Annotated in this window: 47 protein-coding genes and 9 pseudogenes (2 of these 56 running past the window's edge); 26 read left to right on the top strand and 30 right to left on the bottom strand. The window is 59.6% G+C overall.

The genetic code is table 11. From position 1 onward, the window contains the following. The 3 genes from HWX91_RS18130 to HWX91_RS18120 form a co-directional block, all read left to right on the top strand. Positions 1 to 439 carry the 3' portion of a 3,4-dehydroadipyl-CoA semialdehyde dehydrogenase gene (locus HWX91_RS18130; protein WP_028197570.1) on the top strand. The gene continues 1,157 nt to the left of window position 1, outside the view, so only the last 439 of its 1,596 coding nucleotides appear in the window; its start codon lies off the left edge, out of view; its stop codon occupies positions 437 to 439. Positions 440 to 577: 138 nt separating this feature from the next. Continuing rightward, complete coding sequence (locus HWX91_RS18125) at positions 578 to 2,173, top strand: benzoate-CoA ligase family protein (RefSeq protein ID WP_028197569.1); 1,596 nt, start codon at positions 578 to 580, stop codon at positions 2,171 to 2,173. A gap of 20 nt (positions 2,174 to 2,193) precedes the next feature. Beyond that, positions 2,194 to 3,057 carry an alpha/beta fold hydrolase gene (locus HWX91_RS18120; protein ID WP_028197568.1) on the top strand — a complete coding sequence of 288 codons (864 nt, stop codon included), beginning with the start codon at positions 2,194 to 2,196 and terminating at the stop codon, positions 3,055 to 3,057. Positions 3,058 to 3,641: 584 nt separating this feature from the next. Here HWX91_RS18120 and HWX91_RS18115 read toward each other — a convergent pair. Together HWX91_RS18115 and HWX91_RS18110 are read right to left on the bottom strand one after the other, a co-directional pair. Next, a complete protein-coding gene (locus tag HWX91_RS18115) occupies positions 3,642 to 4,841 on the bottom strand; it encodes a helix-turn-helix domain-containing protein (protein WP_081833130.1) in 1,200 nt (399 codons plus the stop codon). A gap of 516 nt (positions 4,842 to 5,357) precedes the next feature. Continuing rightward, complete coding sequence (locus HWX91_RS18110) at positions 5,358 to 6,830, bottom strand: benzaldehyde dehydrogenase (protein ID WP_028197567.1); 1,473 nt, start codon at positions 6,828 to 6,830, stop codon at positions 5,358 to 5,360. A 616-nt stretch (positions 6,831 to 7,446) separates the two neighbouring features. On the opposite strand from HWX91_RS18110, the gene HWX91_RS18105 reads away from it, so the two are divergent. Then, positions 7,447 to 8,454, top strand: coding sequence for a SphA family protein (locus tag HWX91_RS18105; RefSeq protein ID WP_042275473.1), 1,008 nt, complete (start codon positions 7,447 to 7,449; stop codon positions 8,452 to 8,454). Positions 8,455 to 9,321: 867 nt separating this feature from the next. On the opposite strand, the gene HWX91_RS18100 is transcribed toward HWX91_RS18105, so the two are convergent. After that, complete coding sequence (locus tag HWX91_RS18100) at positions 9,322 to 10,326, bottom strand: oxygenase MpaB family protein (RefSeq protein WP_028197565.1); 1,005 nt, start codon at positions 10,324 to 10,326, stop codon at positions 9,322 to 9,324. Between the two features lie 727 nt (positions 10,327 to 11,053). On the opposite strand from HWX91_RS18100, the gene HWX91_RS18095 reads away from it, so the two are divergent. Then, positions 11,054 to 12,001 carry a helix-turn-helix domain-containing protein gene (locus HWX91_RS18095; protein WP_081833129.1) on the top strand — a complete coding sequence of 316 codons (948 nt, stop codon included), beginning with the start codon at positions 11,054 to 11,056 and terminating at the stop codon, positions 11,999 to 12,001. A 55-nt stretch (positions 12,002 to 12,056) separates the two neighbouring features. On the opposite strand, the gene HWX91_RS18090 is transcribed toward HWX91_RS18095, so the two are convergent. The 11 genes from HWX91_RS18090 to HWX91_RS18040 form a co-directional block, all read right to left on the bottom strand. Beyond that, positions 12,057 to 13,520, bottom strand: coding sequence for a carotenoid oxygenase family protein (locus HWX91_RS18090; RefSeq protein ID WP_042275470.1), 1,464 nt, complete (start codon positions 13,518 to 13,520; stop codon positions 12,057 to 12,059). Between the two features lie 152 nt (positions 13,521 to 13,672). Further along, the gene (locus tag HWX91_RS18085) at positions 13,673 to 15,151 is read right to left on the bottom strand and encodes an aldehyde dehydrogenase (protein ID WP_042275468.1); all 1,479 of its coding nucleotides are present in this window, start codon (positions 15,149 to 15,151) and stop codon (positions 13,673 to 13,675) included. 214 nt (positions 15,152 to 15,365) lie between these two features. Further along, positions 15,366 to 16,508, bottom strand: a complete 1,143-nt coding sequence (locus HWX91_RS18080) for a methyl-accepting chemotaxis protein (protein ID WP_028197562.1) — start codon at positions 16,506 to 16,508, stop codon at positions 15,366 to 15,368. A 126-nt stretch (positions 16,509 to 16,634) separates the two neighbouring features. Further along, entirely contained in the window at positions 16,635 to 17,300 is a 666-nt protein-coding gene (gene leuD, locus HWX91_RS18075) for a 3-isopropylmalate dehydratase small subunit (protein WP_028197561.1), read from the bottom strand. A 91-nt stretch (positions 17,301 to 17,391) separates the two neighbouring features. Continuing rightward, positions 17,392 to 18,522 (bottom strand): porin, encoded by a 1,131-nt coding sequence (locus HWX91_RS18070; RefSeq protein WP_028197560.1) that lies wholly within the window; start codon positions 18,520 to 18,522, stop codon positions 17,392 to 17,394. Between the two features lie 84 nt (positions 18,523 to 18,606). After that, entirely contained in the window at positions 18,607 to 19,923 is a 1,317-nt protein-coding gene (locus HWX91_RS18065) for an MFS transporter (protein ID WP_028197559.1), read from the bottom strand. 87 nt (positions 19,924 to 20,010) lie between these two features. Then, the gene (locus tag HWX91_RS18060) at positions 20,011 to 20,964 is read right to left on the bottom strand and encodes a PDR/VanB family oxidoreductase (protein WP_042275464.1); all 954 of its coding nucleotides are present in this window, start codon (positions 20,962 to 20,964) and stop codon (positions 20,011 to 20,013) included. 4 nt (positions 20,965 to 20,968) lie between these two features. Next, entirely contained in the window at positions 20,969 to 22,045 is a 1,077-nt protein-coding gene (locus HWX91_RS18055; RefSeq protein WP_042275460.1) for an aromatic ring-hydroxylating dioxygenase subunit alpha, read from the bottom strand. Positions 22,046 to 22,270: 225 nt separating this feature from the next. Beyond that, positions 22,271 to 23,332, bottom strand: a complete 1,062-nt coding sequence (gene gtdA / locus HWX91_RS18050; RefSeq protein ID WP_028197556.1) for a gentisate 1,2-dioxygenase — start codon at positions 23,330 to 23,332, stop codon at positions 22,271 to 22,273. Positions 23,333 to 23,334: 2 nt separating this feature from the next. Beyond that, positions 23,335 to 24,204: a fumarylacetoacetate hydrolase family protein gene (locus tag HWX91_RS18045; protein ID WP_028197555.1), complete on the bottom strand. Its 870-nt coding sequence runs from the start codon at positions 24,202 to 24,204 to the stop codon at positions 23,335 to 23,337. Between the two features lie 66 nt (positions 24,205 to 24,270). Beyond that, complete coding sequence (locus HWX91_RS18040) at positions 24,271 to 25,503, bottom strand: 3-hydroxybenzoate 6-monooxygenase (RefSeq protein ID WP_042275457.1); 1,233 nt, start codon at positions 25,501 to 25,503, stop codon at positions 24,271 to 24,273. A 156-nt stretch (positions 25,504 to 25,659) separates the two neighbouring features. Between HWX91_RS18040 and HWX91_RS18035 the strand changes: the two genes are divergently transcribed. After that, positions 25,660 to 26,556 carry a LysR family transcriptional regulator gene (locus tag HWX91_RS18035; RefSeq protein ID WP_028197554.1) on the top strand — a complete coding sequence of 299 codons (897 nt, stop codon included), beginning with the start codon at positions 25,660 to 25,662 and terminating at the stop codon, positions 26,554 to 26,556. 264 nt (positions 26,557 to 26,820) lie between these two features. Here the strand turns inward: HWX91_RS18035 and HWX91_RS18030 are convergent. The 5 genes and pseudogenes from HWX91_RS18030 to HWX91_RS18015 form a co-directional block, all read right to left on the bottom strand. Further along, positions 26,821 to 27,300: pseudogene (locus HWX91_RS18030) on the bottom strand (OmpW/AlkL family protein); the annotation flags it as partial. A gap of 297 nt (positions 27,301 to 27,597) precedes the next feature. Next, positions 27,598 to 27,762: an aldehyde dehydrogenase family protein gene (locus HWX91_RS40795; RefSeq protein ID WP_341809978.1), complete on the bottom strand. Its 165-nt coding sequence runs from the start codon at positions 27,760 to 27,762 to the stop codon at positions 27,598 to 27,600. Beyond that, positions 27,759 to 28,205, bottom strand: coding sequence for a flavin reductase family protein (locus tag HWX91_RS40790; protein WP_052660761.1), 447 nt, complete (start codon positions 28,203 to 28,205; stop codon positions 27,759 to 27,761). Before HWX91_RS40790 ends, HWX91_RS40795 begins: the two co-directional genes overlap by 4 nt. Before the next feature lie 95 nt (positions 28,206 to 28,300). Then, the gene (locus tag HWX91_RS18020; protein ID WP_028197553.1) at positions 28,301 to 28,729 is read right to left on the bottom strand and encodes a hypothetical protein; all 429 of its coding nucleotides are present in this window, start codon (positions 28,727 to 28,729) and stop codon (positions 28,301 to 28,303) included. Beyond that, positions 28,689 to 29,294 (bottom strand): transporter permease, encoded by a 606-nt coding sequence (locus tag HWX91_RS18015; protein WP_244144086.1) that lies wholly within the window; start codon positions 29,292 to 29,294, stop codon positions 28,689 to 28,691. The genes HWX91_RS18020 and HWX91_RS18015 overlap by 41 nt, the downstream gene beginning before the upstream one ends. A gap of 161 nt (positions 29,295 to 29,455) precedes the next feature. Between HWX91_RS18015 and HWX91_RS41100 the strand changes: the two genes are divergently transcribed. The 3 genes from HWX91_RS41100 (at position 29,456) to HWX91_RS18005 (ending at position 30,608) form a co-directional block, all read left to right on the top strand. Then, a complete protein-coding gene (locus HWX91_RS41100; protein ID WP_255246794.1) occupies positions 29,456 to 29,590 on the top strand; it encodes a cupin domain-containing protein in 135 nt (44 codons plus the stop codon). Between the two features lie 6 nt (positions 29,591 to 29,596). After that, positions 29,597 to 30,187, top strand: coding sequence for a helix-turn-helix domain-containing protein (locus tag HWX91_RS18010; RefSeq protein ID WP_244144085.1), 591 nt, complete (start codon positions 29,597 to 29,599; stop codon positions 30,185 to 30,187). A 109-nt stretch (positions 30,188 to 30,296) separates the two neighbouring features. Next, positions 30,297 to 30,608 (top strand): cupin domain-containing protein, encoded by a 312-nt coding sequence (locus HWX91_RS18005; RefSeq protein WP_028197551.1) that lies wholly within the window; start codon positions 30,297 to 30,299, stop codon positions 30,606 to 30,608. Positions 30,609 to 30,797: 189 nt separating this feature from the next. On the opposite strand, the gene HWX91_RS18000 is transcribed toward HWX91_RS18005, so the two are convergent. Further along, positions 30,798 to 31,082 (bottom strand): hypothetical protein, encoded by a 285-nt coding sequence (locus tag HWX91_RS18000; protein ID WP_028197550.1) that lies wholly within the window; start codon positions 31,080 to 31,082, stop codon positions 30,798 to 30,800. 853 nt (positions 31,083 to 31,935) lie between these two features. Between HWX91_RS18000 and HWX91_RS17995 the strand changes: the two genes are divergently transcribed. The 4 genes and pseudogenes from HWX91_RS17995 to HWX91_RS41095 form a co-directional block, all read left to right on the top strand. Beyond that, entirely contained in the window at positions 31,936 to 32,769 is an 834-nt protein-coding gene (locus HWX91_RS17995) for a DUF932 domain-containing protein (protein WP_028197549.1), read from the top strand. A 125-nt stretch (positions 32,770 to 32,894) separates the two neighbouring features. After that, complete coding sequence (locus tag HWX91_RS17990) at positions 32,895 to 35,138, top strand: ParB/Srx family N-terminal domain-containing protein (RefSeq protein ID WP_028197548.1); 2,244 nt, start codon at positions 32,895 to 32,897, stop codon at positions 35,136 to 35,138. Positions 35,139 to 35,228: 90 nt separating this feature from the next. Next, on the top strand, positions 35,229 to 35,474 hold the full coding sequence (locus HWX91_RS17985; protein ID WP_028197547.1) for a hypothetical protein: 246 nt from the start codon (positions 35,229 to 35,231) through the stop codon (positions 35,472 to 35,474). Positions 35,475 to 35,658: 184 nt separating this feature from the next. After that, positions 35,659 to 35,814 (top strand): annotated as a pseudogene (locus tag HWX91_RS41095) (DUF6900 domain-containing protein); the annotation flags it as partial. 255 nt (positions 35,815 to 36,069) lie between these two features. Here the strand turns inward: HWX91_RS41095 and HWX91_RS17980 are convergent. The 4 genes and pseudogenes from HWX91_RS17980 to HWX91_RS17965 form a co-directional block, all read right to left on the bottom strand. Then, positions 36,070 to 36,771, bottom strand: coding sequence for a hypothetical protein (locus HWX91_RS17980; RefSeq protein ID WP_028197546.1), 702 nt, complete (start codon positions 36,769 to 36,771; stop codon positions 36,070 to 36,072). After that, on the bottom strand, positions 36,764 to 37,456 hold the full coding sequence (locus tag HWX91_RS17975) for a nucleotide-binding protein (protein ID WP_028197545.1): 693 nt from the start codon (positions 37,454 to 37,456) through the stop codon (positions 36,764 to 36,766). Before HWX91_RS17975 ends, HWX91_RS17980 begins: the two co-directional genes overlap by 8 nt. 9 nt (positions 37,457 to 37,465) lie before the next feature. Beyond that, positions 37,466 to 37,918 carry a hypothetical protein gene (locus HWX91_RS17970; RefSeq protein WP_028197544.1) on the bottom strand — a complete coding sequence of 151 codons (453 nt, stop codon included), beginning with the start codon at positions 37,916 to 37,918 and terminating at the stop codon, positions 37,466 to 37,468. Between the two features lie 790 nt (positions 37,919 to 38,708). Beyond that, positions 38,709 to 39,254, bottom strand: a pseudogene (locus tag HWX91_RS17965) (IS110 family RNA-guided transposase); the annotation flags it as partial. Positions 39,255 to 39,436: 182 nt separating this feature from the next. On the opposite strand from HWX91_RS17965, the pseudogene HWX91_RS17960 reads away from it, so the two are divergent. From HWX91_RS17960 to HWX91_RS17935, 7 genes and pseudogenes are all read left to right on the top strand, one after another. Next, positions 39,437 to 40,163, top strand: a pseudogene (locus tag HWX91_RS17960) (IS6 family transposase). Positions 40,164 to 40,218: 55 nt separating this feature from the next. Continuing rightward, positions 40,219 to 40,466: pseudogene (locus HWX91_RS40785) on the top strand (hypothetical protein); the annotation flags it as partial. A gap of 498 nt (positions 40,467 to 40,964) precedes the next feature. Further along, positions 40,965 to 42,134: a DUF4382 domain-containing protein gene (locus HWX91_RS17955; RefSeq protein WP_028197543.1), complete on the top strand. Its 1,170-nt coding sequence runs from the start codon at positions 40,965 to 40,967 to the stop codon at positions 42,132 to 42,134. Positions 42,135 to 42,183: 49 nt separating this feature from the next. Beyond that, positions 42,184 to 42,351, top strand: a complete 168-nt coding sequence (locus tag HWX91_RS17950; RefSeq protein WP_102857445.1) for a hypothetical protein — start codon at positions 42,184 to 42,186, stop codon at positions 42,349 to 42,351. A 399-nt stretch (positions 42,352 to 42,750) separates the two neighbouring features. Beyond that, complete coding sequence (locus HWX91_RS17945; protein WP_025647668.1) at positions 42,751 to 43,194, top strand: hypothetical protein; 444 nt, start codon at positions 42,751 to 42,753, stop codon at positions 43,192 to 43,194. A gap of 679 nt (positions 43,195 to 43,873) precedes the next feature. After that, the gene (locus HWX91_RS17940; protein ID WP_127837932.1) at positions 43,874 to 44,683 is read left to right on the top strand and encodes a hypothetical protein; all 810 of its coding nucleotides are present in this window, start codon (positions 43,874 to 43,876) and stop codon (positions 44,681 to 44,683) included. A gap of 66 nt (positions 44,684 to 44,749) precedes the next feature. Then, a complete protein-coding gene (locus tag HWX91_RS17935) occupies positions 44,750 to 46,360 on the top strand; it encodes a putative bifunctional diguanylate cyclase/phosphodiesterase (RefSeq protein ID WP_052660760.1) in 1,611 nt (536 codons plus the stop codon). A 139-nt stretch (positions 46,361 to 46,499) separates the two neighbouring features. Here the strand turns inward: HWX91_RS17935 and HWX91_RS17930 are convergent, their stop codons facing one another. Next, complete coding sequence (locus HWX91_RS17930; protein ID WP_025647666.1) at positions 46,500 to 46,874, bottom strand: GAF domain-containing protein; 375 nt, start codon at positions 46,872 to 46,874, stop codon at positions 46,500 to 46,502. An 833-nt stretch (positions 46,875 to 47,707) separates the two neighbouring features. Beyond that, positions 47,708 to 47,842 (bottom strand): annotated as a pseudogene (locus HWX91_RS41350) (transposase domain-containing protein); the annotation flags it as partial. 2 nt (positions 47,843 to 47,844) lie between these two features. Between HWX91_RS41350 and HWX91_RS41345 the strand changes: the two are divergent. The 3 genes and pseudogenes from HWX91_RS41345 to HWX91_RS40505 all read left to right on the top strand — a co-directional run. Next, positions 47,845 to 48,474, top strand: coding sequence for a hypothetical protein (locus HWX91_RS41345; RefSeq protein WP_423803343.1), 630 nt, complete (start codon positions 47,845 to 47,847; stop codon positions 48,472 to 48,474). Then, a complete protein-coding gene (locus HWX91_RS41340) occupies positions 48,443 to 48,631 on the top strand; it encodes a hypothetical protein (RefSeq protein ID WP_025647663.1) in 189 nt (62 codons plus the stop codon). Before HWX91_RS41345 ends, HWX91_RS41340 begins: the two co-directional genes overlap by 32 nt. A gap of 637 nt (positions 48,632 to 49,268) precedes the next feature. Continuing rightward, a pseudogene (locus tag HWX91_RS40505) lies at positions 49,269 to 49,401 on the top strand (ATP-binding protein); the annotation flags it as partial. Between the two features lie 133 nt (positions 49,402 to 49,534). Here the strand turns inward: HWX91_RS40505 and HWX91_RS17920 are convergent. Together HWX91_RS17920 and HWX91_RS40780 are read right to left on the bottom strand one after the other, a co-directional pair. Next, entirely contained in the window at positions 49,535 to 50,521 is a 987-nt protein-coding gene (locus HWX91_RS17920) for a glycosyltransferase family 4 protein (protein ID WP_390417168.1), read from the bottom strand. A 321-nt stretch (positions 50,522 to 50,842) separates the two neighbouring features. Next, the gene (locus HWX91_RS40780; RefSeq protein ID WP_244144097.1) at positions 50,843 to 51,151 is read right to left on the bottom strand and encodes a GMC oxidoreductase; all 309 of its coding nucleotides are present in this window, start codon (positions 51,149 to 51,151) and stop codon (positions 50,843 to 50,845) included. Between the two features lie 401 nt (positions 51,152 to 51,552). Between HWX91_RS40780 and HWX91_RS41335 the strand changes: the two are divergent. The 3 genes and pseudogenes from HWX91_RS41335 to tnpC all read left to right on the top strand — a co-directional run. Beyond that, a pseudogene (locus HWX91_RS41335) lies at positions 51,553 to 52,010 on the top strand (DDE-type integrase/transposase/recombinase); the annotation flags it as partial. 536 nt (positions 52,011 to 52,546) lie between these two features. After that, positions 52,547 to 55,533 (top strand): annotated as a pseudogene (locus tag HWX91_RS17905) (Tn3 family transposase). A gap of 14 nt (positions 55,534 to 55,547) precedes the next feature. Beyond that, positions 55,548 to 55,922, top strand: coding sequence for a Tn3 family transposase post-transcriptional regulator TnpC (tnpC, locus tag HWX91_RS17900; protein ID WP_028197539.1), 375 nt, complete (start codon positions 55,548 to 55,550; stop codon positions 55,920 to 55,922). Between the two features lie 157 nt (positions 55,923 to 56,079). Here tnpC and HWX91_RS17895 read toward each other — a convergent pair whose 3' ends face one another. After that, a complete protein-coding gene (locus HWX91_RS17895; protein ID WP_025647658.1) occupies positions 56,080 to 56,952 on the bottom strand; it encodes a hypothetical protein in 873 nt (290 codons plus the stop codon). Between the two features lie 90 nt (positions 56,953 to 57,042). Next, positions 57,043 to 57,671, bottom strand: the 3' portion of a protein-coding gene (locus HWX91_RS17890; RefSeq protein ID WP_028197538.1) for a DMT family transporter. The gene runs 238 nt beyond the window's last position; only the last 629 of its 867 coding nucleotides appear in the window; the start codon falls outside the window, past its right edge; its stop codon occupies positions 57,043 to 57,045.

Raw genomic sequence — 57,671 nt, 5'->3', positions numbered from 1 at the left:
GGTCAACGATCCCGATCGCGCGACGCTGCTGCACGACGTCGAAATCTTCGGACCGGTCGCTACGGTTGCCCCGTATGAGCCGGCCAGCGACGCCGGCGAACTGCGCGAGGCACACGCCATCGCGTTGGCGCGGCGCGGCCGCGGCTCGCTCGTCGCCTCGGTCTATTCGAACGACGATGCGCACCTCGCCCGGGTCGCCCTGGAACTCGCCGACACGCACGGTCGCGTCCATGCGGTCTCGCCATCGGTGCAAGGCAGCCACACCGGCCACGGCAACGTGATGCCAATGTCGTTGCATGGCGGTCCCGGTCGCGCGGGCGGCGGCGAGGAACTGGGCGGCTTGCGGGCGCTGGAGTTCTACCATCGGCGTGCCGCCATCCAGGCATCGAATACCGGCATCGATGTATTAACGCAAACGGCCCACTCGCTCGAAAGCTGAGCACGGCGGTGACCTTACACGCCCGAGTCCCTGCCAGAACTCACACGACACGCACTGGGGCACACAGGTTACGCCGGTAATTCGAGCGGTTCCCGTGCCTATGAGCCGGGCGACCGCCCCACCCGATGGAGGAGACACATGGAAGCCCTGCTCGAATCACGCGCCAGTCAGCCCGGGGCAGCCTTGACGGCCAAGCCACCGCCAGCGCAGTTCAATTTCGCCGCACACCTGTTCCGCCTCAACGAGATACGTGCCGGCAAGCCCGCATATATCGACGACCGCGGCATCACTACCTACGGACAACTCGAAGAAAAGGCCCGTCGCTTCGCCGCTGTGCTACGCACGCTCGGCGTGCACGCGGAAGAGCGCGTACTGCTGGTGATGCAGGACTCCGTCGAATTGCCAATCGCGTTTCTCGGTGCGCTGTATGCCGGCGTCGTCCCGGTGGTCGCTAACACGCTGCTCGGCGCGCCAGACTATGTCTACATGCTCACGCATAGCCACGCTCGCGTCATCGTCGCTTCTAGCGCAGTGCTACCGGCGGTCGAAGAAGCGCTTGCCGTCGCCGTGCATGAAGGCTGCCAGTTGATCGTCGCGCAGACGGCCAGTGGTGAGACACGCGCACTGCTCCTGAGCGAACTGATCGATGCGGCCATGCCCGCGCCCAAAGCTGTTGCGAGCAGCTGCGACGATATCGCGTTCTGGTTGTATTCGTCGGGATCGACGGGCAAGCCCAAGGGCACCGTGCATACTCATGCGAACCTGTACTGGACCGCTGAGCTGTACGCGAAAGCGATCCTGGGCATCGTCGAACAGGATGTGGTGTTTTCCGCCGCCAAGCTGTTCTTTGCGTATGGACTGGGCAACGGACTGACCTTCCCGCTTTCGGTCGGAGCAACTGCGGTGCTGATGGCGGAACGCCCTACCCCCGACGCGATTTTCGCGCGTCTCACCCGGCACAAACCCACCGTTTTCTACGGCGTACCAACGCTCTATGCGAGCATGCTGGCCTCGCCCAATGTCCCCGCGCGCGAGGACCTCGCGCTGCGCATCTGTACGTCGGCGGGCGAAGCGCTGCCGCGCGAAATCGGCGAGCGCTTCACCGCGCGCTTCGGCGCGGAGATTCTCGATGGCATCGGTTCGACCGAGATGCTGCACATTTTCCTGTCCAATCGCGCCGGCAGTGTCGAATACGGCACGACGGGCACTCCGGTGCCCGGCTACGAGGTTGAACTGCGCGATGAGAGTGGACATGCGGTAGCTGATGGCGAAGTGGGCGATCTTTATATCAAGGGACCTAGCGCCGCGTTGATGTACTGGAGCAATCGCGAGAAGTCGCGCGCGACTTTCCTCGGCGAATGGATCCGGAGCGGCGACAAGTATCGCCGGCTGCCGAACGGCTGCTATGTCTACGCGGGACGCAGCGACGACATGCTGAAGGTGAGTGGTCAGTATGTCTCGCCGGTGGAAGTGGAAATGGTGCTCGTGCAACACGATGCGGTACTCGAAGCGGCCGTCGTCGGCGTCGATCACGGCGGTCTCGTGAAGACACGCGCCTTCGTCGCGCTGAAAGACGAGTTCGTGGCGTCTGACGCATTGGCGGACGAGCTGAAGGCGTTCGTCAAAGGGCGGCTCGCGCCGCACAAATACCCACGCGATATTGTATTTGTCGACGACCTGCCGAAAACGGCGACCGGCAAGATTCAACGCTTCAAACTGCGCGAACAGCTTTGAGCTGGTTAATGAGGTGGTTCATGCACAATCCTGCAACAACGGCAACCGATAGCGAACTGGCTGTGCTCCCTGCTACTGCCGCACGTGGTCCGCTGAACATCGAATACCAGTGGCTCAATCCTGAACTCAGCGCTGCACCCGTTGCCGTGTTCCTGCACGAGGGACTCGGCTCGATCGCGATGTGGCGAGACTGGCCACAGACACTGTGCGACCAACTCGGCATGCGTGGCCTCGTCTATTCACGGCCGGGCTACGGACGCTCGACACCGCGACCTCACAACACGAAATGGCCGGTGGATTTCATGACCGTCCAGGCGCGCGACGTGTTGCCGGCCCTGCTGGACACGCTTGGCGTCGAGAGTGCCGAGCGTTCGCGGATGTGGGTGATCGGCCATAGCGATGGCGGGTCAATCGCTCTGCTTTACGCGTCCTCTTTTCCCGGCGAGCTGGCCGGCGCCGTGGCGATCGCCCCGCACGTATTCGTCGAGGACATTTCGGTCGAAAGTATCGCGCAGGCGAAGGTAGCCTATGAGCAAGCCGGTTTGCGCGAAAAACTCCGCCGCTATCACGCCGACGTCGATTCGGCGTTCTACGGCTGGAACGACATCTGGCTGAATCCGGCGTTCAGGACGTGGAATATCGTTGAAACGTTACCGGCAATCCGCTGCCCGTTACTTGCTGTTCAGGGTCATGACGATCATTACGGCACCATGGCGCAGATCGAGGCGATCGCAGAACAGGTGCCGCATACACAACTGGTGAAGCTGGAGGCTTGCGGACACTCTCCGCATCGCGATGCGCCCGAGGCGTTGAACCGCGCAATCATCACTGTGATCAGATCCGTCGCTGCTACGAGCCATAGCACCATGGCGCGCCTCGATTGACAATCCGGTTTCCTGGTCCATCTCATCTCACACTTGTTCGGACAGCAGGCGCCACGGCCGCATCAGCAGGCAGGAATAGTGTAATGGCTTCATTCCGCCCTGGCGGACTGGCAAGACGATCGCCAGCGGCGGCCTGAAACACGCGAGGTCGATCATGAGCGTCGCGCTGCTGAGCAGCGATCTTGCCGGGAATATGTTTGCGCGACCGGAATTCCTGTTTCAAAGGTGCAGGCATGACCTGCTGAAACCAGCTCTTCCATTAGCCGTTCCTAGCCCGGAAATACGGAGCCGGTAACGGCTCGGCATCAAACACTGGAGGCAACGTAGCCGCCGGATAGCCGCCCGGTACGTTGAGGATGAGGTAACGACCAACCGAACGTTTGCTTCTCAAACGGCCGATCTTGCAATGGAAGTTCTGTCGCTGAAATCCGGTACGCGGAGGCCTCATCCGCTGCACCGGAGAATCCCGATGTCCCAATATCTGTTCCCTTCCTGCTTGAATACTACGCAAAAAAACTGCGCGACTGCCCGCGAAAGCGCTGCAGATAAACTATCTGATAATACGTCCGCCGAACCATGCGAGATCAATCCGCCATAGCGGCTCCTTGCCCAGCTAGCATGCCGGTTTCCCGCAATTGCCGAACCCGCGCATAGACGGTGGTCCGTGACACGCCCAGTTGACGCGCCACTGCGGCCACATTCCCCTGGTGATCCCGCATAGCTTGTAATACTGCACGAAGCATCTGCTCCTCAAGCGTTGTGCCACGCGACGCGTCGACCTGCCTCAGCGACGGTACATGTTCAGGTTGAAAACTTCCGCGGCGCGCCGTACTCCGATTGAGGAGCGCACGTGAATATTGGACCCACAGACGGGTGCCGTCCGCACGCGAAACCCGACGCGGCTGCCCTCGTGGCTTCAGGATGCGTCCAAGGAGGTCGCCCCCGGAGTCATCAAGAAGTTCGCCGAGGACGACCGGTGGAAGACTCGTTTCACGTGGGAGAGAAAGTATGCGGCACGCCGCCCGAGTTGCCGCCCGAATCTCGCCGTCCTCCTCGACAGCAAGCACGCCCGCTAACGGCGTCTCGAGCCAGCGCGGATCGGCGTGCACGCGCAATAAATGGCAGCCGCGCAGCGTAGCAAATATGCGCTGCTCAGCGGCAAGGGAGGCGAGGCGGAACTGTTCCTTCACAATCGAGAGATCACGCTGGCCGGTACCGGTGATATCCAGCGCGCCGATCACCTCCCCTCGCAGGCCGAAAAGCGGCACCGCAACGCAAGAAACGCGGTCGAATTCATTTAAATAGTGCTGCCCTCCCGTCACGATCACTTCGACGCCCTCCTGCAGAACGCAGCCTGGTGCAGTCGTGCCAACGTGCGACTCGAGTATGCGCCGCCCAGCAATGATCGGCAAAATAAGGTTGTCATCGCAGCCCGGGCTACGGCGTGCGTGAATGACGGTGCCTTTCCGATTAATGCAGAAGATGGTCCAGTCGTTGCCGCCGAACGTGTCCCATAGCTGCTCAATTTCATCGATGACGCAACTGCGCAGACGCCGGTCATCTGGCGTTCCACCCGCGCTACCGAGAAGCTCATATTCCGGCGGCTGACCCGGCATCAGACCCGCATCGCGCGAGCGCGCCCATGAGCGTGCTATCGCCCCGGGCAGCAGTCCAGACATGAGCCCATCCGGCAATTGTTCGCCGTTGGCGAAGCGCTTGCAGGCCGCGCGTAGTGGTCCGAGAGCGCCTGAGTTCACGGACACCGGCACGGACGTACTCTTCATACCCGTTCCCGTTCAGATGATGATTTGGAGCCAACCTGTAGAGAGCAACGATAATGACCCTACAGACAGATGTGCGGCCGGGCGGTGCAAATTCTCTCGGCCGTGTGCCGCTCGCTCGAGGCGGTCCTATCCACACGTATCAAGGATCCTGCAACCCGCGCGTCATTCTTACGTGACACTGGATTGGCTCGAGCGTGCTGCCGCGCTTGCCCTCCTCGACCGCTTCGTCGAACTGTTCGAGCATGCCGGACTTCACGAGCTTGCCGAACGACTATGTCCCCGCTGAAACTCGCCGACCTGTCGCCCAGCGCCACCAGGAGCAAATCGTTAACGGCGCTCGCGGCGCGCCGCGCAGCGGCCTTCTCCATATCCGGGCCAACGTCCTCTTGTGCGCCGGCACCTTCCGGCCTGGGCTCGCTGCAGTTGCACCGGGTAACGCTGTTCGACGACGATCCTATCGATGTGGCTCGGGACTGTCGCGCAACACGGACCAACGCAGTCTTATCCACCGGCACCTTAGAGCGGATAAAGCGGCGCTTCGCCCTTGACCGTGAGCCATTGCCATTGCGTGAATTCCTCCCAGTTCGCTGGGCCGCCGACGCTCGTTCCGTTTCCCGATGCACCCACACCACCGAATGGGTTGATCACCTCGTCGTTAACCGTCTGATCGTTGATGTGCAAAAGGCCGCTGCGCAGACGTTCGCCCATGCGCAACGCGCGGCCTACGTTTGATGTGACGATGGCCATCGCGAGTCCGTACTCCGTGTCGTTGGCGAGCGCTATCGCCTCCTCGTCCGTGTCGAACGGAACTACCACCGCAACTGGACCGAAAATTTCCTCGCTGAAGGCCGGATTTTCTTTAGTCACGCCAGTGAGCACCGTCGGCTCGAAGAAAAGGTCACGGAAACTGCCGCCCGCTTCGACGCGCGCGCCCGCCTGCTGCGCGGCGTCGAGCACGCGCGCGACGTGATCGCGTTGGGTCGCATTAATAAGTGGCCCAAGCGCGACATCGCCCGTGGCGGGGTCGCCAACCGTCAGACTCGATGCCTTCGCCACAAGCTTCTCGACGAAGCGCTCATATATGACGCGTTGCACGAGCACACGGCCCGTGGCCATGCAGATCTGGCCTTGATGCAAATATGCACCCCACGCCGTATTGGCGACAGCGAGATCAAGATCGGCGTCGTCGAGAACCAGAAGCGAGTTTTTGCCGCCAAGCTCAAGCGAGACCTTTTTAAGATGACGGCCCGCCGCCTCGCCAACCTTCCGACCCGCGTTCGTCGAACCTGTGAACTGGATCATCGCGACGTGCGGATCGCTCGTGAGTCCGGCGCCCGCGGCACCGTCGCCGGGCAACACGTGCAGAACCCCTTTCGGCAAGCCGGCCATTTCAAACAGACGCGCAATAACGAAGCCGCCGCATACCGCGGTACGCGGGTCCGGCTTGAGGATCACCGCGTTGCCGAGGGCGAGTGCGGGCGCAACGGCACGCATGGCCAGATACAGCGGGAAGTTGAACGGAGAAATTACGCCCACGACGCCAAGCGGACGGCGGCGCGCGAGTGACAGACGCCCCGGAACCGATGGCAGCACCTCGCCCGCCGATCGCGACGGTAATGCACTTGCTTCGTGCAGTGCCTTCACCGTCACCTGTGTCTCGAAGGCAGCCTTTGCGCGCGTCGAACCGCTCTCGCGCACGATCCATCCCACGATCTCCTCGATCGACTCCTCCGCAAGACGCGCGGCACGACGCAATACCGCGGCGCGCTCGTCGTAGGGCAGCGCGGCCCACCCCTGCTGTGCTTCGAACGCCGTCTTCGCCGACGCAGCGACAAGGGTCCCGTCGGCCATGCCGATGCACGCGAGACGCTTGCCTGTGGCGGGTTCGTTCACTTCAGCCTCTGAAGCGCCATTGCACCATGAACCGTTGAAAATACGACCGTGCCAGACGTCGTCGCCCAGGAGGCGGGAGGAAGGGGTAACGCTCATGCTGACTCCTGTTCAATTGATTCGAAAACCAGAAACGCGGTCACCACGACGGCGCACGCCGCCGTTCAACTGCGCCCCCAGATTGGGTCTTAACTTAGCGACGAAGGCCCTGGATCACAATCGGGAATTGTTCCAATGCCGAAAAGCCGCGTAATGGCGGGACAGTGCGACAAAAAGCGTCCAGTTGCTGAACACCAGATTCGGAACCGTCTTCAATAGATGGATTCGGAATGGCCCGCTCCTGTACACGCCGCATATCCAGTGCTTCGTCCGTCCATCTCATGAGATATCCCCAGCACCGACGCCGCGAGCCCGCTTATGCCTCTCAGGCGTTCCATACGAGAGGGCTCATACGACGCTTATCAGTCGTAGTGCTTATCGAATGAATCGTAGAAACTGCAACCCAGGGTTGACGATTCGTGTTTAGCCAATTGCTCGGTGGCGCGGCTCTAACGTGGGCAATGAAACCGAAGTTGCCAGAAGGCACTCTCAGACATCAACGCGTCACTGGCAGACAAGACGCTTCCAATCCGACTTCCTAAACTGCGTGCCAGAACAGCTCCTCAAGTGAAGGAGCGACTCGAGCAAAACCATCATAAAAGACAAGGAGACGGCGATGAAATGCACACGCGGACGTTGGAAGAGCGCAGCGTCGAAGATAACTATTGGCCTCGCGGCCTGCGCCGCGCTTAACGCTCGGGCCGTACCACCAACGGTGACGCTACCGAATGGCCTCGATCTCGGCAATACGTCATTCCTGGACGGATTCGGTGGGAACCCCGGTGATCTCGCTGTGCAGAGCTATCTGACGTTCGCACATGCCAACGCCTATAAAACTAACAACGGCTCCAATTCTCCCCTCTTCAACGATCCGCAGTTGAACGTCACCACGTTGGTGGAACAGGTTCTCTACGAGTTACCCACTGCAACAACAATTCTTGGCGGTCATCCCGGGATTGACGTGATCGTGCCGTTAGTGAATCTGAATTCGTCGTTTAGCCCGCCGCCTCCGTATCCCGGAGTCATGCCAACAAGTGGACACGCAGGCCTCGGCGACATGAACCTGGGCGCGCTCCTTCAATGGGATCCAGTGACAGTTGACGGGCATCCAGTCTTTGTTAGTCGCGCCGAAGTGTATGGGATGTTGCCGACGGGCAAGTATGACCGGACAACAGACATAAATCCGGGGAATCACTTCTGGGGCATCGGTATCACTGGATCGTTCACATTTCTCCTGGGCCCAGACTTTGAGATCAGCTTGCGTCCGCACTACCAGTACAGTTTCAAGAACGGTTCACCAGCCAGCAGCGCACCGCTTGACCCAGGTATCGAAGACACTCAGGCTGGCCAGGTTTTCTATACGAACTTTGCCGCCTCCTACAAAGTGACGGACAAGCTGCGCATGGGTATTAACGGATACTACCTGCGCCAGATCACAGACAACCGCGTCAATGGTTCCGCGATCGCGGACTCGCGGGAGCAGGTGCTTGGTATCGGGCCAGGAGTCTACTACGACCTGTCGAAGGGAGATAAATTCTGGCTCAACACCTACACAGAAACGCTCGTTAGAAATCGGTTTAGAAACAGCGCGGTTGTGAATTTGCGCTGGATTCACATCTTCTAGAAAAAACGTAGGGTGCGGTCGGGTCGCTCGCGGCATTGCTGCGAGCGACATTACCTCTCGAAGGTTCTACCATGCCTGATGAATATGCCCGTTTTTTGCCCAAAGCGCGACGGGGAGTCCGCGTAAGACTCCACCCCGGCGTATCTGCCCCAGACCATCCACATCACACGGTTGCGCAGCAACGTCCCCTCGCGCCCAACCAATCGATACGCCATACGGATCTATGCATGTAAGCGTGAATTGCGGCAAGCGAATGACGGATATGACGCGCATACAGAGATGTTTCAGCTCCGATTCGTCACTGCTCAGACGGATCGATTTACTCCAGGCGCTTGCTGGAGGCGGATATATATAAGTCCGGTGATATTTGAAAGCGCATGCGTGAACACCGCTTTGGCGAGCCAGTCTCGAAGATTGCACGCAGGCGAATAACTCCCAGGGTGCCCCCGGGGCTGGCAAAATGATACCCGCCGTTGGTGGCGTAGGCCGATCGGAATCTATTCACTGTCCTCCGACCGAACTGCATACCGATACGTCGGGAACAGAGACTCGCTGGGATGCGCAACGCCATGTTCTCCGCATACCGCGTGGTCGCAACAAAATGTCGCCTGTCCAAATACCAAGGTCCGCGGCGGCTGCGTTTAGTTCTCAACATTCATCCTTCCGCCGCCCACGCCGCCTGCGGTTTATCCCGGATCCCCTTGCCTTCCTCTCCCCATAGGACTGGTTTTCACACAATAACGGCAAATGCGGCGCAAAAAAAGAAGGAACCTAATACGAATGCTCCTACTGTCGGTACGGCCAGCGCTGCTTTGGAAATAAGTCTGGGTGGCCCCGATAATGGCCGCCGCACGGGTACAAAGATCGCTAGTGTCCGTCCTCTCCCTCACTGTCTGTGCCGATATATTCTTCCTTATGCGCCGCACGGCCATGAAACGGGCATCCGCTCCCAGAAGACTGCTCATGCCTGGGCTTTATCGGTGGCGTAGCCGCTGCCGCGCAGATAGCGAGCCGGGCGTCTCGCCGCTCGATGAACGTATTGGCGGGATCTGGGGCGAGTCGATCGCCTATCCAGAAGAAAGCCGCAGTTCCCAGGCGAAATGCTTTCAATACGAATGGATGAGGCTGCCTGATCTTGTATGGACCGAGCATCCACGCCGGAAGCAGACTGATGACCCACAGACGCCCGAACCATCGCAAGGACCGCGGGAAATAGCGATTCGCAAACTGCTCGATTATGTGCGCAGTCGCTTCGACGCCGAGAGGATGGTCACCATCGACGTCGCGCCCCTCATATTGGTCCATGAAAGCCATTACGCCTTCGAACGTCTCAGGGAAGCCACCAATCGGCCTGCCGCTCTTTACATTGAGAAAGAGGCCAGTCATCTTTGTCCAGAACCTGACTGCAACGCGCTTTTCCTTTTCCGAGAAGCCACGTAACCCGACCCGCCTCATCAAGCGGTGCATGCCTGCAGCCTCGTAACACAACGTATACATGTAGATGTCATCGTCCGCGAATGTGTCCGGGCCCTCTTCCGGGTACTTCTTCGCATAGAACGCGTGGATACGATTGATCGAGTCGACGTTTCGCTTCGTCTCGTCATGCGTCGAGCCATAATGCCACCACGTCTGCATTTTCCATGACGTATCATCTGCGCGTCGATCCGGCGCGCGGACGATTTTTCCCTTGCCGCCGTCGAGAAGCACCTTCGCCCCAAACTCACTGATGATGAAGTGCGGAAACGTAACCGCGTAGATTAGGTTCATCACGAAATCATTGGCCCGGTACGCGGTCATCAACTTCCAGATTTCGTCACAGTCCCGCTCTTCATCGAGGGACTCGATTCGCTTGGCAATCCACTTATAGGCCATCTTTGCCTCCGTTATTTGATTCTTTCTTGTGGTAAGTGCACAGACCTGTTCATCGCGGCGCCCGGGGAGACAATGCTCCGACACTCTGCGTCAGGGACGACTTGCCATCGCTGCATCGGCAACATCGCTCTCCTGTGAACGCAGGGCCTTGCTCCCGCGCAAAACTATCCAGTGGCACGCACGCAAATTCCGCTACGTTATGTCTGTATCTCCGACGCATTTGCGACGCGAGGCTTTTCAACACCGTTAGTCTAGAAGCCCCTGAGCAGCGAATCTTGCCTGCCCGTGACTTACCGATATCTGATAACGACAATTGAATCTGTGCGGATTCACTATCCGGCTAGTAGGGGGCCGGCATTATCTGATGGCGCCTGGATCGACTCTGAAACGTATAGCTGCACGTAGTCGGGCGAGCGTTTTAACTGAACGTTTCACCACACCGACTTCCAGTGAGTCTGACGAGAGAAAGCATTCAGACGGCAGTGGCCCGATTTGGATTCCCCGGCCCACGGGGGAACCAGCCGGCCCAATGCCAGCTCACGCGCGAATACCGCAGATACAACGGGCATAAGGGAAAACACGTCTGCCGTGGCCGCGCAAATTTATCGAGAATCCGAGGAAGTTCACAACAATGTTCCGTGAATTGATGCGACTAATGAATCAGTAGGAGAGCAAAATCGGTACGCAACTGAGACATCAGGTTCTGCATGTCACATCTTCCAGCGAAATGTGCGCGTGGCCAGATTTAATCAGCGATCTGGTCGCAGGCAGCCCGCCCGAAAAAAATCGTCAGTCATGCGAATTCGAACCCATCGGCACGACACCGTTCGGCGGATCGATCACCTGCGGCGCCGTGGGAGCAGCACGGTTTGCGCGCGTCGCGGCGACACCCTCCGTATACAGGGGACAACCCAGATTAGGGTCAGATATAGCTCCGCTCTTCGTCGCATTGCAGACGCACGGCGACAGTCTTCTCGGAGACGGCGTCAGGCAAATTCGTCTATTGCCGGGAGAATGGACGGTCTTTGATGCCCGGTGCCCGTTCACTATCAGCAGCCAACACTGTATGGAGCTGATTTTCGTGAACGTCCCGGGTTTGATCCCAGCGCAGCCACCGAGGCAGCCACTCATCTATCCGACCTTTGAGCCTCCTGGAACATCGGGTTCGGCACGGATGTTTTCCGACCTTGTAGTCTCGCTCTTCAGGGAGTTGGAGAACGTCGATTCGAATATCGCGATATCGTCGGTCGACCTTCTCAGAAACCTGTTTTCTGACGCTTTTCGTATCCAATGCCCGTGGCCCGCACAACCACTGGAGACACAACGTCGTGCGGTGATGCAATTCATCGAAGAACATCTCTCAGACCCGGAACTCAGTCCGCCTTCCATCGCGAGCGCTCTTGGAATGTCAATCCGTCAGGTTCATCGCCTGTTCAAGCGGGCGGGTAGTCAGACCGTGGGCGAGTATATCTGGAAGCGCCGTATTCAAAGGTGCTCGGAAGAGCTTCGTTCCGGAGCGAACGCCGCGCTCAGCGTGACCACGATAGCCTTCCGCTGGGGCTTTAGCAGCTCGCCTCACTTTTCACGCGCGTTTAAGGAGGAAATGGGGCTGACGGCATCCGAGTACCGCCGTAACTTCCTGACTGATCCGGGCAGCGCAATCCAGCTCCGCTAACGGCTATCACCCCGCACCGCTACTAAGCAACGGTGCGGACACGATGGCTAATGCGCTAGGCGGCCCCGATCCGCGAACGGGGAATCCAGTTGCCATGGAATGCGAGCGGAATACGATTACTGATCCGAATCCTTGCGACGGGTTCCCCGTCAAACTCCCTCGCATCAAGAATAATCAATTCCGACGAATTTCGCGTAGGATTCCACCAGACCGAGAACAGCCATCCGTGATCTTCGCTATCCGGCGAAGGATGCGGTACAAAAATCGGCTCCCCGGGGATCATGCTATAACTCTCTTCAATTCCCTGCAGTTGCATATTGCCTGTTGCAAAGTCGAACTTCGCCAGGCAATTGAATCCTTGCCCGCTCCTTTCAGGATCGACAGCCGCGAGATATCCGAATCGATGCTTCTTGCCCGAGACCGCCTCATTCAACCGGAGGAACTCGCCCTCCACCCCCTCGAATGCCATCTGAGCCGAACGCCGATTACGGGTATCGATAATCGTACGTACCATTCGAGGAAAACCAAACACCGGGGCTGTCACATGCGGAAAGGGAAACGGAAACACCTCTCCGATCGGAGGCACACTGCCTGTCTCAAGGAGGTCCGAAATGCAAGCATCGACGACGATTTCATCGTCCTCCTGGTAGGCATTCAGGAAGTGCGTAATCTGAAAGTCTTTTTCCTGCCTGATGGTGATCGTCGAACCATCGCGACGATTAACCAGAAATATCCGGGTGCCAGCCGATGTATCGAGAGACAGGACGCCTTTACCCTGCGCCACCACGCTCTCTTCCGCAACGTTATTGATAAGCGGGCTCAGAAAGAAAATGAACCAATCGTCGCTGAAGATAAAATCGTGGATCCACGCGCGACTATCCATTTTTACGGAGTGTTCGCTCTGCACTGCTCCGGCCTGATCTACTGCAAAGCACGTCAACATCCCGGCCCTAACGTCCTGCGCAATGAAAAGCGTCTCCCCGGTCGACGGATCGACGTGCGGGTGACCAGTGAGAAGCCTGTCTCCAAAGCGCCCCCCAAAATCGAAGGTTCCCTTCGTTTCCAGCGTGTCGGGATCAAGCTCCCAGTAGTGATTCCCGAGCTCATGAAGGGCCAACACCTTGCCCGCGAGCGCAATGACGTTAATCCCAGCGACGGTCTTGATCGGGGGAGCGCCGGGTGGCAATTCGCCTTGAGAAACATTCGAAACCCCATAAAGCCCGTTATAGAGCGCCCGTCCGGCCTTTTGTTCCACCATCAGACCTTCCGTCCCCACCCATTTGCACGCATACCGCACGCTGCCTTCGTCCAGGAAAAACGCGTGCGTCATGCCATCGCCATCAAACCAGTGAGCGCGGTCGGCGTTGAGCGGCTGGAAAAATTGCGAGTTTCCGGTTCGATACAGTACGCCGCTTAACTCGCGTGGGATCTTGCCCTCGACGATCGGCGCGTCCTCCTCATATTCTCGCGTAAGCGGCTCGAACGGGCCGTTAAGAAACGGATTTACCTCACTCCACATGTTCCAACTCCTGCAAAACGTCATTTTGTGTTTCAGGGGTCAAACGCGGTCATTTGGCTACCCCTGGGTTTCGAAAGATAGACGTCGCAGGGACACCAAACCTGATCGTTTTCAGGGTATCTTCCCCGTCATCGCGACGCCCACCTTGTTGATCAAACGGCGGGAAAGTAGATCGCCTTCGTCTCCGTGAACGTTTCCAGGCCCTCGGGACCACCTTCCCGTCCGATACCGGACTGTTTGAATCCTCCAAAGGGAATTGAAGGATCGAGCTGAAGCCCGTTGACCGTGAGGTTTCCCGTGCGAATTCGTCGTGCGATGCGCTCGGCTCGACCGATATCAGCCGAGAATATAGTGCCGCTGAGACCGTACAGACTGTCGTTTGCAATGCGGATAGCGTCTTCGTCTCCGTCGTGGCATATGATCGAGACGACTGGACCGAAAACCTCCTCACGAGCGATCGTCATATCGCTATGGACGTTGTCGAACACAGTGGGGGCGACAAAGTAACCGTGCTCGTGCCCCGGGGCGCGGCCTCCGCCAATGACGGGGTTGGCACCCTCACGTTTTGCCACGTCAATGAAGTCCAGCACGCGCCGGTATTGATTGGAGGTTGCCACGGGTCCGATCATCGTGTCCGGGTCCCATGGGCTTCCAACCTTCATCCCATCAATCGCGCGGATGTATGCGCTCACGAATTCATCGTGCCGCTTGCGCGGCACCAGAACACGTGTTTGCGAAAAACAGATCTGACCGCTGAACGGCATTGTGAACGGCGCTACGTTCGCAATCCAGGCTCCAATGTCCGCATCGTCACAGATGACTGAGGCCGATTTTCCACCAAGTTCCAGGCTGACTCGCGCGAGCCTGTCTGCACAGACCTGTGCAATGTGCTTTCCTGCCACGGTCGAGCCAGTAAAGCTAACCTTGTCGATCATCGGTTGGCGAATCAACCAGTCACCGACCTCACGACCAGCCGGCACGACGTTGAATACTCCTGGAGGAAGTCCAGCGGCGGCGACACACTCCGCAAGTACCAATGCGTCCAACGGCGTTTCCGGGCTGGGCTTCGCAACAACGGTGCAACCTGCTGCGAGCGCGGCGGCCAGCTTTTGCGTCAGCAGAACAAGAGGGGCATTCCACGGTACGATCAGCGCACATACGCCTACCGGCTCCCGAACGACTTTTACCCGTCCCGTTGGCACCGTGCGCTCATCCTCGAACGAAGATTGCGAAATCAGGTCCGCGTAAAAGTCGAAGTATGCCGGTGCGATCCCGGTAAACTGGCTCGCAAACCAGCTCGGCGCCCCGACCTGCGCCGTCCAAAGCCTGCCAAAAAGGGCGAGACGATCCCGCATCTCCGACGCAATCCTCCGAAGCACTACAGCCCTTTCCACAGACGGGCTACACGCCCAGGAGCCTGTATCGAATGCATCCCTGGCCACCTTAACGGCAGCACCAGCGTCTTCAATCGATGCGGCGGGCAACCGGAAGATCACCTCTTCGGTAATGGGCGAAACCAGCTCGAACTCCTCTGAGCCCTTCGGCGCGCACCACTCTCCGTTGATGAAAAAGCGCGTCCGAACGTTGTCGGACAGTTCACCGTCGAAATTGAATTGATCTGTCGCTGCCATTATTTGCCTCCTCAAGCGTTTCCCGGTATCGAACTGGAGGTTACGGAGGCAGCGCTCTGGCGTCTTGCCTGAGCATGACACCGCGATATCTGTGCATGACGTCCTGCAACCCCACAGGCGATAGCGTTGGCATTCCGGCGACTCCGGACCACTAACGGGCAACGATCAGGCGCAGGCCAAAGCTATCCGGAGCGCACATCTATAACGGATGCCGTCACCCGACGGACGCCTGATCCGGGGCAAACCTAAACAAGGCGACCTCAGCCTTCAACCTATGTGCCTGGTCGTCAAGCGATTCGGCTGCTGCTGCCGCCTGCTCAACCAGCGCTGCATTCTGCTGCGTTACCGAGTCCATCTGAACTATCGCCCGGCTCACCTGGTCAATGCCATGGCTCTGTTCTGCCGACGCACCTGCGATCTCCTCCATGATCCCGGAAACGCGCCCAACCGCCGTCCTGATACCATCCATGACCTGGCTTACGTCTGCCATATGTTGTGAGCCGAGTGCGATGCCGGCCACGGAGGCAGAGATTACTTCCTTGATTTCTTTGGCAGCCGCGGCCGAACGTTGAGCGAGGCTACGGACCTCGCCGGCCACTACGGCAAAGCCCTTTCCCTGTTCGCCAGCGCGAACCGCCTCAACCGCAGCGTTAAGTGCGAGGATGTTGGTCTGGAAAGCCAGTTCTTCAATAAGGCCGGTAATTTGCGAGATTCTGTTTGAGCTTTCGCTGATACACCTCATCGTGTCTCCCATCGCGACAACCATATTGCTTCCGGCGGCCGAGACCTCGGTGGCCTGTCCGACTAGCATGGTTGCCTCGCGCGAGCTCTCCGCATTCTGTCTTACCGTCTGAGCTATCTGTGTCATGCTTGATGCCGTCTCTTGCAGAGACGCGGCCTGTTCCTCCGTACGTGCAGAAAGTTCAAGGTTGCCTGCCGCTATTTCGCCGGCTGCCCTGGCCACGGCATCGGCTGACAATCGCACTGAAGACACCGTTCCTTCAAATCTATGCATCAGCTTGTCGAAGGCCAACGCGCCCCTACCGAACTCGTCCATGCGTGGACTGGCTGATCGCTGCGACAGATCCAGTGTCCTCGTAATTTCCTCAAAGTTCCTCCGCATGCGGATCAGTCCGCCACAGACAACGCGTTGAAGATGAACGGTCGCCCACAACGACATGGCAGTTCCGACGGCGCATGCGAAGATCACACCGCTCAAGAGAAAATCTGATCGAGTTCCCGAAATATTTCGGCCGAACAACTCGATCGCGGCCAGTGATGCCGACGTCACCGTCAGGATCGCGCATGATCCGAGCGCGAAGAGCAGCCGAAGCCTGATTGTTATTACTTTATTCATAGCCCTATCCCCGGCGAACACTGGATGACACGTCTTCCGTTATCAGTTCTCAACGCAGCGTGATGAAATCCATTCAGTAGAAGTGCTTCAGGATCTGAGACGCATCCCCGACTGTCCAGTCGCAGGTCATTTTCCGATCAGTGGAGATGTCAGGTGTCTGGCGAGCCACGGTTGGCTCTCTATCCGCTTTTTCTCGAAACTTCGAATCAGGTCGGCGTGACGCAAAGTGAGCGCGATGTCGTCGTAGCCGTTGAGCAGGCAATATTTCCTGAACGCTTCGACCTCGAACGAGTGCTCGTCACCACCCGACGTAGTTATGCGCTGCCGTTCCAGATCAATGGTCAACTGAAACCCGCAGTTTGAGCGCGTCTGCTCGAACAGATGTGTCACCTGCTCTTCCGGCAGCACGATCGGCAATAACCCGTTCTTAAAGCAATTGTTGTAAAAGATCTCCGCGAAGCCCGGTCCGATTAATGCCCGGAAGCCGAACTGCTCCAACGCCCAGGGCGCATGCTCACGGGAGCTCCCGCAGCCGAAGTTGCGCCGCGTCAACAGGATCGATGCGCCCTGATAACGGGGTTGGTTGAGTATGAATTCCTGATTCAGGGGACGTGTTGAATTGTCCATCCCCGGCTCGCCGTGGTCGAGATAGCGCCATTGATCGAATGCGTGTGGGCCATATCCCGTCCGCCTGATCGACTTCATGAATTGCTTCGGAATGATCGCGTCCGTGTCCACGTTCTCCCGATCGAGAGGTACAACCAGACCCGTATGTACGGTGAATTTGTTCATCATGCGGTGCTTTACAGATTTCAGTCGATAGGACGTGAGCGAACCGGGGCGCAGTATCCCCGCGCGTCCCGGTCACGGAGCGTTGCGTGCCTTAGAAGCTGTGTCTGATCCCTACCATGGCCCCGAACTGACCGTCGCCCGCCGCCGGCGTCGTGCCTCCGCCGCCCGAGCTAACGGTAAACTGCGCCCTGGCGCTGTTATCGAGGTAAGCGCCTTGCGCGTATACGGCAGTGCTTTTTGATAGCAGATAGGTAAGGCGCAGCGTCCCCAAGGTGCCGCGGGTATCGTGCTGGGACACGATCATGCGGTACATCTCGCCATCAACGATAACCGCTGGTGTGGCCTGAATACTTGCCCCGGCGTAAAAGAGGTTCGCACGGACGCCCTCAACGCCGGGCCCCGTTACCGTCCGGGCGATCCATCCCGCACCCAGTCTCGCCGGTCCGATCTTTGCCCAACCGTTCGCTTCGATGCGCGCGTCCTTATCACCGCTTGCCGTGATCGGTACCGCCGCCACACCATCGAAAAAGCTCGCAGTCGCGTTCGCGCCACCTCTCTGTTCATCGTAGACAGCCGATGCGCCGAAATTACCTCCATCGTATTTCAAACGGGCGCTCCATTGCCTGCACGCAGTAAACTGGCCCGCAACACTACCCGCGCAAGTACCCTGCCCTGGAGCGTTCCCGGTTCCGGCGGAGTCCCTGCCAAAAGAATAGGTCGCGCCGAAGCTCAGCCCGTAATAGGTAGCACTCTGATAGACAACTGCGTTGTCGCTACGCGCATTAGGCAGGTATGCATCAAACGATGCTATTGCATAGATGTTTGGGCCGAGAATGTCAGATTCCTGGATTCCCCAGTACGCCATCGAATATTGCCGGCCGAAGGAGAGCGTCCCCCACGTAGATGATTTGATTCCAACCCAGGCCTGTCTTCCGAACAGGCGCCCGCCTTGTCCCAGATCCCCTCCACGCGGGTTGAATCCGTTTTCCAGCACGAAGAGAGCCTGAAGGCCGCCCCCAAGATCTTCCGCTCCACGCAAACCCCAGCGCGATGGGAGTGAACCCGTAACACCAGGCATTCGAACAATTGAATCTCCCTTGGCATTTGCGTGCGTAACATATTCGACCCCTGTATCAATAATCCCGTAGAGGGTGACGCTACTTTGCGCCAATGCCGGCGTCGCCGTGCAGACTGCCAAACCTGCGATGATGTATTGTTTCATTAGATCTCCGAATTTTATAATAATTGAACAGCCCTATATTTGGGCTACTCGAGTGCCGTTCAGTTCGCTTGCTGAGCTCAGACTCTATTCACGCCGGGCGCTTCTACGCAGCGCAACAGCAACTGCCGCGACGACCGCCGGGACAATGCCTGCAAGGAACACTTCGCTGACGCTCCAATGCAGTTCAAGGAGAATTCCGCCGATCAGCGGACCGCAGATAGAACCGATGCGCCCAATGCCGACGGCGCATCCGACGCCCGTAGCCCTCATGTGGATCGGATATATCTCGGCGGCTAGCGCGTTCAGTCCCGCCTGGACACCCTGTACAGCCACGCCCATCAGGACGCTCACGACGACGACCGTGTGAGCATTGCCTGCCGAGCTTGCCAGCGTCACGGCAAGCAGCATATATGCAACGAGCTCCGAGATGAGTACCCTTCGCGTACCGAACCGGTTCATCAACGGACCCTGCAGCAGACAGCCCACGACACCGCCCAGACTGAACAGCGCCACGGAACGGATTCCTGCAGAAACGGAGTGCTGAGCCGAGGACAGTACGGCCGGCATCCAGCTTACGATGAAATACAGTACGACAAGGTTCATAAAATAGGGTATCCAGAGCAGCAACGTCTGGACAGCGTGCTCACGTGCGAACAGGTCGCGCAGCGGCACGCGGGCTGCGGCATCCTCCGGCGCGTAGCGCACCAGAGACGGGTCCAGGTCCGGTGCTATTCGCCGAACAATTGCGCCCAGTTGTCGCTGTTTGCCCCCGCGTAACACGAGAAAGCGAGGCGACTCTGGCATTAGGGTGAGAGATAGTAAAGCGACCGCAAGAGGCAATGAACCACCGACGATGAATACAGACTGCCAGCCGTGAATGGGGATCAGTGTCGCGCTGATCACGCCACCCAGCACCGCACCTAACGGCATACCGCACATCAGGGTGGCGACAATGGTTCGGCTATGCCGCCGCGGGGCGTATTCCGACGCCAACGAAATCGCATTAGGAAGTGCCCCACCCAATCCGACTCCAGTGAGGAAGCGCAATATCAGGAGCTGATCATACGTTTCGACATACGCGGTCGCGATCGAAAGTGCTCCAAAAAGCACGGTCGAAAGAACGATCATCGTCTTGCGGCCAAATCGATCGGCAAGGGGGCCAAGCGAGACTGCCCCGAGAAGCATACCAAGCAGCCCGGCACTGAATACTGGACCAAAATGGGTAACGGGCACTCCGATCCCCCGCGAAATGACCGGGGCCAACATACCAATGATCTGTGTATCGAAGCCGTCCAGAACCGCCGTTAATATACAAAGCGATATGGCATAAAACTGCAGGCGACTCAGCGGTCGGGCGTCTATGACCTCGTGCACCTGTATTGAGGCCGATGATGTACTCATATTTGTCTCCGTGCGGCTGCGAGCCGCTCTTTTTGTTAATCAGCTTCGAACCGGCTGACGCGTCAGTCGAGAGATACGTCAAACGGCTTAAGGAAGGTCTACGGTGAGGCTTCCCCCATTGACCCGCGACACACAGGCGCACATCTTTACGCCTGCCCGCTTTTGCTCATCGGACAGGAACACATCACGGTGATCGATTTCGCCCGTGGATTGGACAACCTGTACAGCACACAACCCGCACTCGCCCTTTCTGCAATTGAAAAGCGGGTCGGCGCCGGCAGCTTCCAGCGCATCAAGCACGGTCTCGTCTGCGCCGACGCCGACCTCTATTCCGAGCCGGGGCACCTTTAGCGTGAACGGGCGATTTGGATATGCGCCACCATTGGCAAATGACTCGAACCGCAGATCGGCGCTTCGTCGACCATCAGCAACCCATGCATTCCTCGCCGCGGTCAACATACCGACAGGGCCGCAGACGTACATCTCTGCGTCGCGATCCAATCCGTCCAGCAGATTTTCGAAGGAAACGACCTCATCCAGGCTGGCGTCATAAATCTCTATTGCACGACCCAGACGCGTCTCTAACTGGTTGAGAAACGGCATGGATTTGCGATTCCGGCCAGCATAAACAAGACGAAACTCCGCGCGGGCAGTCAGCAACTGCTCGACCATCCCTACGATAGGAGTAATGCCGATACCGCCCGCCACGAGGATCCGCGGTACCGCGTGCGTCGACAGCGGAAACGCGTTATGCGGACCGTCAATCCGGAGCGCATCGCCTTCGCGCAGGCGCCACATGAAAGCCGAACCGCCCCGCGACGCTTCCACGCGTCGCACTGCGATGAGCCCCTTCGATCCACCATTCTGCGTGCCGATCAGCGAATAGGACCTCGACTGGGTACCCGATTCCAGTTGACAAAGAACATCAACGTGGCTTCCCGGCTGGAATGCAAGAGGCGCCCTGAAGTCGAGCTCGATAAGACGGACGTCGTCACATACCTGCTCGACGCGAGTGACATACACAGCTTGTACGTATTTCATGTCGCTACTCCGCTGCTTGCGAACCGATAGAGACAATGGGAATGACCGGATTTTTGCCGGTCCTTCCCTGCCGCTCACGTTCCACAAGCCGGTCGATGTAACGGCGCGCCAGTATGGCTCCGCCATCGACGTTAAGCGGATAGAATTCTCGATCGGGATAGCGCGACACCGCGCCCTGCTGTGCTTCGAGAATCGCCTTATCTTCAGCAAAAATTGAGCGTACCGCCTCGCGCCACTCTGTCGTGAGGCGCTGGCTGCTGAGCTTGTAGTTCCGTACGATTGCCCAGTAGTAGACGCATGAGGTCTCGGTCTCCGGCGTGCTCACATGAATCACGAAGCCCGTGATGCCCCGGCTACGATCGCCCTCAGGCGCGCCCGTGCCCGTCGGCGCGACACCGACGTCAATCGTGACGGTGCCAGGAGCATGAAATGTGATGTGTTGCCACCGGTCTACCGGCCCCTCCTTTCCAAGTTGCTTTTTGAAGAAGGGGGGCGGCTCGATGTTGACCATCCAGCGCGTCACCTCGACAGTGTGTTCTGTACGGGAAACGGTAAAGGGCGCTTCAGCAACGGCGCGATTACCGATACTGCCGTGATGGACGAAGGTCTCGTGGGTAAGATCCATGAGATTGTCGATCAGCAGACGATAATCGCATTGAAGAGGTGTCGTCCCACCGTCACCGGCCCAATCGGGGCTGTCATTCTGGAACAGGTTAGGAACGAGCGCTTCGTCCGCCAGCTGTGGGTCGCCCATCCAGACCCAGACAAACCGATGTCGCTCGACGACGGGAAAAGACCGCACGCAGGCCGATGGGTTCAGGGTCTCCTGTGATGGCATCTGGATGCAACGGCCGTCAGCTGCAAACACCAATCCGTGGTAGCCGCACGTGACAGCATCACCATTCAGTGTTCCAAGTGACAGGGGCAGCAAGCGATGCCAACAGGCATCCTCGAGCGCCGCTGCGGAGCCATCCAGTTTTCTGTAGACGACAATAGAAATGCCGCATACCTTCTTCGGCGTGAGCTGACGGCCAATCTCATGATCCCACCCAGCCACGTACCACGCATTCATTGCAAACATACTTCGTCTCCTCACTTGCTGTCGCTCTTATGGCGAACATTCGAAATGCTCTGCACGGCGCTTACGGCACGCCAGCACATCGTGGGGTCAATCCTGATTTATTCTGTACTCCAGAGTTGAACTCCGCGCATGCCACCGGCCCATCATCAAGGGCAACTACCGTGACATTCGCGATGTCCGAATTTCCGCGCCAAGGTTCAGCACGGCCCCGGAGCGCGGTGACGCTCAGTCGTCAAGCCGTTGCTCGCGCCAAAGTCCAAGTGCCTTTTGCGCGGGCCGGTCAGAGAAGCTGAAAAGGACTGCGTGCTCGGTCGTCCGGTGTGAAGTCACGCTCCACGACGGCGCAACGAATACGTCACCCACGTTCCATTCGATAAGCTCACCGTTTATCGTGCTTGTACCCTGCCCTTCTCGCACGCAATAAACCGTGGCATCGGTACACCGGTACGGTCGGCCATTGAATCGGACTGGCAACTGCTGAATGAACGCACCCATCGTCGGCATCGGATATCCGCCCGTCGTGGGATTGGTGTACTGGAGCTTGATACCGTGACAGTCATCCACACCACCGCACGCCAGTTGTCGGAACGCTTCCTTCACCCTCGAGTACGGGTAATGAAAAACCGGGGAGGAACTGCCCTCCGGGACGTACCCGATCGGCAGCATGTTCGAACCGTAGCGGGCAAGTGCGTCTCCCGCGGACCGTTCGACCTGCTGTGTCTCGCCGGAGGGATAGGCTTCGGCGAAACTCGCGTCAAAGAGGTTGACGATTGGGACGTCAAGGCCATCAAGCCAGATGACGGGGTCCTCGCCGAGATTGCCATGGTCATGGAAGGTCCAGGAGGGCGTCACGATAAAGTCACCCGGGGACATCGGGATGCGTTCGCCGCTAACTGCTGTATATCCGCCCTGACCTTCGATAATCAGACGCAGGGCGGCCGCGGCGTGTCGATGGCTTGGTGCCACTTCGCCCGGCAGGATCAGCTGAAGGCCGGCATACAGGCTCTGGGTGATCTGTGACATCCCACGGATGCCCGGGTTCTCGAGCACCAGAACCCGGCGCTCCGCCTCCTTCGCGGTAATCAGCTCTCCTGCCTCAAGGAGCAGCTTGCGCATATCCAGGTAGTCCCACTTATGTGCAACGCTGCGCGGCCTCGGCTCGGGCGTCACGAGCTGGGCCATCACAGCCCACAAGGGCGCCGAATTCTGTTCGTTGAGTCGCCCGTATAGCGCCAGGCGTTTCGGATCGTCCGTGTCCCTGGCCAGTTGAATATCGGGTGTCTGCATGGTCAAGCCCCGATCCCGCTGCTTCGAACATCTACGCGCATCGAGCCAATGGCATCGAACTCGGCAAACATGCTGTCACCCGGCCGAATCGACGCAACACCTTCGGGCGTACCGGTAATGATCACGTCGCCGGGGTACAGGGTATAGAAAGAGGAAGCAAATTCGATCAGTTCCGGCACACCGAGAATCAGCTCACTGGTGTTGGATTGCTGACGGATCTCCCCGTTGACCGCAATGGAGAATCCGAGATTGCCCGGGTCCGGAAGCTCGTCGCTCGTGACGAGCCACGGTCCCAATACCGTGTACGAATCCGGAGATTTGCGGAAGCTGCGCTCTTCCGGGCCCCGAATCGTGATATCCAGACCGATGCAATAGCCGGCAACGTACTTGAGTGCATCTTCCTTCGACACGTTCGCGGCTGTTTTCCCGATGACGACGGCGAGTTCGACTTCGTGATCGTTGCGACGATCGAGCTTGCGCAGCGCAACGCCTTGGGATGCACCGACGAGCGAGCTCGTCGCTTTCAGAAACAGGCCCGCGCGCTGGATATGGTTAATCTGGTTGTCATGATGCAGATTCGCATCGCCGAGCACTTCTTTCAGGTGCTTCTGGTAGTTCACCGGGGCTGCGACAATCTTTCCAGGGTTTGCGACCGGACTCAACAGCGCAACCTCAGAGAGCGGAATCGACCGCGCGCGCGGCGCTATCTCCAATGCTGCGTGTCGAACCTGCTCCAGATTCGCGATCAGTACATCATGTTCAGGAAACGGATAATGAGCCGAAGGAAGGACCTGGAGAGCTTCCGTTACGTCCCTGACTACATCGCCTTCTACAAGACCAAGGCGGTTTTCATTAAAGCGGCAGATCTTCATGTTTTATCCCAGCAGTATTTCTAGTGGCACACGTGACGCGTGGTGATCTGGTCAGGTAGTCCAACCTTAGTTTGTGGTCACGAGGCTCTCGCCTCGAAGCTGCGAAGTCGGGCGGATAGCACTGGCGTCATAGAGCCATGCCATACCATCCAGCGTCTGATCGAGGGAGCGTGACTGCAGGAACTGATTCCGCAACTCGCGATTCACGCCATTCGCGTGATAGAACTCGCCATATAATCGCGCGCTCATCTGGACCTTGCCCGTGCGCAGATAGCGCCGTTCCTGATATCGCACGAACGCGGTCGCGAGATCGTCGTTGGCATGGGCAATCTCGTCCGCAAGCACGACGGCGTCTTCCATAGCCATGCAGGCGCCCTGTGCCATGTATTGCAGCATCGGGTGGGCGGCGTCGCCCAGAAGCGTCACGTTGCCCTTCGACCAGTTCTTCACCGGATCACGATCGCACAGCACCCACATGCGCCACGTCTGGATTTTTTCGAGCAGGACCTTCACGGTGGGCACTGCGTCACGAAAGCGAAGATGCAACTCTTCCGCGTCGCCCACAGCGTCCCAACCTTCCACGTATCGGTCGCTGTGGAATACGGCGACGAGATTAAACAACTCTCCGCCGCGCAGCGGGTAGTGAACGAGGTGAGTCTTCGCCCCGGCCCAGAGCGTCATCGTGTTGGAGCGCAAATCCTCCGGCACTTCGCTGATTGGAAGAACCGCGCGATATGCGATATGCCCGGACACTCGTGGACCACCGTCTCCGACGATCTGGCTCCGTACGGTCGACCAGAGTCCATCAGCGCCGATCAGCGCACGCCCCCTGACGTCGCCATCCGTCGTCTGCAATACAACGCTGTCGCCGTGGTCAGTGAAGCCGTTCACTTTCACGTTCGTCGACACTTCGATCAGATCCGAGCGCAGGCAGGCGTCCAGAAGAATCCGATGAAGATCGGCACGGTGAATTAGTGCATAGGGGTAGGTAAACCGGTTGAGGAACTGGTCGTCGAGGGGAATCGACACAACCTGCTCACCCGAGATTCCGTCCATCATCACCAGCCGTTGTGGCATCGCCGCCTTGGCACGGACCGCATCCGTGACGCCAAGTCGTTCGAAAACGTGGAAGGCATTGGGCCCGATCTGAATGCCCGCCCCGATCTCTTTGATCTCCTCGGCGCGCTCGAAAAGCCGAACTTTGAAACCGGCCTTGCTCAGGGCAAGTGCCGCTGCGAATCCACCAATGCCACCGCCCGAAATAAGGATGGGCAGCGAATGTTGCTGTCCTGATGCCATGTCTCCTCCGACTTATCTGCAAGTACATGAATGCGTCTGAACGCCCCCAGGTTCGGTGGGCCTTCACAACGTTGTCGATTCTAGGGACTCGCGGACCATCAATCTATATGTAACAATTGATAGGCATCGTCAAACAAATTGATAAAGGAGACAGAGGTGGACAATCTCGACCTGAAGAGCTTGATGGTGTTTGACGAGGTCTATCGAACGGCCAGTGTTTCGCGGGCCGCGGAGAACCTGGATCTGGGGCAATCGGCGGTAAGCATGGCGCTTGCCAAATTCCGGAGGCACTACAACGACCCGCTGTTTGTCCGAACTTCTGAAGGAATGCAGCCGACGCGTCTTGCCGACGACATAGTGGGTCCCATTCGCGAGGCCATGTCAGCGTTGAAGCTCACTTTATTGCATCGCACCACCTTCGATCCGCTTACGTCGAATCGTATGTTCGGGTTATGTATGACGGACATAGGTCAGCGGGTGATGATGCCGCGCCTGCTTGCTCATCTTCGGGAAGTTGCACCCAGTGTTCGCATTGATCTCAGTTACACCTCCGAACACACAGCTCACCAACTGGAGGCAGGTGAAATCGATCTTGCGATAGGCTTTTTGTCGCAGCTGGATGCAGGCATGTATCAACAGCAACTCTTTACCGATAGATTCGTCTGCATCGTAAATCGCGACCACCCGCGCCTTCGCGAAAACAGCGTCACGCTCGAAGAGTTCGAGCGTGAATCGCATCTGATTGTTGCCACGCAGGGAACAGGGCACGTAATTGTTGAGGAAACGCTGGAGCGCAACAACATCAGACGGAAGGTCGGGCTGCGTATCCCGAATTTTCTGGGCGTCGTCTCGAATATCGCAAGCACCGAATATCTCGCGATCGTCCCGGAGCGATTTGCACGTATCGTCGCCGAGAACACGCCGATCAAATTGATTGAACTGCCGTTCGCGGTGCCCACTTACCGGGTCATGCAACATTGGCACGAACGCTATTCTCGCGACCCATCCTTGAGCTGGTTTCGAGCGACCATCGGCCAACTCTTTCGCGAATAGAGGCATCACTTCTCTGCCAGTTGCCATTCTGCTTCCCCGTGCTGACGCAAACTAAACTTAAATCCATGCTGTCTGGGGCCGCGCTCGATAGATCCGCAAAAAGGCCGCCCGACCGTGATCACGGAGCAAGTCCCAGACCTCTCTCCGGCTCCCGCTTTTCGCGAAGGCAAGTGCGGCACGTTGAAAAGTTTTATCGCCCGACTGGAAGTCCCCACCCTCCAGGGCATCCCGTCGAACTGTTCGGTATCGACCGATAGAGCGCGTCTAGAAGCGAAATGCGATGCCAGCCTGGGTGACGAGGGGATCAAGACGGACTGCCGCATCAACAGGCGCCGGGCCGAGATACTCCGTTGCACTGGTGCGCGCGATGAATTTCTTCACGTCGACGAAGACCCCGATGTGTTTCGTTATCCGGTACTCGAGGCCGACCTGCCCCAGTCCACCCCACGCGTTGCGTGCCTGAAAATCGGTGACGGAGCCGTCCGTCGTGTCGAATATCTTCAGATATGTCACGCCGGCGCCGATGTATGGATAAAGGTTGTAGCGCGCAAGCCCCTGGAACTCGTACTGAAGCGTCAATGTGGCCGGGGCGTACTTCACTTTCCCGATGGTCCCTGGGCTCGCCACGGTTCCTGTCCCCGTCAATGTCGTTGTAGACGGCACGCCCACGGTGAGTCCCAAAGACACGCCTGGCGTAATTCGGTAGCCAAGTTCCGTGAGAAATGCCGCATTGTTCTTCACGTCTGCATTCGCGCCTGGTACGGGCTAGCCACCAGCCTTCAGATCGGCGTTCGCATTGAACGCAATCCAGGCAGCCCCGGCACGAATCCACCAATGACTGTCATCCTGCGTGGTTGGCGTCGTCAGAACGCTCTGTGCGTTGGCGGCATTATATGACATCATAAGTATTGCTAATGAATAGACAGTTTTACCTATCGAAAACCTGACTGTTGGAAAGATTACCTTCTGTCTCCTTGGATCTTTTTTTGACTTTTATGCTGTTACTACTCGGGCACAGGTTAGGTGCCCGCCTCCCTGCTTTCAATACGCGATGCAGATGGACTTCGGCGTTGTGTAGGCATCAATCGCCGCGGCACCATGCTCCCAACCAATACCCGAACTCTTGAATCCGCCAAACGGCAGGTTTGGATCGACCATATTGTGGGTATTGATCCAGACCGTTCCTGCCTCGATGGAGTCGGTCAGTGACAGAGCCGCGGAGAGATCATTTGTCCAGACACTTGCGCCGAGGCCACCCTCCCGGTGACTTCGCAGGCGAACCTGGCCAGGCTTGAGCGGAGCATCGGTACGTGGCTGCGAACTTCGAACTCCGGCATCAGATCCGCAGACGGTCGACCGCTGAACTGGGCCGATTTCCCTTCCTGCCCGTCATGCAGGATGCTTACGCCGTAGCGCCCGTGTTCGCTTATGAGGCGATGGGTCCGGCCCGGCTTCAGCGAGATCATGAGCGTCGGCGGGTCCAGGCTGATTGATGTGAAACTGTTTATCGTCATGCCATGCACGCTGCCCACCTGCTCACCTTCGACTGTGACAACGGCGATGCCGATGGCAAATAGGGACACCGCCCTACGGAACTTTGTTCGCGCATCGATCTCCGCTTGGGTAGGTTGCTCTTCCATCAAATCCATTTGTAGTCCTACATGCTTGTCACTCTTCTGCTCAGACAGGATCGCCACCGCCACGTGGCGAACATCCCCGACACGCGGTCATTGAGACCGCACTTCTATGCCGCAATGGGAGCCGACGTCGCGTTCTGCTCTCCCGCTTTCGGTCGTTCGCACCATGCTGCCATCCGCTGCGGACTGGAAAAGCAGTCCCATTGACGTTCCGGATAATTGAAATTGTCGGTGAATTCGTCTGCGAGCTCGCGATGCTGGTACAGGTTGAAAATGAATTGTTGCAACTCCGCCGGAAGAAGTCGGAGGTTCGTAAGCATGAAGTTGGTCCAGCGGGTTGCGCTCAGCACCCGATCCTGGCGCCGCATGTTGACGTGCTCGCAAAAGCGCTCGTCAAACACGTCCTGGCGGACGATCTCTTCGCCGACAATCCAGGCTGCATGGGAAGCCATGTTGGCACCCTGACCGAGCACCGGGTCAACGGTGGCAGGCACGTCACCAAGCGCGAGCGCCATCTTGCCGTCGCCAAGCGCCATGTGCGTGGTTCGAACCGTCGGTGTGCTGACTGGCAAATATGCGCTTGAGCAGCAGGACCCGGCCCGTCGTCGATAGCATCACGAACGCCAGAGCGATGGCACCCAGCGCGACCGCGGCAACATGGTGGCCGTATGTGTCGATCCTCGCGGCCAGCAGGAAATTGCTGAAACGGCCCGCGAGCCCTGTCACGCGCACCGCCACGCCGGTTATCGCGCCGCCGAACACCAGCCACCAGGCGGGAGACGAAAACCCCGCGAAGACGGTCTGCGCCGGCTCGACACTGAACAGCATCGCGAAGAGGAAAAACAGCAGTGTGGTCACGGGCTCTTTCAGCAGCCCAAGCGCCCATGAACAGACCGTGAAGAACACGAGGATCGCCGCCTGGGACATGGCCACCGGGTAGCCCCGGATGAGCGGTACGTAGCGCGTCGGGATGAGTGCCGCCACCCACAGGATCAGCAGGCCCGTACCGATCTGCTCCCCGTAACGCGCATGCACCGACCGGCGCCAGGGTTTGCGCGCGGGCCGCTTTACGTCGACCCTGGCTGCCTTCAGTTCACCCACTGTCGTCTCCACATCATCGTCTGCCTGCGAAACTGCTTTCATCATAGGCAGTCGTACAATGGCGATGATTCGACTGCCGGACATCTTCTTACGAAAACATGCCACGACGCAATGCATGGGATCCGCAGCCCAAGAGAGTGCCCGCCCCCAAGGAGCCGGTCATGGCGCATCTGCGCCTGCCACCCGCGGACGGCATCATCGAGTGGCACCGGCACACCTGGGGCCAGCTCGCCTGCACCCGGCTCGGGAGCATCCGCGTCAGTGCGCCCGGCATGATGTGGATCGTGCCGCTCTGACGCGCGGTGTGGATTCCGCCCGGCATCGATCACCAGGTAGTGATGCTCGGACACGTCGAGTTTCACACCCTCTATATCGAGCCGGGCGCATCGCCGTTGCCGCCCGATGCGTGCTCGGTCATTGAAGTTTCGGACCTGCTGCGCGTGCTCACCGGATCGCTCGCAGATAGCACGCAGACTTCGCCCCGCCACCGGTCCCTCGCCATGCAGTTGCTGCTCGAAGAAATTCGCGCAGCGCCCACGCTGCCCCTGGGCCTGCCATTGCCCTCGGAGCGGCGCCTGCGTGCGCTGTGCGCGGCGATGATGGAGGAGCCGGGCTCAAACCGCACCCTCCAGGATTGGGCCCGCGTCGTGGGCGCAAGCGACAGGACGCTGGCCCGGCTTTTCCAGAGCGAACTCAATACCAGCTTCGCGATCTGGCGCCGGCAGCTCAGGCTCTCACGCGCCATCGACCTCATTGGCCGCGGCGTTCCGCTGCATGTGGTCGCAGCCGAACTTGGATATGCCAATGCGCCGGCCTTCTCCACCATGTTCCGGCACGCACTGGGCTTTCCGCCCTCACAGCTCGCAGGCACGTCCGGCGCGCGGCGCCCGTAGGCCGCAGCAAGGACCGCCATCCCGATCGGGTCGGGCATCGAGGCGCGCGCCTGCACGGGCCTGTGCACAGGTTACGATGGACAGGATCTTTTCAGTCAGGAGCCAACCCGTGAAAATAATCCGCAGTCGCGAGTTCACGTCAGACAGGGCATGGGGTGCGCTCGACATAGCGACGATGCAGGGCATCAGCGTGCGCCTGCACTGGACGGACCAGCCGTATCTATGGCATGTGAACGATGGCGAAGAGGTCTTCGCCGTTCTCGATGGAGCCGTCGACATGCATTACCGCGAAGCGGGCGAGGAACAGATCGCCACCCTGCATGCCGGTGACGTCTTTTTCGCCGGCCTGGGCTGCGAGCACGTCGCGCATCCGCGCGGCGAGGCCCGTATTCTCGTTATCGAGCGCGAAGGCAGCATCTGAGCCCCTGCGTCATACAGCGCCCAGCGCCAATCCGGCCACCAGCCGGTTGCGCATTTCCTGGCATCGGCGACCGGCTGCGGGAGGCCCGATCTGGTCGGTCTCCGGTCGACGCCTGGATCGCGAGTGCCGGGCCGGACATCACACACCCTGGCCACGCGGCCAGCATCTCGCACCCCCCGGTCTGAAACGTCAGATTACGACCTTGCAGGTGCCCCAGGCGGTCTTGAGTATCTCGCCCGGCCGCACGCAGGCATCCCCCGCCGGGCGCGCAAGGAACGTCACGACCTTTCCGTCCTGATCCGTATAAGGCCCGATCTCCACCACCTCGAGTTCGAACGCATCCACATGAATGCGTGAGCCGATAAACGCACTCGTTCGCTCCCGCTGCGCGAGCGCGCTGGCAAGTGTCAGGCGACGGGGTTTGTTCCCTCCCGCGATATCGTCCGTTGATTCAGTCTCAGGCTGCACAGGCATCGTTATGTCATCGCTTGACCGGGCCATCATTGTAGCAAGCGCGCGCATGGCAGACGGCGCCCGCGCAATGCGGCAGACACCGCTTCCGTCATGATCAGGGGCGCCCCCTGCGCCGACGTTTCGCGCCGGGGGCGGCGCCAATGCACGTCAGCGAACCCATCATCACCAGCCAGCGCGTCCGCGGATGGGTCATTCATCGTCATATCGCACACACCACATCTCATGGGCGAGACTGCGCACGCCCCCGGTTAGCCAGTGCCTCCTTACGTTGTTATGCGGGCAACTGATACGCTGGCCGTCATCGCCAGCAGCCTGTCGTGAATCATCCTTCCTGCAAAGGGCGCCTCCCTGCGCTAACGCTCCGGGACCAGGGCTTTCGCGCTTCGCGTCGAGCCGCGGACCGCGTCTCGCCCCTGCCGGGCATCAATCCCTTGACGCAAAAACCCTCAAGACCCTCAACCCCTCAACCCCTCAACCCCTGAAAGACCTGGTCAGGTGGAGGCCGCATACGGCCCCCACGATCGCGCTCGCCGCGCGGCGGCTCATCCCGCTCAAACCCGGAGCTTCGCAGCCGCCTGCCCCCTGAGTTCCCGCCCGACACCCTCGACCGTAGCCGATGGCCGCCCGGTGTCAAGGGGCGAGGGACCGTGTTGCCCGCACCCCTCCCTCGCCTTTTTCCTTGACACCGGGCGGCCATCGGCTCCTTGAGTCGCACGGGCGCGAACTCAGGGGACTGGCGGCAGTACTGCCAACCCCGGGTTCCACCGGGACGAGCCCAACCCCTACGAGGCGGGCGGAATCTTGGGGCCCGGTCAGCGCAACACCCCTCAACCTTTTTGCTGTGGAGAGTGCCATGCAACTCGCTTCCTCCTTCCGTTACGGTTCCCCGATGCTCCGCTCCGACTCGCCGCTGTCGGACGACCAGATCCGCCATGTTGCCCCTTCGATCTTCGCGGACGGCAAACACGAAAGCCGCTCCGAACGCTACACCTACATTCCCACCATCGATGTGCTGCGCGGCCTGCGCAACGAAGGCTTCCAGCCGTTCATGGTCTGCCAGACACGCGTGCGTCATGACGACCGCCGCGAATTCACCAAGCACATGATCCGCATGCGGCACGCCGACGAGATCACCGGCGAAGAAGCCAACGAGATCATCCTGCTCAACTCGCACGATGGCACGAGCAGCTATCAGATGCTCGCTGGTGCCTACCGCTTTGTCTGCCAGAACGGCATGGTCGCAGGGGACACCGTGCGCGATATCCGCGTCCCCCACAAGGGCAACATCGTGCAGAACGTCATCAACGGCGCGTTCGACGTACTGGACGGCTTCGACCTGATCCGCGAGCAGAAGGAAGGCATGAAGGCCCTCACGCTCGCGCGCGACGAACAGCACGCGTTCGCGCGCTCCGCGCTCGCGCTGCGCTACGACCCGACCGACGCCGACGCGCCCGCCCCCATCACCGAAAGCAGCCTGCTTGCCCCGCGCCGCTTCGAGGACCGCCGGGACGACCTCTGGACAGTGTTTCAAAGGGTCCAGGAAAACCTCACCAAGGGCGGGCTGCATGGACGCTCACGCAGCGGACGCTCCATGTCCACCCGTCCCATCACCGGCATTGACCAGAACGTGAAGCTCAACCGCGCGCTGTGGATGCTCGCAGAAGCGATGCGCCAGATGAAGGCATAAGCACCTTCGGGGCGGACTCTCTGCGCCGCCCCTTTCCATTCGATCAGGACTCCTCTCCGGGTCAAGTCCTGATGCGTCCTGCAACATCGACCCGGAACCTTCTTTCCAACCTTCTGGAGTCAGTCATGCAAACCCAAGTTGAAACCGCCGTAGTAGAAACCCCCGAAACCGCATCGCCGCTCGAAACCAGTTTCGGCAACGAGCAGCCCGTCATCACCGTGCCGTATTGCAGTCTGCGGCCCTCGCCACTGAACGCCCGCACCCAACCCCTGTCCGGCATTCCAGCCCTTGCCACCAGCATCCGCGCCAAGGGCCTTTTGCAGAATCTCGTCGTTCACGAAATGAAGGGCGGACGCGGCAGGCAGCGCCGCTATGGTGTCTGCGCGGGCCAGCGCCGCGAGGCCGCGCTCGACCTGCTGTTCGAACAGAAGCACATTGCTGCCGACTATCCGGTACCGGTGCGCATCGTCAGCGAAGGAGAAGCCCTCGCCATTTCGCTGATCGAGAACAGCGAACGCGAAGGACTCGACCCGTTCGACGTGCTGCGTGCGTACCGGATGCTGGCGGAGGAAGGGCGCAGCGTCGATTACATCGCCGCGTTGTTCTCCGCGTCGCCGCTCACCGTCAAGCGCCGCATGAAGCTCGCCAACGTATCACCGAAGCTACTCGCGCTGCTGCGCGAGGATGCGATCACGCTCGACCAGCTTGCGGCTCTCGCGCTCGCTGACGATCACGAAACGCAGGAACACATCTGGTTCGACGCGAACGACTGGCAGCGCCAGCCCAACTATCTGCGGCAGGCCATCACACGTGCCGAGATCGACGCGGGCCGCAGCCGGCTTGTGCGCTTCGTCGGCGTTGCCTCCTACGAAGCAGCAGGCGGCTACGTTCGCCGCGATCTGTTCAGCGACGACGAAAACGCAGGCTATATCGCTGACGCCGAACTGTTGCAACGCCTCGTCGCACAGAAGCTCGACGCCGCCGCAGAAGAAGTACGCGCCGAAGGGTGGGGCTGGATCGAAACGCGTGTCGAGCGCGATTTTCTGGAACTGAACCGTTACGGCAGGCTGCGCCCGGTCCTGCGCCCCTACACCGACGACGAGCAGCAGCAGATGGATGCGCTCACCGCGCAGCAAGACGAACTGGCCGAGAAGCTGGAGGCGCTGTCGGAGGATGACGAAAACGCCTACGAGGAAGCCGACCGCCTGAACGACGAAATCGAGCGCGTCAGCGTAGCCCTCATCGCACTCGAAGGTGTTGCCCTGATATGGGACGAGCAACAGATGGTCGAAGCCGGTGCGTTCGTCCTCGTCGGCCAGCAGGGCGAACTCGTCATCGAACGCGGCCTCGTGCGCCGCGAGAACGCCGATGCGCTCGAAGCCGCAGGCGCGCATGTCACCGGCACGCCCGAAGCCGAAGCACACGACACGGTGTCCGCAACGGCCCCGAAGGTCAAACCGGTCCACAGCGCCAAGCTCTGCCAGCGCCTCACCGCGCACCGCACCGCCGCGATGCGCGCGGAACTCGCCGCGCAGCCCGCCGTGGCGCTCGCCGCACTGCTGCATCACCTGGTCCCGAAGGCGCTGCCCGAGCACTTCGGGCACACGTCCGCGCGTGACTTCCTCGCCCTGACCGGCACGAACAATCACGACGGGCTGCTGCGCGCCGCAGACGACCTAGACACCAGCCCCGCGTGGAGCGCCATCGAGACGCAACGCGCGCGATGGATCGCGGAACTGCCCGCGAAACGGGCCGACCTGCTGCCCTGGCTCATCCAGCAGGACCCCGGCACGACGCTGCTCGATCTGCTCGCGTTCTGCACCGGCACCCTGCTTGACGGAATCGCAGGCGAAGAAAGGCCGCATGCGATCAACGCGCTCGCAGGTGCGCTGAACCTCGACATGACCGGGTACTGGACGCCCACCCGCGCCACGTATTTCGACCATGTCAGCAAGGCGCGCATTGCCGAAGTCGTCGCTGCCGCCGTTTCGCCGAAGGCTGCAGCCGACCTCGACAGGATGAAGAAGGCCGACGCCGCAGCAGCCGCCGAACTGCGGCTCGCGAAAGTCGCCTGGGTGCCGGAAATCTTCACCGACCGGGAAATCCCTGCGGCACCTTCATGGGCGAGCCGCGACGACGACGAGGATGAGGACGGGACCGACGGTGCGGACAGCGGAGCCGATACGGAAGAAACGCCGGAGGGCGACGACGCCGACACGGAGCCGGATGCCGGTCACGGCACGGAACACATCAACGACACCCCGCCCGATGCACCAGACGCGCCCGTCGCAGCCAGCCCGCAGCCCGCATGGCCTTTCCCGAGCGCTGACAGCGTGAGTACCGGGCAATCCGGCCCGCTCGCAGCGTAATCCCAACCTCGGCAACGGGGCGACGCAGGCGCAGCGGCTCCGCATCACGCCCTGCCGCCTGCGCATCCAGACTGAACCGGAGAGTCCATCATGTTCAACCATATCCGCATGGTCGTGCTCGCGACCAATGCCGTGGGTTCACCCGATCTTTTTCTCACTTCCGTCGAGGCAACCGACACGCAGTACCAGCATGGCCGCCATTACGACATGGCATTGCTGCGCGCCCGCGATGAAGGCTACAGCACCCCGATGATCGCCTTCGACCAGCACGACGCGGCAGCTCGCATGCTCCGCCGCGCCGCTGCGTTCATCGAAAGCGACGCTGCCGAGGTATAACCCGTGCGGGCAGACGGCTTGCCACCTGCCCGCTTCATGCGGATGGCCGCCCACCCTGTCCAGCCAGTTCCTAGCAAAAATGCTTGATGTACGTGCGAAACCGCGCGTGAATGATGTCGTCGCAACCCAACCGGGAGATCGCCGTGAACACTTCTGACCTCCTCCCGTCGCAAGGCAGCAGCTTGCCGAAATCGCCATGAGGATACTGCGCGTGGAAACCCTCGAAGCCCGCCACTCCGACCGGCTCGATTTCTACGATATGCCGGTCTGGTCTATCAGGGACGCGCTCGAAGCGTCTTACCTGGCCGGTGTCGCCAACGCGAAAGCCGGTGCAGCATGAACAGGACCCGGCCATTCGCCGTGCTGGCGGTCTCCAATACGACAGGCGCGGAAACGCAGACCGTCCGGGCTTTTCCCGACAGTGCTCACGGTCGCCACCTTGCCGACGAGTCCACAATGGCCTGACCTGTGGAGTGGCCCTGTCCGAGGCCGTCGCCACCGTCATGCAAAGACAGACGAACCGAAAAATTCGCAGCAGAATGAAGCGCCCATATGGCTTCGCGCACGGCCTGCCCCGAATGACGCGCTTCGTGATTCATTGCGGCCTGACGGAAGGCAATACCGACGAGGTGTAACTTTCTGCCCGAACCCAATGGTCGCCTGCCCACCAGCCTGCCAGCCCGCCCGCACCCGCCGCCAGCAGCATCACCACCAGTCCGCTCGCCACCAGCCCGTAGCACGCCTTCACGAACCGCCGCATGGCGACCCGCTCGAATGACGCGAGCGCCGCGTCGAGCCGTTGCCGCTGTTCACGTGCCGCGATCGCCATCGCCGCCACGAGCCGGTTTCCGGCAACACGCGCAATCCGGTTCGCCGCCCGCTGGGTGAGCGCAGCGAGCGCCTCATCGTTCAGCGCCGCAAGCGCCGCCCGGTAGCGCGCCTCGTGTTCGGCGGTCATCTTCTCCGCCAGTGTGATCGTTTCCTTGCAGCGTGCGAGCGCGTCGCGATGCTGCGCCATCAGCGCCTGCGTCGCCGCGTGCGCTTCGGCGCGCGCCGCATCGACGCCGCCTGCGCCCGCCTGCCGGATGCGCTCCGGCATCGCCTCGTAGAGGCGCACGTAGTATTCCAGCACTGCCAGCACCGACCATAGTGCATCATTGTCACGCAGATTCAGCGCCGCCGACACGCGGCGCATGCGCAGCAGGCTCGTGTCGTCCGGCGGCGCGCCGCTCACTTCAAGGAACAGCCGCGCGAGCGGATCAACCGGGCGGGCACGCCGTGTACGCCGCTCACGCATCGCCCGTCACCTGCGCGAACATCGCGTCATAGCACGCCCGCCAGCGCAGCAGTTCCGCACGCTGACCGATGGGCAACGTCTCCACCGCCTTGCGTACCGACAGCCGCTGGCTGCGCAGGTCATCCGCAACGCGATCAGCCAGTTCCGGAAAATCCAGCGACCGGCCCTTCGCCTCAATGCTCCTGCGCAGCTTCGAATCTTGATACAGCACGAAGCGTTCGGGCATGCCGTAGTAGCCGTTCCGCACGACATGTACCGTCGCATCCGGGAATGTATCGCTGAACTGCCGCAGCAGTTCAAGACTGTCGCGCTGCCGGTTGATGACCCAGAACACGACGAGCCGCCGTCCGAGTTCATCGAGCGTACTGCCGAGTGTCGCGCCGTAGCGCGTGACGCCATCCTGGTTGCGCGCAGCCGTGCTGACCACCACGACTGCATCGCGATGCCCGTCACAGTAGTTCACGAAATCGATCCAGCCACCGGCCTTGTCCAGATCGAATGATGCGCAATCGATCTCGTCGTGCACCGCGCGCATCACGTCCGGGTTCGACGTATCGTTTTCCACCAGCACGGTATTCACGCCCCGGCGCTGCAGGTGATCCACGAGCGCAAGCGCAACCACGCTCTTGCCGACACCACCCTTGCCGCCGCCAACAAGATAGATGGGATTGACTGTCGTGTTCATGGCGACTCCCTACAGATCGTCGGTGTCGGGCCGGATCGCAAATCCGAGCGTGCCCTGCACCGGCATGGGTTCTCTGGTTACGGTCTTTCCCCCGTCCTTGCGGACATGATTCGTGCGCGGCGGCGCATCGGGCTGACGCCCCGCTGCGCCGGCCGCCTGCCCTGCCGTACGCGCAGCCGGCGACGGGCGTGTGCCACTCCCAGTACCGCTCCCCTTCCCGGCTGCGCGCAGCGCGTAGCGGATCGTTCCCGCCGTGATGTCGATGCCGTGCGATTTCGCCTGCTCCGCGATCTGCTCCAGTGTGTAGCCCTTCGCCTGCGCCGCGCGTACACGTGCGCGCATGTCTTTCATCGCATCGCGCACCGTGACGCCATGCTCAGCCTCGGGCTTTTCAGGTAGCGCATCGAGTGTGTGGGCGAACGCCTCCCATTGCGACTTTGTATAGACCCTCGCGACAGGCATGAGTCACCCTCCTGCGCACACCGTTACGCGCCACCTTCACACCATCCTGCGCACAGCAAGCACACGCGTCAACCACCTTTTTTCGCACCGCAAACGCACATGGGAACACCTGGGAAGCGACGGGAACCCGTGAGAACAACACACTTTTTTGCGCCTGTCGTACGCGCGCGACACATCCTCCGTTGCGTATCCCAGTTGACTCGTGACACGCATGCTATTCGACCGGCATCGTCCCCGGTTACGCGCGGACCTCGATCAACCATACGCAGCGGATGCACATCGGACAAGGCAAGCTCAGGACGCGCGCAAGCGTAGCGAATCACGTCAATGCGCCAGTCACGCGCCACCGTCAGCGGATTTGATACGCACGCAGCCGTGCCAACCCTGAACACGTTACGCGCGCGTCCATTCGCAAGACATGCACACAACAGCACGCATGCCTTACGCACGGGATTGACTACCGAATGGGAAAGCATCACGCACGCCGTTTACTCCGGAGGGGAGACCTCTACGCAACACCCTTGCTTACCCATTCGCACATGATGGTGCAGGGTCTGAACGGGCGTTTACGCGACGGCGGAAACCTCAACGCAAAACGTTTACGCGGGGCGACAAAATGCGCACTGAAAACACGGTATTGCAGGATAGGCTACCGCCGGTTTTGGGCGCCATGTGCAACGCACTTCTACTAGATAAACATGGTCGCGGCCTCGGTAACCTTGCGCTTGCTAACAAGTGCTCGCGCGTCGATCAGGATGCTGTTGCGTATTCCGATAATGTGATCGACCAGATCATGCAGTGTGTCCACCAGCATCGCAGGCAAACGCTCGCTCAGACGCGCCAGCACACCGGCCATCGCCCGGTTCAGCGCGGCCCGGCCCACCGCCATCACCTCACCGTATTCCGTCAGCAGTCCACGCAGGCCATTAATCTGCATCGTGCGGAATCTGACCAGCTGCTGGCGCATCCGGTGCAGCGCCAGCACCGCCTGCTGCGTTTCAGTCTTGAGCGCCACCGCCCTCACGCAAGGCTGCTGTACCGCGCTCCAGATCGCGCGCGCATCGGCCACATCGTTCCTGTTGCCAATCACGAATGCCTTGACCGCCTTGCCCGGCATCAACCTGACCTGATGCCCCATTTCGCCCAGCCGACGCGCCCAGTGCTGGGCTCCGCCGCACGCTTCCATGCCGATGAGGCAGGGCGTGCGGTTGGCGAAATGCTCCAGAAACGCGCCACGCCGGATCTGTCGGCTGATGACCTCGCCGGTTTGCGGATCAACCCAGTGCACCTGGAAAACCTGCTTTGCAATATCCACACCGACCGGAGTAAAGTTCATTTGGGTTCTCCTTCCTCAAGTGGTTCGTTGCCCAACTTCCACTCTGGCACATCTGATGCCGTCGGTTGCGAGAACCCACCTTACCTTTGCCCGCCCCCCACGGTCAGTGATCAGCAGCCCTCACGGGGGGAGGCGTCCATTCCATTTGTCTCGTTGCCGAGGTGGTCGCGTAAAATCGGGAGATGAAAAAGACGAAATCTCTCTATCACGGGCATCGCTTCCCAGCGGTGGTGATCAGTTGTGCCGTTCGTTGGTACTTTCGATTTCAGTTGAGCTTGCGCGACATTGAAGAGTTGCTGTTCGAGCGTGGCGTCGTGGTGAGTTACGAATCGCCGCTGGTGCGGTAAATTCGGCACAGGGTTCGCGCATCGCGTCAAGGCAGCCCGGCGCAAACCGGGCAGTACCTGGCATCTTGACGAGTTGTTCGTGATGCTGCGCGGTGAACCTTTGTGCTGTGGCGAGCCGTTGACGAGCACGGCGCCGAACTCGATATCCTGCTGCAGAAGCGGCGCGACACGTCCACAGCCGAACGATTCTTCAGGCGCGTGCTTCGTTCGTGCCCGACGCCGCGCAAGATTGTCACCGACCAGCTGCGCAGTTATCCGGCCGCGAAGTCCCGCATCCCGGATGCTGGCAAATGTCAAACACGTGTTCGTCAAGGCTGCTGCCCGCGTGAACAATCGGGTCGAAAATAGCCATCAACCTACGCGTGAACGTGAGAGGCGCTTTCGCGGGTTTCGCGACCCCAAGCGCACCCAGGCGTTTCTTGCGAACTTCGGACCGATCCGGCAGCACTTTGCGCTCAAGCGACATTTGCTCCGCGCGTCTCTCTACCGCAAACAACTCACTCGACGTTTTGACGCGTGGCATCGTTGCACCCAGCTTACCCAAAATCCATCCTGCCTCTAAGGAAAGCTCCATCCATCGCACTGCTGCGCCGCGATCACTTTAGTGTGACAACGCCGCATCCGGCGCCGCGCTCGCGCACGTAGACGTTGGCGTGTATCTCGGAGCGCCAGCACCCGTGTATATCGCCTCCCTCCCGTAGTCTACGAGGCGCCACCCGTAGTCTATGCGGCACCCCCGGTAGTCTATGCACCTACGCCTGCAGCGTATGGATACGACAGCGAATACTGGGAACGGCGTCGCTGGCACGAGTATCGTCGGTACCGGGACTGGAGACATCACCACGATGATGACGACGAACAGTGAATCGTTGCGCATCGCCGAAGTGCCTGAGACAAGAGCAAACGATGTTTGCCCCTTGGCCGGTCGTGCAAGCGAAAGTCCACACACGGCCGTTTCATCAGACGTAGCGCAGTACGGAGAGCGCTTACAACTACTATCTGACGCAACCGGTTCCGATATCGAGGCTGAATCACTTGAGGGACCGCCAGTCACCGCCCGCGCGGCCCACGCATCAGGCGCCGATTCGGACGCTGCCCAACGATCACCACGATCGCCAATCCTGTCCGACATGAAATTGATGGCGCTGTCGGCGGGCGAACATGCTGGGGGCGCGCAAAGAGAGACAGTCGCTGCGCCAGATCAGATGGTCCCGGGTAGAGGTCCACCCTTCTGTTTTTTTGGGAGAGGCCGGTCGCCGAATCATCCGGCTCTCCCAAAGTTACGGACGGTTTCAATTTGCCAGAAATCTTTACACGGTCTATCCGTATCCTTCGGACACACAACAACGAAGGGGATTCCTCCATGAAAACAATCCTGAAGACGCTGGCCTTCGTGCTGGCGATTCCCGCGATGCTGTCCGCCTGCGGAGGCGGAGGCGGCGGTGACGGTGGAAGCAGCACCACAGGCACGCTGCATGTGCAAATGACCGATTCACCGTCATGCGGTTTCGACCATGTATATGTGACGGTCAGCAAGGTTCGCGTCAACATGAACGCCCAGGCCGGCGATACTGATGGTGGATGGACCGACATCGCTTTAGCGAGCCCGCAAAAGGTTGATCTGCTGTCGCTGACCAACGGCATGCTGGCCGATCTGGGACAAACCGCGTTGCCCGCCGGCCAGTATCAGCAGGTTCGTCTGGTGTTCGCGCAGAATCGGGGCAATACGCTGGCAAATTCGATTGTTCCGACCGGTGGCAGCGAGCAGCCGCTTGATACGCCAGGCGCCACGCAAAGCGGCTACAAGATCATCCGGCCGTTCTCGGTTCAACCCAACACGCTCGTCGATCTCGTACTCGACTTCAATGCGTGCAAATCGGTCGTCCAGAAGGGTAACGGCTCGTACAGTCTGAAGCCCGTCGTCACCGCGACGCCGACGGTCGTGGGTGGTACGATCTCCGGCTACGTCGCGCCCGCCGAAGCCGGGGCTGCTGTCTATGCGGAGCAGAACGGACATGTCATCAAGGGCACCGTTGCCGACAGCAACGGACAGTTCGTTCTGACGCCGCTCGAGCAAAGTTCGACTAACGGCAACTATGATGTCGTCATTGTGCAGAATAACGTTGCTACGGGTATCGTCCGCTCGGTACCGGTCGTTGTGAATACATCGACGGTCGTGGCCATGTCGTCGGCACCGATCGCGTTGCCGGCTTCCGTCATGCACGTCGCAAGCGGGACCGTTCTGCCGGTCAGTGCGCAGGCCATCGTACGGGCACTGCAATCGGTCAGCGGCCTCAACTACGAAATTACCAGCGCGAACGCCAATCTGGATACCGGTACCTACGCGTTGAACCTGCCAGCCGCCGCACCATTGATCGGCACCTATTCGGGGAGCCTGCCGGTCGCGCTGTCCCCGGCCGCAAGTGCCGCCGGACAGTACACGGCAGAAGCCGACAGCGTCACCGGGGCGACCCAGTCATCCGCAGTCAATGTATCGGCAACCGGTCAGACAAACGTCAACTTCGGTTTCTAACAATCACTACGTGACGAAGGAAGGGCGCAGGCCCTTCCTTGAGAAAAACATGAAAATAATCTTCTCTCTTCTGCTGGCGAGTGCCGGCTTGCTAAGTGGTTGTGCGCTTTATGTACCGGATGCGCCAGGCACCATCATCGTGCCGCAGGGTGCACCTCAAGGCGGGCCTGGTAACGGTTTCTGCCCGCCGGGGCAGGCCAAGAAGGGCAATTGCTGACGTCTGGCGCCGCGGTGACGGGAAGACGACCTGGCGGACTGTCCGGCAAACCCGCGATCATCGTCTGCCACGACGCCGGGCGCTCACGTTGGCTGCTGGATCGTCCATCCGGCGTCCCGAGAAGACGAGCTTAAGCCGGTTAAGTTGGACAGCTTTTTCGGCGGCGTTTTCCCATCGGGACCGGCACGCTGCTTCCGGCTCCCCTTGCGTCACGTGGGCATGGTTCGTCCGTCCGCTGGCGACGTTCGGTTTGGCATCGTAGTCGGCTCCTTGAGGTGCTGTGAATGCCCGGATCGTAGCTCTCCCCCTAGCATGGAAGGCGCCGGAGTGTAATGATTCGTAACGTTCGCAGAGCGCATCGCCGATCGGCGACCTGGATACATCAATGCTGGCCACATCATGAAAACGAACCGCAGGAGGGAGCCGCTGAGCAAAGCGATGCTATTGCCGGTACCGGCTGTCGATGCCCGCGCGATTTCACTCGAAAACCACCTTGCGCTTGTCGCCATGCGAAGCGGACAAGGGAATGTCGACCTGGTTCTCGGCCTGTTCAAGATCGTATATATGGCGTACTTTCTTCATGAAGCGCTACGCGCCCGGACCGAGCCGGATCTTTTTCGCGACGCCGAGCATGTGCTGATGCGCACCACAGCGAGGGCTAACCGCGGCGAGGCGTGGTCTATTCCCGCAGAAGACGTTTCCTGTCTCGAAAGAATCGTGACGCTATACGATCGCTACCTCGCCACGCTGCCGGCCCACCGTTTTATCAGCGCGCGCGACCGGCTGCAACGCTTTCTCGCCGGTAAGTCAGTCTCACCGATTGCCACCGGGGAGTCGTCCTGAAAACTCCAGTGGTCTTTCGGGGTGGACGAGCGAATCAATCATTGCTTGATGCGCGCCATGCGCTCCTCGCTGGTTCCATCGGAAAAACCTCTACGTTCCCGAACCTCTCCGCGGCCGAGGTCGCTCGTGGTTTTATACGAGCGCAACAGGGACAATCCCTGTCTTCTTCCTGGGACTTTTAATATCAATGTTGTCAGCGACCGTGCGTTAAAACATTCGCAAAATCGATGCGCGAGTTCGCATGGTTATATACGCCGGGAAACCGTGTTATCCGAAATCAAACCGTAATCCTAAAGAACCTTTCTTTCGTAAGGTTGCTTCCGACGGCGGTCGGTGTCGGCGCGAAGGCACAATGACGAGCGATTGCCAGGATGCGACGCTGCGTGTTCACAAACTTCAGAAGTTTTTTCTCGAAAAACAAAAATTCCAGCACTTCGGTGCCAGATGGCATTTTCAACCCATTTTTTCTGGCTGTAGTCGAAGTCCTGTTGCTTCGGTGTCGTACTCGTGTCGGCGGAATTTTTTCGATCACGCGCGGCGATATTCAAGAACGGGGAAAGCTACGCCGTTAACCGACAGGGAACTGATGTGTTCGGCCCCCTCAGGCGCTGGAGGCGCAGACCATCAGATATCGATCAGCACAGCAAATGCAATGGGACCAGTGGCAATCATGTTTCGAATGCTTTTCAACGAATGGACCGTCATTGTCGGGTCTGTGAGGCGAGTGCCTCGTTTATTGCTGCTTGCTGACTCGGGAGCACGGGCCACCGTCGGGCTGATCGCCGTGCTGGTCCTGCTGCCAGTTCTTGCTTTCATAGCCGCATGGACGAGCTACGAGGCCGGCAAGGCAGCGGAACACGCAAGCGAAATCAGCGAAGCTTTTGACGAAGCGCGCTATTGCGTCGGTGCTGAGGAATCTCCTGAGCGGAAGTATCGCCTCGAGCCCGGTGGTGATGTTCGGCGGGCCCATGCCCATGCCGGCGCGTCGCTGGATTCGGATTTAAGGCACTTGCGGATACTCGAGCCACGCGAAGCCCCGGCAATTGACAGACTCTTACAGGAACATAACGCGTACCTGTCCTACATCGCACAGATATTCGCCGCGGCAGACATCGGTGACCAGGCAACCGTAAAGGAAATCGACGAAAAATACGCCGACCCGTCATTTGACAGGATCGAGCAGGCAATCTTCAAGGAAGCAGGTGCTCGTCGTGCCCAGGCGATGGAGCAGTTGAGCCACCTTGCCTGGATCCAGCGCGCCGTTTTCTTTGGGACTCCGATTGCCTTTGGCACCGGGCTCGCCCTTGTCATTTTTTTCGCGCTCGAACTGCGCCGGTACAGGCTGCAAACTGTTGAGGCCACGCTCCGGGCAAACCGACGCAACGAGCGGCGCCTTCATGCGCTCGTTAAAAATACGTCAGACGCCATTTTCCTGTGCGATGCGACGGGCTGGGCGGCGACAATTATCTTGGCCGACCGGCCAAGATAGTTGTCGCTGACCGGCCGTGCTGCTTGACGCCGTCTAACGGGCGGCATTTTTTACCAGGTACCAACGATGGGATCGGATTTCTGGGGGCCGAACGGTGATCTGTCCGGTACCTCGCTAGCGGATCTGATCCACCCCAGGGACGAAGCCGCCCTTACTGCAGTCTGGCGGCAGGTCTCCGGAACTGCGAGCGGGACGGCCACGGTAGAATTGCGCGTGCCCAATATCAAGGACACCTGGCATTACGTCGAATGCTCGGTCACCAATCTTTCGCATGATGACGCAGTCGGCGGCTTTGTCGTGACGCTGAGAGACCTGAATGAGCGAAAGATCTTCGAAAAGCAGCTCACAAAGCAGGCGTTCTACGACGTTCTCACCGGTCTACCGAATCGCGCGTTACTTCAGGATCGAATCGACCGTGCGCTTGCGCGTGCAAGCCGACGACAGGCAAGAGTCGGGCTAATCTTTATTGATCTTGATAATTTCAAACGAGTCAATGACAGCCTCGGTCACCGGCAGGGCGACACACTTCTGGTTGAAGCCGCGCGACGGCTGGAGGATTGTATCCGCCCGTCTGACACAGTCGCCCGTCTCGGCGGTGACGAGTTCGTGATCCTGCTCGATCGACTGACAAGCGAATCCGGGAGCGATGCGACATTAATCGCGCAGCGCGTCCTGAAACAGTTCGAAATCCCGTTCATGCTAGAAGGCAGGGGCTACGTTGTTACCGCCAGCGTAGGCATAGCGCTTACTGATACCGGGATGAGCCCGAGCCAGACTGACGCTGACACGCTGCTCCGCGATGCGGACGTCGCCATGTACCGGGCCAAGAGCGCCGGCAAGGCACGGTATATGACGTTCGACTCCCACATGTGCCTTAATGTGCTGGACCGTTTAACGCTTGAGGCAGATCTGCGTCAGGCAGTAGAACGGAACGAGCTACGCGTGCATTTCCAGCCGATCGTGCACCTGCTATCAGAACAGGTTCGCGAGGTCGAGGCATTGGTGCGATGGCAACACCCGGAGCGCGGGCTGATCGGGCCGGCGGAATTCATTCCCATCGCAGAGGAAACCGGCCTGATTATTCCAATCGGACGTAGTGTGCTTCAGACCGCCTGCCAGCAGGCAGCGATCTGGCAGGACATGTTTCCGCAGGAGCCGCCGCTTCAACTCAGCGTGAATCTCTCGCCGCGCCAGTTTGAAGACCCCTCACTCGTGGGCGATGTCATGTGCGCGCTTCGTCTCTCTGCCATCCAGCCCGGATCACTAAAACTTGAGGTAACCGAAAGCATCATCATGCGGGATACGGAAGCAAGCATCCACACGCTCCACAAGCTGAAGGCTCAGGGCATCAAGATCGCCATTGACGATTTCGGCACGGGCTACTCTTCGCTCAGCTACCTCAAAGCGTTGCCCCTTGATGTCCTCAAGATTGACCGGTCGTTCGTGAAAGGCATCGGCACGAACGCTGAAGACGACGCAATCGTGCAGGCGATAATCTCATTGGCCCGCTCTCTCGATCTGGACGTAACCGCAGAAGGGATCGAGACCGATGCGCAGGCAGCCCGCCTACGTGAATGGTCTTGCGAAAGCGGACAGGGGTTCCTGTTTTCGAAACCGTTGCAGGCTGCGCAAATGATGGAACTCCTGCGAAATGCGGAGGAACCCTACACATCCTGAGACGTTGGCTAACAGACATCGGGCAAGTACCCCAGCGAGGAGTTGGCCCAAAAACTCAAACCGGTTGAGCCACGGATGCGCCGGACCGCAAGTGAAAAGCCAACAGCCTACGGATAGCCCGGATGCCCTCCTCTGTCCACTACAGGGTTGCGCCCATCCATTTTGCGCGGCGATCGACGAGGCGAAGTCTGATTTTCTCCGAGACGGCTTCCCCGAGGACGGAAAGCTGCCGCCGCTGCCTCGCGTCGAAGGCGCGCGCAACCCGGTCAATAACGCACAATCCGCCGAGACGGTGTCCATCAGCGTCATGGACTGGAACACCCGCATAAAACCGGATGTGCGGCTCCCCGGTGACGAGCGGATTGTCCCGGAACCTGCCGTCAACAATGGCATCCTCGACGACGAACACGTCGTGCTGCAACAGCGTGTAATTGCAGAAGGCCTGCGAACGGGGGGGTTCGGTAAGCCCTATGCCGTGTCGCGCCTTGAACCATTGTCGCGTCGGCGTCAACACGGTGATACGCGCGATAGTCTAGCGCCATTTCTGGGTTATTATCGCGTCGCGCGCCGTTCTCGGACTCGCCAGCCATGGCAGTACGGGCCCCCAGCGGCGCATGCTCTCTCAGGTTCTAGCTACCTCGGAAGCTAGGGCTTTTCGGGCCGGCCTATGGCCGGCTTTTTTTATATATTGCCGGACGCCTCGTCACGTGTCGCGCTCGCGAGTGGCGCACCTTAAGTTTTTCTTCAGCAACGCCCGCTATCATAGATATGACCAATTGGAAGACATACGCGAGTGGTGCTTCTTCTGCCAGGCGCGATGTTGTCACGAAAAATGAGAGCGAAAAAGAACAATGCCACGGGGCCGGACAAGTGGCGAGACGTTAGCGTCAGCTCGTAGGATTTACGTGCTGGAACTGGCTCGGGAATGCTCCCATATCGCCAGCATGCTGACACCAGAAACCGAGTAACTCGCCGTTCGCGAGGTACTTGAAGAGTTTCTTCAGCTATACGGTCAAAAGGACACGGCGCTATTCCAGAAACTGCTTGTGGAAGAGTTGCAGCGGCGCGAAAAGCGCGCGGCGGCCAACGCTGTGCGCGCCTTCAATGCGTGCTTGCGTTGAATGACCCAGCACTGCCCGGCACCGCCCGTGCGAGTGTGCAGGGTCGGGCCTGTCAAACCGACTGTACAGGTTTGTAATGGTCAAGTTATTTCGCTCAGGCAGATAGGTTTTTTGTAGGCCGCCAATTAACGACGCCGGTCAGAGAGTGGCGGGAAGAGAAGCGACCGACTTAACGTGGTCCAGCGGGCATGTTCGAGGGCATTGGCGCGGCGTAATCGTCGACGGTCTACGCGAGAGGAAGGCGCTGGAACAGCCGGGTAACGTACCGATATCGATCGACGCCACCGGCCTTGCAGGTTTGGACCAGAGAGTAGAGGTTTGCGCTGGCATGTGCGCCGGCATCGGCAAACAGGAAGCTCTTGTGTGCTGCTTCGGACCTTCGGCATCGGGGGGGGCGAAGTGCCGGTCCCCGCCTACCAGCAATTGAACGAGAATCCGCGGCTCGCCGAGCGCGTGCATGAGATCATGGTCATGGGCATGTCGACGCGCAAATATGCCAAGGTCCTGCCCGAGACGGCCGGCACCGTCGGCATCTCCAGGAGCAGCGTCTCGCGCAAGTTCATCGAGGCCAGTCAGACGGCGCTCACCGAGCTGATGAGGCGGCGATTCGATGACAAGGACTTCCTGGCGATCCACGTGGACGGCATCATCGTCGACTCGCCTCAGATCATCGCCGCCATCGGCGGTGGACAGCCCCCGGCCAGAAACATCTCCTGGGCCTCGCAAGCGGCTCGAGTGAGAACGCCCAGATCGTCACAAGGATCTGTTGCGCAGACTGATCGAGCGCGGCCTGCCTGCGGATCGCCAATACCTGTCTGTGATCGATGGTTCCAAAGCGCTGCGCTCGGCCATCGAGGAGTTTTTCGGCGAACGGGCCCACGTGCAGCGCCACCGTATGCACTAACAGCGCAACGTTCTCGAGCGCCTGCCCAGAGAGAGCGTTTCGCAATCCGCCGCGATCATGAAGGCGGCCTGCAAGCTGTCGGCCGATAATGGCATCACCAAGCTCAAGACACACGCGGCGTGGCTCAAGGCAGACCATCCGGACGCCTCGCCGACACTGCTCGAGGGGCTCGGGGAGACGTTCATGGTGAGCAAGCTGGGCCTGACGCCGGCGCTCATCCGTGGGCTGGACGACCAACATCATTGAGAATCCGAACGGCGCGGGGCGCGTGAAGCGCTGTCGTGACGCCGGTATGGCCTAGCGCTGGACGGCCGCTGGCTTCCTGGAAGCTGGGAAGCACTTCCGGAAAATCCTGGGCGTGAACGAGCTCTGGATTCTCGCTGCCGCCTTGAAACGATCGACCCCAAAATCGATTGACCACGATCGGAAGGTTGCCTGACCTATGCCGCAGCCGCCGTCCCAACCTTCAACTGTCTTTGTCTTCGGGACAGCGCCCAATTTGTGGGTAACCCGGAGCGCTGGGAGGGGCGTCCGGGGTCTGTTCAGCAACCGGCTCATATAGATTTGTGAATAGCGCGTTACTCACGCAAAAAGATGCGCTCTCCGAAGGGGTAATAATCCAGTCAGTAGGATGAACATCCGTCCATCCTTCAGGTGTCGCTATCGCCCACGTGATACCCCGCTGTACGACAGCCGGATGATCCCCCGGCCCGAGCCACTGTGTGGCCTCAACGATACTGTTGTGTTTCTGGTAGCGCAATTCTGCCTCCTCATGACAAGCCTGGCCGTCAATTACTAGTTTAAGAGCTTAGGCTGATTTCAGCCACGCGTTCCTTGAGCATCTTTGCAAGCCAACGGAGAGGAAAATGAGGTTGTAACCTGGGGCAACAACACGATGAGCACCACGATCCTGCCGGCTCATCCATCCGTGCCATCTGCTCGAATTCGATGGTCGCAGCTATCGCCTTAAAGAGGTTGCCGAAACGTTTGCACGGAAAGCAAAAATAGCTAAATAACCCCTTGGTCCTGCTTCACCGGATGCGGCAATTTATGCCACCAGGAATTGAGTTCGAACTGACCGTCCGCGATCCGGGCAGGCATGTCGCGGCGTCTGCCAGCCAGTGTTGTCCACCATGTTGCCCGCGGCAGTCAACCCGCACACATTTCACCTTCCCTACGTGTCACGCGCCTGGCAACCGCAAGATATCTTTCAGCAGTATCGGCAAGTGTCAATCCGATCAGAGGACGGTGGACGCGTTGCTGATTCATCGCTGCGATCAGCCCATTCGCGTAATCGCGTGTGCTCTCAGGGTCGAGCAAAGTTACGGCGGCGTAATGGGCTGCAAACTGAAACGGGGGGATGTCGCTCGCGACGACAGGGATGCCCGACGCAAGAGCTTCCAGAAACGCAATGCTGTGTCCTTCCGAGCGCGACGGCATAGCGAACGCGGTTGCGTCAGCGAGAAGCTCAGCGACGTCCGATCGTGGGCCTTCGACTGTCACCTGGTTATCCAACCCTAGCCTTGAAACCAGGTCAGTAACAGCAAGATGATACGCATCGTCTTCAATCACGCCGCAAAGAAGCAGGCGTGCATCTGGCACCTGTTCTATCAGTTCGGCAAAAGCGTGAACAGTAAGCAACTGATTCTTGACAGACGTGTACCGCCCGATCTGGACGATGAGTCGTGTCTTTGCACACCTGCACGCAGGACGCTGGCCGGAGAAGCGCGCGACGTCCACCCCATTTGGGATCAACTCAAGACAAGGGTGACGGCGAACCGCGGCGACATAGTCCCGGATGTTCTCCGGGGAAACAGCGATAATCGCTTCGGCCCTTCGACTCAAGGCGCGTTCGACGGTTCGAAAAAACCCGCGCTCAAAGTCATTGGTTGCCGAGTGCATAACGTACACGATGGGTACCGTAATAGGTAGCGATCGAACGTAAAATGCCGGAATCGTTGCGCGCGCGAAGATCACATCAGGGCGGAACATCCGCACCGATCGGAAAAGGCCCCACAGCCTGCCCGGCAGCCCAGCCGCATGCAGCGGCAACAGACATCGGACCCCAGCGCTCAAAAGCTCATCGTGCAGTTGGGCAAAGTCCTCCCGAGGTGGCGTTAACGCAGTCACGCCCACTGCCTCCCACTCCGTTGCTGATAGATAGCCAGGTCTTTCGCGAGCACCTCCGCCCCGGAGAGACGCGGCGAAAGGACTAAATGTAGAATTCTCACATTTCCCCCGTATATCGTTGAGCTACCGCTTTCGATCGGCATCCAGGCCGCGCCGAGTTGAGAACGCCGCGAGTCTCGGTGACAGCTCCCGTCAGGTCCACGGGACCAGTATTTCTTTGCGTTGCTCCAGTGCCGGTAATTTTATCCTGACGTTTTCGACCGATCGGCCTTCCGTCGCTTGACGAACGCTCGATACCACACGAACACTGCGTTGAAAAGTAGCGGCCTACATTTTGTCAATGAAGGTAGTCTCTGACCGCGCGTGGTGCGTTGGCGTCGCGAACGGCATTACCTCTTCGTATCCACGTCGCCCCTCCCCCGTTGCCATCGATGCCGGCCATCCCAGCGACGCAACTTCGCCTTGCAGCGCCTTCAGAATATGCTCTGACAGATGCAAGGTTATTGCCGCGATCGACACGGTCGGAAAGTTAGCGCCAACCGCGGGAGATACCGACCTGCCTGCCACGTAATGATTGCTCATCCCATGTACCCGGCAGTTACAATCGACTACACCATGACCGGGCGAGTCGTGCATGCGGGTCGTGCCCATGTGACGCCGCGAGCCTTCGAGTAGCGCTGGCCACGGCTTGCCCTCCAGAGGATCGTCGGTCTGCACGTCCGTCACGCAGGCACGCCGCAATTCTTCCGCCAGCAATGCGACGGTGCGGTCAAACGTTCGCTTTACCAACTCTGTCAGCTGTCAGTCGACCGTCACGCGGTTCATGCCTAGCTCGTCTTTCTGTGACGAAAATGTCACGCTGCTGTCACAATTTGCCTCGGCTTCAGCGATCGTCTGGAGCTTGACTTCGGTGATAAGGGAGCGGGGCTGCAACAGGCGCGTCCGACCGAAGCAGGCGGTATCGACGAGGGTTATGTTGCAAATAGGTCCGGCGAATCGGTTAGAGCTGTCGGAGTAAAGCGACCTGATGACCCGCCATGAGCAAGCTGAAGAGTCTGGAGGAGTTGTTCGGCGGACGTCATCTTGATCGGAAAATCATCATTCTGTTTGCTCGCTGGTATCTGCGCTACAAGCTCAGCCTACGCGATCTGGTTGAGATGATGGTCGAACGGGGCTTGTTGCTGGCTCACACGACGGTCCTGCACTGGCTGAGGCGCTATACGCCCGAGTTGGTCAAACGCTGTAACCGTTCTACTACGGGTACGGGTCGCTCCTAGGGTGTCGAGGAGACCCATATAAAGATGTGCGGAAGGTGCGTCTACCCCTGCCGTGCGGGGATCGAGTCGTCCAGACGGTGGACTTCATGCAGGGGAGGCGCGACATGGCCGCCGCCAAAGCCTTCTTCAGCCAGGCCCTTAGGCATCAGGGCCAGTCGCCGGAGACCATTACGCCCGACGGTTATGCTGTTTCGCACCGCGCAGTGCGCGAGATGAAGAGGGGGCAAGCCAAGATAAGCGCTTATGCGCTGCAGGGCATAGGCGCTTTTAGGCACAGTTCCGGGTTGTACACAGTTTGTCCGCTGACGATCCGATGTTTCTGGATTGCCGGCGGACCAACTGTAGATAATCAGAGCTGTTGCAGGAAGGCAAGCACGCTGTCGGTGGGCTTGAACCTAAGTGAAGTTGCGTCCGTGGGCGCGAGCTTCTCAAGGGCTCGCTCCTTTGTTGCCAGGTCGGCGTCGATGGCGTGGACATCAGCTTCCCCTTTCGGCCACCATGGCCGATCGGAAAAGCCTGCTCTTATTATGCGAACCTTCATTAGGTGCTGTTCCTAGCAAACCGGCATCGGTCGGCCGTAGCCACTTCCGAAGATTGCTGAACTGTATACAACCCGGAACTGTGCCTAAACGCGTAAATTCCTATCATAAGCCTTTTGGTTATGAGAATTCGCCGCCATATTCCAATATGAGGCAATGGCAACGCGGTTTTCTTGCGCTAATCTGAGTGGCCCTCTGCGATCAGGATGACTCGCATGGCTACCATCGAGCGCACCGCCTACCCGCGATTTCCCAAGGTCCTTGCGGCCGGGGATCTGCAGGCCTGCTACACGCCACTGCCCGACGAACTCGAGTGGGCGCGGCGTGCGACACGGGGCGAGCGACCTCGTCTTGGCCTGCTGGTCCTGCTCAAGGTGTTCCAGCAGATGCACCATTTCCCGTCGATCGACAGCATTCCCCCGCTCTCGTCGAGCATATTCGTGCGGCGGCGAACATCGCCCAGGCGACCCGCTTCGGGTATGACACGCACTCGTCAGTCACGCTGTTCCGGCACTACACAACCGTTCGCGAATATCTTGGCGTCAAACCGTACTACGGGACCGATGCCAATACGATTGCGACACGGGCGGCCCACACAGCGGCGACATCGATGGATCAGCCGGTTGACATCATCAACGCGACGATCGATGAACTGATCGTGCAACAGGTCGAACTGCCCGCGTTTTCCACACTGGACCGGATCGCGGAGCAGATTCACGCAAAGACGCAGACGCGGCTCTTTCGCCGCGTGGCGCGGCGTCTAACGGATGATCAGAAGCGAGAACTTGACCGGCTCCTCGCGCGGGAATTCGCGAGCCGCCAGACCGCGTACAACCGCATCAAGCGTCACGCGAAGCGTCCATCGCGCCAGCATCTGGACATGTTGATCGACCACCTCGACTGGCTCGACGGACTGGGCGATTTCAGCCATGCGCTCTCGGGCATCCCCGCGTCGAAGCTCCGTTCGCTCGCGACGCAGGCGATGAGCCTTGATGCGGCGAACCTGAAGGAAACCTTGCCTGAGAAACGCCATACTCTGATCGTCGCATTGCTCAACCGCATGCGCGTGCGCGCCCGGGACGATCTGGCCGAGATGTTCATCCGGCGCATGGGGGCGATCCACAAACGGGCACGTGACGAACTCGACCTGATCCAGAGCCGCCAGCGCGAGCAGATGGAAAACCTCGTGGTGCTGCTCGACGGTGTGGTCGACATTCTCATCGACGACCCCGATGACATGACCATCGCGCAGTCGATCCGGAAGTGGCTCGCGCCGCGCGGCGATCTTGAGCCGCTGCGCGAAAGCTGTGCCGCGGTGCGTGCCTTCAGCGGTGGCAACTACCTGCCGCTGTGGAAGCATTTCCGTGCGCACCGCTCCGTCATGATGCGGCTCGCGCGCATCCTTGAGTGGGATTCGACCAGTCAGGCGCGGGCGCTGCTGGATGCACTCGACACGGTTCTCGAGCACGAGTCGCTGCACCGGGAATGGATCGAAACCGAAGTCGATCTGAGCTTCGCCGCGCCGCGCTGGCGCAAGCTCGTGAAGCGCGCCCATGGCGACGGTGCGCCGACTAACCGGCGCTACCTCGAACTGTGCGTGTTCTCCAGTATGGCCGACGAACTGCGGGTCGGCGATCTGTGCGTGTCAGGTTCGGACGCCTTTGCCGACTACCGGGCGCATCTGCTGTCGTGGCGCGAATGCGAGCAGCGGTTGCCGGACTATTGTGCAAAGGTGGGGCTGCCTGAGAACGCGCCGGATTTCGTCGTTCACCTGCGCCAGTGGCTCACGGACGCCGCACAAAAGCTCGATGACGGGTTTCCGGACAAACGCAATCACGTCACAATCGGCCAGGACGGCGAACCGATCCTGCGCCGAACCGTGGCAAAGGAAATTCCCGCGAGCGCGATCGCCTTGCAGGAGCGGCTCAACGCGCGGTTGCCGACCCGCAACCTGCTCGACATCCTCGCGAACATCGAACACTGGACGCACTTCACGCGACACTTCGGGCCGCTCACCGGCACCGATCCGAAGATCCGCAAGGCGGCCGAGCGCTACCTGCTGACGGTCTTCGCGATGGGCTGCAATCTTGGGCCCACACAGGCTGCCCGGCACCTGGACGCTGACGTGACCGCGCACATGATGTCGTTCGTCAATCGCAGGCACATGAGCGTGGACAGACTTGAAACCGCGCAGCGCGAACTGATCGAACTGTACCTGCGGCTCGATCTGCCGAAACACTGGGGCGACGGCAAGACAGTCGCGGCGGACGGTACGCAGTACGACTTCTACGACAACAACCTGCTCGCGGGCTATCACTTCCGCTATCGCAAAATGGGTGCGGTCGCCTACCGGCACGTCGCCGACAACTACATCGCGGTCTTCCGGCATTTCATCCCGCCCGGTGTGTGGGAGGCCATTTACGTGATCGAAGGGTTGCTGAAGGCCGGCCTGTCGGTTCAGGCCGACACCGTTCACTCGGACACGCAAGGCCAGTCGTCGGCGGTGTTCGCGTTCACGCACCTGCTCGGCATCAAGCTGATGCCCCGGATCCGTAACTGGAAGGACCTCGTTCTTTACCGGCCGGCCGAGGACGCGAAGTATCGCCATATCGACAGACTTTTCACGGCGACGATCGACTGGACGCTGATCGAGCGACATTGGCAGGATCTGATGCAGGTGGCGCTGTCGATCCAGGCCGGCACCATCTCGTCGCCGCTACTGCTGCGCAGGCTCGGTTCCGAAAGCCGCAGGAACCGGCTGTACCTGGCCGCGCGCGAGCTCGGCAACGTTGTTCGGACGGTATTCCTGCTCGAATGGATTGGCAACCGCGATCTGCGCCAGGATGTCACGGCGAATACCAACAAGATGGAGTCGTACAACGGCTTCGCGAAGTGGCTATCGTTCGGCGGCGACGTGATCGCGGAAAACGAGCCGGAGGAGCAGCAAAAACGGCTGCGCTACAATGATCTCGTGGCCTCGGCCGTGATCCTACAGAACACCGTCGACCTGATGTGTGCGCTGCGCGACATGGTGCAGGAAGGCGAGCCGGTCCGGCCGCAGGACATCGAATTCCTGAGTCCTTATCCGACTCACAATGTCAAGCGCTTCGGCAACTACAGGTTGCACCTCGACCGTGCGCCGGAGAGCTGGATGAAGGATGCGCTGTTCGGGCAGGCTGCACGCCCGGACGGACAGCGATAGTGATGAGCACACGTATGAGCACAGCTACCTCCGCCAATACGGATACTCCCTACGGTACGGTCGACACGCACGCGCTGCAGGTTCTGGAGTCGAGCTACGACACGACACGTCTGCTTGCGGCCGTCGACACCCTCGATACGGTACGCACTCGCCTGTACGATCCAGAGGGGTTGCGCGATGATCTGCTACGGCTTCACGGCATGGCCCATAATCTTATCAATGGCGCCAGTCCGGTTGTGACTTGCCAGCGCGAATCGGTCGTCGACCTGCTCACGGATGCGATGGACCAGATCGATCAGCACGTCGCGGACCTACTCGCGCTTCGTAACACCCTGGAGCCCCTTGAGACCTTGCGCCCCGATGATGCGGACGCGTTCAACGCCAATTGAACAGGGTACGTCCCCCGGCTATGTGCTGAATCGACTATTATCGGGCGCTGCGCGCGAGGCGGACGTATATCGAGGCTCGCCCGCTCCGGACCATGATCGCACAGACTCGCTTTGCAAACGGTGCGCGAATCGGTCCGGAGGGAGCTTACAAGCAGAACTACCCAAGCACGTATGGATTATGTCCGAACTGAAGGTGCTGTTCGTTCGCGAGTTCGAACATCCTGATATCGGCGCCTGCGCGGAAGCTGGGAAGCGAATGCGCCAGGACGTTTACGTTGTAGACGATGGATGATCTGGCCGCTGGCAGCGTGAGATTCAAGACAGCATGATAGACCGGTTGAATATCGCTGTCCGATAGCTGCGTGAGCAGGGAGCCGGCGATGACGATGGCCTGATCTTTCGCGAGATCCACCAGGCACTCCTTGCCGTCCCGATAGATGACCAAGCCAGGAGCGTTCGGCTTGATCACCGTGATCAGGTGACCATCCTCGTGCTTGCCCTGCAGATATCGCTTCCTGCAAAGCCGCAGATCTTCCCGATAGTGATTGAACTGGAGGTACGAATCATCCCGGGTCAGGACTGGCCGGGTGTACTCGTACTTCCTGCAAATTTCGTCGACAATCTTTTGGCCGTACACTGACACCTGCGCTTCGTAGCTCGCGATCCGCGAGTAAAAGTCGGTTTTGCAGAAGTCATATTTTTGATGGTCTTCCTTGAACCTGTGCCAATAGTTGAATATCTCGCACAGGTCCGAGTTCTCCTTCTCCTTGAGGAAGGAATAGCCAACCGGGAAATAGCCGTCAGTTCGCTCGACAAAGCTGAAGTTTTGCTTGTCCTTGAAACGAACACTTCCGGCCAGTACCTGTAGCCCCTCGAAGTCGCTTTGCATGCCAGGTGATATGCTGACGATTGCAAAGCCGGTCTGTATTATCTGTTCGGCCCAGGCCGGCCACGGTGCAGCGGTGTCGACCTTTTTATCGATCAAAATCAGATCGCTCTCGGAAGCTTGTTTTACGAATGTATCTTGCATATTGCTCTCCAATTCACGGAAATGTCATCTGCACTACAAACGTCAACTCAACGACCAACAACAAGATGCCGCATCGTCGCCCAAATGTTTCTAGCTCGACACGGCACGCATTCCTGGCTTGAACTCCGTCACGACCATGGCAACAATGATCAGGGCGGCTCCAGATAAATTTATGGCGCTCAGGCGATCGCCTCCCAGCAGGTAACCGAACAATCCGCCGAAAACCGGCTCAAGGACCAGGATGAGTGCGATCCGGCTCGGAGGCGACTCCACTTGGGCCTTGGTTTGCACGAAATAGCCGACCGCTGTACCGCCAATGCCTACTACGACGATAGTGGTCAGGGCCTGCGACGTATGTGGCGTAGAGAATTCTCCCGTCGCGATCGACCATACGAGAGACAACACGCCGACCACCATGACCTGAATGAACGCCAGGACTTCCGCGTCATGGTTCTTGCTGACCTTCGACAGGATGACGATATGGAGCGCCGTAAACACTGCGCAGCCGAGGACCAGGACGTCGCCGATGTGAACAGAAAGGTTACTTATGGTAAGAAGAGCCAATCCGACCGCTGCCATGACAGCGCCAAACGCCTGTTGCTTATTCGGCTGCACCTTCAATAAGATCAGCGCGAAGAGCGGCGTAAATACGACCGCCAGCCCCGTAATAAAACTCGCGTTCGACGCCGTTGTGTAGGCAATCCCGGTTGTCTGGAACG

Origin of the sequence: Paraburkholderia fungorum, assembly GCF_902833645.1 — a bacterium.
Lineage (GTDB): Bacteria > Pseudomonadota > Gammaproteobacteria > Burkholderiales > Burkholderiaceae > Paraburkholderia > Paraburkholderia fungorum.
Note: the sequence above shows the minus strand (reverse complement) of the source record. Positions and strands in the feature narration are given on the sequence as shown.

Excerpts from the sequence above, each read along its gene's own strand:
- HWX91_RS18110 (WP_028197567.1), bottom strand. The coding sequence starts at position 6,830 with ATGAGCGTTACCCCTTCCTCCCGCCTCCTGGGCGACGACGTCTGGCAC.
- HWX91_RS41340 (WP_025647663.1), top strand. The coding sequence starts at position 48,443 with ATGAAGGCGGCCTGCAAGCTGTCGGCCGATAATGGCATCACCAAGCTC.
- HWX91_RS17945 (WP_025647668.1), top strand. The coding sequence starts at position 42,751 with ATGAAAACGAACCGCAGGAGGGAGCCGCTGAGCAAAGCGATGCTATTG.
- HWX91_RS18115 (WP_081833130.1), bottom strand. The coding sequence starts at position 4,841 with ATGAAGAGTACGTCCGTGCCGGTGTCCGTGAACTCAGGCGCTCTCGGA.
- HWX91_RS18120 (WP_028197568.1), top strand. The coding sequence starts at position 2,194 with ATGCACAATCCTGCAACAACGGCAACCGATAGCGAACTGGCTGTGCTC.
- HWX91_RS18000 (WP_028197550.1), bottom strand. The coding sequence starts at position 31,082 with ATGCCTGTGCAGCCTGAGACTGAATCAACGGACGATATCGCGGGAGGG.
- HWX91_RS17935 (WP_052660760.1), top strand. The coding sequence starts at position 44,750 with ATGGGATCGGATTTCTGGGGGCCGAACGGTGATCTGTCCGGTACCTCG.
- HWX91_RS18055 (WP_042275460.1), bottom strand. The coding sequence starts at position 22,045 with ATGTTTGCAATGAATGCGTGGTACGTGGCTGGGTGGGATCATGAGATT.
- HWX91_RS40780 (WP_244144097.1), bottom strand. The coding sequence starts at position 51,151 with ATGCACGACTCGCCCGGTCATGGTGTAGTCGATTGTAACTGCCGGGTA.
- HWX91_RS18060 (WP_042275464.1), bottom strand. The coding sequence starts at position 20,964 with ATGAAATACGTACAAGCTGTGTATGTCACTCGCGTCGAGCAGGTATGT.
- leuD (WP_028197561.1), bottom strand. The coding sequence starts at position 17,300 with ATGAACAAATTCACCGTACATACGGGTCTGGTTGTACCTCTCGATCGG.
- HWX91_RS17995 (WP_028197549.1), top strand. The coding sequence starts at position 31,936 with ATGCAACTCGCTTCCTCCTTCCGTTACGGTTCCCCGATGCTCCGCTCC.
- HWX91_RS17950 (WP_102857445.1), top strand. The coding sequence starts at position 42,184 with ATGAAAATAATCTTCTCTCTTCTGCTGGCGAGTGCCGGCTTGCTAAGT.
- tnpC (WP_028197539.1), top strand. The coding sequence starts at position 55,548 with ATGAGCACAGCTACCTCCGCCAATACGGATACTCCCTACGGTACGGTC.
- HWX91_RS18020 (WP_028197553.1), bottom strand. The coding sequence starts at position 28,729 with ATGGCGCTTGGCGACGGCAAGATGGCGCTCGCGCTTGGTGACGTGCCT.
- HWX91_RS18070 (WP_028197560.1), bottom strand. The coding sequence starts at position 18,522 with ATGAAACAATACATCATCGCAGGTTTGGCAGTCTGCACGGCGACGCCG.
- HWX91_RS17990 (WP_028197548.1), top strand. The coding sequence starts at position 32,895 with ATGCAAACCCAAGTTGAAACCGCCGTAGTAGAAACCCCCGAAACCGCA.
- HWX91_RS18065 (WP_028197559.1), bottom strand. The coding sequence starts at position 19,923 with ATGAGTACATCATCGGCCTCAATACAGGTGCACGAGGTCATAGACGCC.
- HWX91_RS17895 (WP_025647658.1), bottom strand. The coding sequence starts at position 56,952 with ATGCAAGATACATTCGTAAAACAAGCTTCCGAGAGCGATCTGATTTTG.
- HWX91_RS17975 (WP_028197545.1), bottom strand. The coding sequence starts at position 37,456 with ATGAACACGACAGTCAATCCCATCTATCTTGTTGGCGGCGGCAAGGGT.
- HWX91_RS17940 (WP_127837932.1), top strand. The coding sequence starts at position 43,874 with ATGCTTTTCAACGAATGGACCGTCATTGTCGGGTCTGTGAGGCGAGTG.
- HWX91_RS18105 (WP_042275473.1), top strand. The coding sequence starts at position 7,447 with ATGAAATGCACACGCGGACGTTGGAAGAGCGCAGCGTCGAAGATAACT.
- HWX91_RS18085 (WP_042275468.1), bottom strand. The coding sequence starts at position 15,151 with ATGGCAGCGACAGATCAATTCAATTTCGACGGTGAACTGTCCGACAAC.
- HWX91_RS18100 (WP_028197565.1), bottom strand. The coding sequence starts at position 10,326 with ATGGCCTATAAGTGGATTGCCAAGCGAATCGAGTCCCTCGATGAAGAG.
- HWX91_RS17985 (WP_028197547.1), top strand. The coding sequence starts at position 35,229 with ATGTTCAACCATATCCGCATGGTCGTGCTCGCGACCAATGCCGTGGGT.
- HWX91_RS18040 (WP_042275457.1), bottom strand. The coding sequence starts at position 25,503 with ATGGCATCAGGACAGCAACATTCGCTGCCCATCCTTATTTCGGGCGGT.
- HWX91_RS41100 (WP_255246794.1), top strand. The coding sequence starts at position 29,456 with ATGGCGCATCTGCGCCTGCCACCCGCGGACGGCATCATCGAGTGGCAC.
- HWX91_RS18080 (WP_028197562.1), bottom strand. The coding sequence starts at position 16,508 with ATGAATAAAGTAATAACAATCAGGCTTCGGCTGCTCTTCGCGCTCGGA.
- gtdA (WP_028197556.1), bottom strand. The coding sequence starts at position 23,332 with ATGCAGACACCCGATATTCAACTGGCCAGGGACACGGACGATCCGAAA.
- HWX91_RS18095 (WP_081833129.1), top strand. The coding sequence starts at position 11,054 with ATGTGCGCGTGGCCAGATTTAATCAGCGATCTGGTCGCAGGCAGCCCG.
- HWX91_RS17970 (WP_028197544.1), bottom strand. The coding sequence starts at position 37,918 with ATGCCTGTCGCGAGGGTCTATACAAAGTCGCAATGGGAGGCGTTCGCC.
- HWX91_RS18090 (WP_042275470.1), bottom strand. The coding sequence starts at position 13,520 with ATGTGGAGTGAGGTAAATCCGTTTCTTAACGGCCCGTTCGAGCCGCTT.
- HWX91_RS18045 (WP_028197555.1), bottom strand. The coding sequence starts at position 24,204 with ATGAAGATCTGCCGCTTTAATGAAAACCGCCTTGGTCTTGTAGAAGGC.
- HWX91_RS40790 (WP_052660761.1), bottom strand. The coding sequence starts at position 28,205 with ATGGATTTGATGGAAGAGCAACCTACCCAAGCGGAGATCGATGCGCGA.
- HWX91_RS18125 (WP_028197569.1), top strand. The coding sequence starts at position 578 with ATGGAAGCCCTGCTCGAATCACGCGCCAGTCAGCCCGGGGCAGCCTTG.
- HWX91_RS17955 (WP_028197543.1), top strand. The coding sequence starts at position 40,965 with ATGAAAACAATCCTGAAGACGCTGGCCTTCGTGCTGGCGATTCCCGCG.
- HWX91_RS17980 (WP_028197546.1), bottom strand. The coding sequence starts at position 36,771 with ATGCGTGAGCGGCGTACACGGCGTGCCCGCCCGGTTGATCCGCTCGCG.